Here is a 50311-nt window from a genome sequence, read left to right on the forward strand (position 1 = left end):
AATCTGAATCTTCGCGGAGGTTTTAAGGCAGATATCATGAAATACATTTCCGATAAACATCCGGATCTGGTGCCGCTGTATGACGAAATCTATAATAAAAAGAACCGCAGCTATTTTGAAGCGCTGGAAAAGAAAGCAGAAGAGCTGGCTAAAAAGTATGATTGCAGGTTTGTTGATAATGAAACTCCGTATGAGAGAGTAGAGAAAGGACATCCAACAATCGTAGATTACTTTTACCACGAAGAAGTAAGAGGAACTGCCAATAGTGGAAAGAGAAATGTAATACATAATCCTTGATGGAAGAATAAACCGGAATTTAAAGATTCGATAGCATTACAATAAATACCATTTTGCATTTGGTAAATTATTGGATTGAAGGTAAGGACAAGTAATATGGCTTTTCGTAGGACCCTTAGTGATCTTATTCGGCTGTATGCTGATGAGATTGCTGATATGGATGTAGATATTTGCCAGTATGATAAAAGATATGATGTGTGGGGATGCTTTTAGCATTGCTTGTTAAAACTGAAATTAAACGGCCCGTTTTCTTAATAGAAAGCGGACCTTTTTATTTTAGTACATTATCAGTTCTACAGTCGATTAACTTAAGCAGGAGAATTAGCTTTGTCATCTGAGGCATATATAGCCTTCAATATTATAGGTGTCAGAATTGAGCTTAATATTATCAACAGGATTACTGCGGTAAAGTATCTGCTGTCAACGATACCAGCTTTTAAACCTCTTTGAGCTACGATAAGTGCAACTTCGCCTCTGGTCATCATACCAACACCAATCTTTAACGAGTCAGAGGTGTTGTACTTAAGGAGCTTTGCAACGATGCCACAGCCTACAACCTTTCCGAGGAGTCCAACTACAACAAATGCTGCCGAGAATGCAAGGATTGTCATGTCAACAGACCTTAGGTTTGTCTGAAGTCCTACACTTGCAAAGAATACGGGGCCGAATAACATATATGAATTTATGTCCATCTTTCTGTCTATATACTCGGAGTTGTCCAGGGAGCTGAGAATAATACCTGCGACATAGGCTCCGGTGATATCAGCTACTCCAAAGTACTTATCTGCAACATAAGACATCGCAAAGGCAAGTGCCAGTCCCATGATCGGGATTCTTCTGGTATGAGGCCATTTTGCTTCTGCTTTTGACATTATCTTAAATATGATCATTCCCACAACAACCGAAAGGGCAAAGAAGGCTACGGTCTTTAAGCAAACAGCTGCAAGATTAGCATTTGGATCTTTCAGACCAAGAACAGCTGTAAGAACCACGATTCCTATTACATCATCGATGATTGCGGCGCTCATGATCGTTGTTCCCACTTCTGTAGAAATCTTTCCAAGTTCCTTTAGAACCTGAACTGTTATGCTCACGGAAGTAGCTGTAAGAATAGTTCCTATAAAGAGTGCTTTTATGAACTCGGTTGATCCGGGAGTTGCAACGCCATAGAAAGCCATGTACAGGAGCGTTCCAAGAACCAGCGGAACTCCAACACCGGTGCATGCAAGGATTGTTGCCTTCAGGCCGGATTTTTTGAGTTTGTCGATATCTGTTTCCAGGCCGGCGCTGAACATCAGAAGGATCACACCGATTTCGGCCATGCCAGACAGGAAATCACTGGGATTAACAAGATTAAGCAGTGTTGGACCTATGAGAAGACCTGCGATGATCTCACCGGCAACCTGTGGCGCATGAAGTCTTCTGGCTATCAGTCCGAATAACTTTGCCATGACGATAATTATAAAAAGATCTCTAAGAATCTGAATTGTATCCATATTTATCCCTCCATCTTATTGATGCTAGGAAATGAGTATGATACTTTTTCTTCTCAAAATCAAGTTAAAAAACTATAATCAGCGTAGCGATAACCCCCCAGGGGGCTTGTGGAGTGGATTTCACAATGCTATCCTTTCCATTGTGTGAGGTAATTTAAGCACAGTGGAGGATACTATATTATGAAGAAAAAATTTCTAGCAGCACTTCTTGCTGCAACCATGACATTATCAATGGCAGCCTGTGGTTCCGGTGCAGGAACTCAGACAACAGAAACTCAGACAACAGAATCTGAGGCATCTGCTGATACACAGGCGACAACATCTGATGATCAGACAGCTGACGCAAGTCAGGCTACAGCTACAGGTGAAAAGATTCTTCACACTGCAGCATCTTTTGCTTATCCAAGTCTTGATGTGCACAAGGAATATTATGGATGGTACACATCCATTTATGGAGTTTCAGAGGCACTGTTTAAGCTCGATGAAACCATGAGCGCAGCTCCATGTCTTGCCAAAGACGCAGTTTCTGATGGCACCACATGGACTATTACACTTAATGATGGAGTCCAGTTCTCAAATGGGAACCCTCTGTCAGCTGATATGGTCGTCAGAAACCTTCAGCGTCTTGCTGCAGAGAACAGCAGATTTGCTTATTTGGGCGATTTTGAAATGACTGCTACAGATGACAAGACAATCGTTATCGATACAAAGGAAGTTTATCCAACTCTTAAGAACGATCTGGCAAGCCCTGAGTGCGGAATGATAGATCTTGATGCAACAACAGATTTTGACAATGCGCCTGTATGCACAGGCCCGTTTGTTGTAAAAGAGTTTATACCTGAGGGTGATGTTACGGTTGTAAAGAATGAGAACTACTGGGGCGGTGATGTCAAGCTTGACGGCGCTGTATTCTACTACATGCAGGAGGATGATCCCAAGCTCCTTGCTATGCAGAGCGGCGAGATCGACTGCTACAACAGCGTTTCATCTGCAGCTCTTGAGGTCTATAACCAGAGCCCTGACCTGTACGATGTAGTTTCAATTCCCGGTGCACGTCTTCAGTACTACATTCTCAATGAGAATACACTTGATGATTCTGTGAGAGAAGCGATCAATCTCACTGTTGATAAGGACAAGATCGCAGAGTACCTTTCTGGTACAGTATCTGCAGCAGTTGGACCATTCTCAACATCAGCTGCTTATGGCAAGGTAAATGTTCCTGCAGTAGATACTGCCAAGGCAAAAGAGCTTTTGGAGGCCGATGGTTATACACTTGGAGCTGACGGCATCTACGAGAAGGATGGTAATAAGCTCAGCATCAGCATTGCATACTATGCAGCAAGATCTCTTGATACTCTTGCAATTCTGATCCAGGAACAGCTTAAGGCTGTTGGTATTGATTCAACACTTAGAGTTGAGGAAGATCCGGATGCTACTTACATTGCAAACGCTGACTTTGATCTTGCTCTTTACTGCATGATCGCTGATAAGTCAGGTGATCCTCTTTACTTCATCGACTCAACTCTTGCAGACGGAGCTTACTACAATGTAGGTGGATTTGAGAGTGCTGAATGCCAGAGCATGATTGAGCAGCTCAGAATTGAGACAGATACTGCAAAGAGAGCAGAGCTTGCCAACAAGATCGTTCAGATTGCTATAGATGACAATGCATTTGGATATGTTGGACTTTTCAATAACACTACAGTTCTTCGTAAGGGCGTAAGCGGATTTGCTGAGTATGTTCCTTTCGATTTCTATGGAGTAGACGCAGAGACTGACATTAATGGCTAAACAAATACTTAAAAGGATCCTGGGACTTGCCCTGATACTTTTAGTGCTGAGCTTTCTTGTGTTTGGCATAATGTATCTGGCTCCCGGTGACCCTGCGGAAAAGAGACTCACCTCCCAGGGTGTGGTGGTCACAAAAGAAATACTGCAAGCGGAGCGGGAGAGGCTTGGCCTCCTCCGCCCCTTTATCGTTAGATATGCAGACTGGCTAAGAAACGTTCTTAGGGGAGATTTTGGCGTTTCCTTTAAGGATGATCTTCCGGTCGCGCCAAAACTGATAAAAGGGCTTAAGAACACATGTGGACTGGCTTTAACCAGTCTGCTTTTGGCGCTTATAATCTCTTTTCCACTGGGGATATGGTCAGCGGTTAAAAAAGGAAAATTGGTAGACCATATTGTTAGGCTCTTTTCATTTATAGGTAATTCTCTTCCGAATTTCCTGATATCAGTACTTTTGATGTATCTGTTTTGCATACATATCAAGGTCTTTCCCGTAATTGCAGATGGAAGCATCAAAGGACTTATGCTCCCTGCACTTTCTCTGGCGATACCCATGGCAGGAAGGTTTACAAGACAGGTTAGGAGTGAACTCCTGGATCAGCTTGGAGAAGAGTATGTTGTGGGAATGAAGTCCAGAAAGGTAAAGGGCAGATTTATTCTTATCAACAATGTCCTTAGAAACAGCCTTGGACACATACTTACAATAATCGGCCTTCAGATCGGAACCCTGATGGGAGGCAGTGTTGTTATTGAGAATATATTCAGATGGCCGGGTATCGGCAAACTTGTGATGGATTCCATAACAGCCAGGGACTACCCTGTGATCATGGGCTTTGTGCTTATTATGGGAACAATCTATGTTGTTATAAATCTGATAGTTGATATTACCTACAGGCTTTTGGATCCGAGGTCTTTTTAATGAACCATAAACGGAAAAAGATTAACAGAATAAAAGTAATAATATCTGCAGGTGTTGCACTTCTTTTGGTGCTTATAGCTCTTTTTGCAAGTGTTATCGCACCTAATGACCCATATGCTACAAGCTCATCAGCAATAAGGTCAGCTCCGTCCGGGGAATTTCTGTTTGGAACAGACAACCTGGGAAGATGCGTGTTTTCAAGGGTTTTATACGGAGCAAGGACAACTATAGCAGCTACATTTATACTGGTTGCGATTTCTTTTATCCTGGGAAGCATTATTGGAATCCTTAGCGGATATTATGGCGGAATATTGGATGAAATTATGATGAGGATTGCCGATATTATGCTGGCATTTCCTCAGATGGTAGTAGCCATCGCGGTTGCGGGCATTCTTGGAGGAGGACTTTCAAGTGCCATGATTGCGCTGGGAATAACTATGTGGACCGGGTTTGCCAGACTTGCACGGAGTCATACTTTTGCCATAAAGAATTGCCCCTACGTGCAAGCTGCAAAACTGGCGGGAAAGAGTGGGCCGGCTATAATGATGGCCCACATACTTCCCAATATAATAGCACCACTTCTTACAAATGCCCTTACACAGATAGGAACCACCATGATAGGTATCTCGGGCCTGTCTTTTTTGGGGCTTGGAGTTGTGCCACCTACTGCTGAGTGGGGGTCAATGATCAATGAGTCCAGGGCATATATACAGATAGCACCTTGGGCTGTGCTGTATCCGGCAATTGCTACCATAGTCACCATCATAGTATTTAACTATCTTGGGGACTGCGTCATGGAATATAGAGATGAGGATTAAGCATGGATACAATACTTAGGATAAACAATCTCTCTGCCGGCTACGGTGATGAGAGTGTTATAAATGATATCTCTTTTGAAGTGGAAGCAGGTAAAAGAGTCTGTATCGTCGGCGAGAGCGGAAGCGGTAAATCTACGCTTCTTAAGGCTATTCATGGCTTTGGAGGCGTGACTAAAACATGCGGAAGTATAGAGACTCCAAAAGACATTTTACTTGGCATTGTGCCTCAGAATCCCGGCGGATCTTTTAATCCCATAAGGACTTACAAGGTACAGATCATGGAGGCGCTAAAAAGCAATAACATCGACTTTAAAATAGAGGAAGTGGAGAAGACGCTCCGGATCCTGGGACTTAATGATGCTAAAAGAGCGCTTACGTCAAGGCCCTATGAATTGTCAGGTGGTATGAACCAGCGTATGGCCATTGCCACAACAATGCTCTTGGAGCCGGGGATTTTATTATGCGATGAAGTTACAAGCGCCCTGGATGTTAAAACTGCAGGGATGGTTGTGGAGCAGCTTCTTGAGATCAACAAACTAAAGGGCACTACTATTTTGATGGTTACCCACCATTTGGGTATTGCATCTAAAATGGCTGATTACATTGGAATCATGAAAAGTGGCAGGATGCTTGAGTATGGCCCTGCAAAAGAGATCCTGGAGAATCCACAAAACGAGTACACAAAAAATCTCTTGAAGGCCGTACCAAGACTGAAGGTGAGCTGATATGCCGGATTCAGATATAATTTTAGAAGGAAAAAATCTAAATAAAAGTTACGTTGATAAAGGCAAAAAATTACAGGCTTTAAAGGATGTGAGTTTCTTCCTGAAAAATGGAGAGATCCTTGGAATCGTCGGCGAGAGCGGAAGTGGAAAGAGCACCCTTCTTCGTCATGTCAGCTGCCTGGAAAAGCCTGATAGTGGAAATCTTTATTATAAGGGAACAGAGTATACAGGTAAGTCGCCGGCCTTTGCCGGAACTTTTCTGCAGATGATATTTCAGGATGCCCAGATGTCTTTTGACCCAAGAATGAAGATGAAAAAAGCCGTTGTGGAAGCTGCAAAGGGCTGTGGCCATGAAAAACTGTCACGAATCCTTGAGGCTGTCGGGCTTGATGAGAGTCTTTTGGAGAAAAAGGCAGGAGGCATGTCCGGAGGACAGTGCCAGCGAATGTCAATTGCAAGGGCACTTTGTTCTGATGCCGGTATTCTTTTGTGTGACGAGGCAACAAGTGCGCTGGATGTTACAACTCAGGCCCAGGTAGTAGCTCTTTTGCAGCAGCTGCGTGAAAAAGAAGGGGTGTCTATCATATTTGTCTCCCACGACATTGCTCTGGTGAGCATGCTGTGCGACAGGATAATGGTAATGAAAAACGGAGAGTGCGTGGAAGAGGGAGAGACCGGCAGAGTCCTTGGAAATCCGCAACATGAGTACACAAAAGAACTGCTTGATAATCTTATTGAGTAACAAACTTTTAGAAAGATAATTGGGGTATACGTAGTAATATGACTAAACTTATGCAGATTCCTTTTGAGGAGGAAGCTGAAGATATCAAAGATAAAGTAGTGACCTACTGGTCCAAAAGAGCTGAGAGCTTTAGCGAGCACAAACACGAGGAGATACACAGCAGGAAAAAACAGCTGTGGCAGGCGGAGTTTTTAAGGCACTTTTCAGCTGATGATAAGCTGTCTGTTCTGGATGTTGGATGCGGAGCAGGTTTTTTCGAAATGGTGTTGTCGGATTTTGATTTTGACGTGACCGGTGTGGATCTTACGCCTGAGATGATAGAGAGGGGAAAAGAGCTGCTTTCGCGCCATGGAGCAAAGGCGGACCTTATGGTTATGGACGCAGAAAAACTGGATTTTCCCGATAGCTCTTTTGACCTGGTGATAAATAGAAATCTTGTATGGACACTTCCGCATCCGGTGGAAGCCTACATGGAGTGGCACAGAGTGTTAAAGCCGGGAGGAATGCTGCTTGTGTATGATGCGGAGTATGCAAAGGGCTTTCATCACTATGATCAGATGCAGAACCTTGCCCACAAAAATGTAACCGACGCCATGGTAGAGGAGTGCCACGATATTTACCACATGTTATCTATCAGCACTTTGGACAGACCGGAGTGGGATAAAGCTGCGCTAGAAAAAATCGGGTTTGAAAATATAGTTACTGATCTTGGGGCGGGAGACAGACTCTATGGCGAGAAAGACCAGTTTTATATGCCTGACAGGATGTTTCTGGTAAAGGCTCAGAAAGCAATAGTCTAATAATATGAATGGAGTTTGAGATGAGAAGAGGAATTGATACTACAGATATGATGGTATATGGCCACGAAGCCTGGATAATCACTGACAAGAGTGTATATGAGCCGGGGGAAGAAGTCTGCGGAATAATGAGGTGGGGACATCACATGAGGCCGGACGGATTCTTTCGTCTTGATGAGATAAGAGCCTTCGCCACAGATGAAAAAGGAAACAGAATAGCAATAACACCGGTAAAGGGTCCGGGCGATGAGCAGGGAGACTATTATGAGCTTCGCTTTACGCCAGTTTCTGAGGGCATTTACACCCTTATGTGTATCTATGACAACAATTATGTAAGAGATGAAAAAGACGTGTATTACGAGGGTGACAGAAGGACATATCCTGATATTCTTGATGCCAAGAACTATCCTCAGATATATGTGACAAACATAACTGTTGGAGATAAGAAGGGAACTCCCGAATTTATCCATGAGTCCAGAGTAAGTTTCGTTCCCGATCCCTGGGAAGCAGACACCGACGTACTTCATTTAAAGCTTATTCACGACAAATTCCCGCTTAAGGGATCCACGGTAGTTGTTGTGTTCTATGATGGAAAAGAGTATTTTGAGAGAATCCTGAACACAGATGAGGAAGGCAGGATATTCTTCTCAGTGGAGAAAAAGGGTGTGTATATGGCCGTTACAAGAACTCCGCTGGCGGAAGGAATTCCCGGAATCTATGACAGCAAAGAGATAGCTTCAACATTCACATACGTTAAAAGGTAATACAAAAACAGGATGCATTCAACATGCATCCTGTTTTTGTATTACTCCGTAGGTCACCATGGGACCATTCTTTATTATGCTAAGAGATGAGCACTGGTGGATCAGAACTCCGTCAGTATCGGCAATGGCTGTGTGAAGGGGCCTTCCAAAGTAATCCCTTATCTCACCAAATTTATCACCTTTTGAAAATTTCTCTCCCACCTTTTTCTCCGGATACCAGCAGCCGGTGAATGGGGCATCGTCGCTGAATTCTCTGAGTTCTGTCTTGGGATATGTCTTGTACTCTCCTTCAATAAGACCAAGGAATTTCAAAATGTTCAGCACATCCTCTTTGTCTGCCTGTACCTCATCCTTTGGAAGCAGGCTTAACTGACCGCGCTCTATTAGAACACTGGGGATTCCGGCCATGGATGCTGTGTTGTAGGCGCCTTCGGTGGTACAGGTACTCTTTACGCAGTAGGAGGCGTTGACGCAGTCCACCATCTTTTTTGCAATATCACTGGCAGGAGAAGCTCCCACGTAGTATGCGTAGGGGATAAGAGTCTCGTATCCGTCTCCGCTATGCAGGTCAATGTAAGCATCAGCGTTTTTGATAAAAACATCAAACAGAAGGCTAGCCAGGCGATCCGCGGCTGAACCATCCTTGTCTCCCGGGAAGACTCTGTTGAGATTCTTGCCATCCTCATAAACAAGGGACATGGTTCTGTTTTCAAAACCTGACCTGTTGGCTAATGGGATGATGATAAGATTTCCTGAAAGGTCTTTGGGAGAAATCTCATTAGAGAGCTCAATAGCTGCCTGAATGCCGACATATTCCGCATTATGGATACCTGCTGTAACTAGTACGGTTTTGCCCGGCTTTTCGCCACAGATGATGATATGTGGAATGTGTATCTCAGTTCCATCTACATGTATATGGTCTTTTATCGTCTTGCCGGAACTAAGCTCGTGTCCGGCTATATTTATTTTCGCCATTGTATTAACCCTCGCTTCAGAGCCAAGGTTATCATGTTAGGACCGGGACTTTCAAGCCCCCTGGGGGGTTGGAAAATATATTTTGGAAAAACGCTTATCTATAATCATGCATGTTTTTTGAAATCTTTGGCAAGGCCTGTTTTCTTCTCTTCAAATCTCATAAGATTATCATTTTCTATCCTATTAGCCGGTGCATAATTTTCATACTTCTTTTTTTGATGTGGCTGCGATTTCCAAATCTCATTGGCAACAGGGGCCCACTTGAGAGCATAGTCATCACACTTTGCACATAAATGCTCTACACTCTCCTCCGATTCTTCATTTGTGCCATGTGCTTTTGATCTTTCAACCATCTCCCTTAGAAGTTTTGGATTTTCGAGCATCGGACACGGTCTTAAGTGATTTTTATTAAAGGGCTGTCCCTTATGATATTCCATGAAAAGCGGACTCTTTAGCATTTCCAAAATAGAATTGTCATGTATATTAGTGTTTGAAAAATGGATGAAAACGCAAGGTTCTGCATCTCCGCTTGAGTTAATATGGAAATAATTCCTTCCACCTGCAATACATCCACCTACAGCTTCTCCGTCATTCTGAAAATCCATCGGAAAGAAGCCTGTATCACATTCGTTTGAGCGAATCCATCTGATACGTTCTACCATCAGCTTTCTCTGCTCTACGGTAGGCATCAGCTCCGGTACCGCATTATTTCCAACCGGCATATAGTGGAAGAAAAAGCCAAATCTCGCGCCTTTTTCTGCAATATACTTTATAAATTCAGGATTTGTCACGGCTTCAATATTATTTCTTGTATAGCAAATAGATGTACCAAAGAGAATCCCGTATTTTTTGAAAAGAGACATTGCATTCATCACTGCATCATAATGACCGATTCCTCTTCTTGCATCATTAGTTTCAGGTGTCCCCTCTATGGAAAGCATGAATGTAATATTTCCCAGCCGTACAACCTCTTTACAAAAATCATCATCCACAAGAGTTGAATTACTATATATTCCGAACTGCACATCATTATGCTTTTCTGCAAGCTTAAGTATATCTGCCTTCCTGACAAGGGGCTCTCCACCTGTCATCATATAGAGATACACGCCCAGCTCTTTTCCCTGAGTTACTATCTTATCCATATCGGCAAAAGACAAATTGTTCTTTGGTCCATAAGTGCCTGACCAGCATCCTTTACAGTGCATATTGCAGGCAGAAGTAGGATCAAAAAGTATAAGCCATGGTATGTTACAGCCGTATTTTTCCCTGTTCTTCCGTATAGTCTTTGTTCCCCTGAAGAAAGCCTCGTACCCCAGATTGAGCATGGTCATTTTGGCTATATGCGGATCAGTTTCATCCACTACTCTGTTTATAAAGTTTACCCAGCGGTTATCCGGATCCTTAAATGCACGTCTAACAGCTTCCAGTTTTTCAGGATCAGCAGCCTTCTTTCCCCAAAAGCGTTCTGCTTCATCAACGAGCTTTAAGTATGTTTTGGTGCGGTCATCAGTCTTATCAAGATGGCCAAGGAATTTGTCTATCAGGATACTAAAAGCTTGTCTTTGCGCTGCATGTGAAATATTTGTAAATGTGTTCATATCGTCTCCCAGTATTTTTATGTATATTGACAAAACATCTGTCTGATAATACATTTATATCATCTATACAAATGTCAAACAATATGTTGTGCATATTTGATACACAATTTTACAAAATGTCGTGACAATACAAATGGAGGCCAAAATGTCCACAGAGCTTGAAAAAAGAAATATACGAAGAATGTCAAATAAGGAGTCCAATAGAATTACTAAAGAATGCATCTGTGATGCGATGATCGGATTGATGAAAGAGCATCCGTACAAAGATATAAATATGACCATGATAATAAAAAAATCAGGAGCTTCAAGAGCTTCTGTCTACAGAAATTATCCTTCAAAAGAGACTATCATTCAGGACATTACAAAAAACATAACTGACGAGCTCAGCGCTTCTTTGACAGGACTGTTGCAGAAAAGTAACACGTATGAGTGGTTTTTAAAGGTGTTTTCAAGGCTGCACTCCGATAAAGACATGTGTGTACTTATCCGTAATTCAAATATCTCTTTTACGGATATGTTCTATAATGCCTTATGTATTGCCTCAGACAGCGAATACGCTTACCAACATGAATATATTGCCAGAGGTATTGCTGCCGGCTTATGGGAAGTGTCGCTGACATGGATAAAAAACGGTATGAAAGAATCTCCTGAATATATGGCAAGGGTATGCTCAGAAACCTTAAGATTGGAATGAAAATTACTTAACGAAACATCCAAAAGTTTTATTCAAGAGACAAAATCTGAAAAGCTTGCCCCATCCGGAAACAAATCCTGATTCATATCATCACGTCACCCTTCATACTATACTGACACGGCATTTCGTCCAAGGATATTGGGTTCGTCTGTAAAAAAAAGCAATGACTGTAACAGTAAAGGAAGTCTAATTCAATCGACCATTTCATTAAATTTTTTGTGAGATATTATTCTTGAATTTTAAAATATCCCTGATGTAGAATACAGAATGTTTGCAGATGGTATGGCAAAAGATAGTGTCTGCTGTAGAATCGAGGATGTTTTTATGAAGTATATAAAACAGTTTTTGGTAATTCTTGCGTTTTCATTTACGGGTGAACTTTTGAAGCTCATTCTACCGTTCCCAATTCCTGCAAGTATATATGGAATGGCACTGTTATTTACTGCCTTGATTACAGGAGTGGTGAAGTATACAGATGTTAAGGATGCAGGATCTTTTTTGATTGAGATAATGCCTGTTATGTTCATTCCTGCAGGTGTGGGTCTTGTTAACAGCTGGGTTAATCTCAAACCGATTCTTATACCAGTTAGCATTATTACTGTTGTAACGATTATAACAGTAATGCTTTCTACCGGTTGGATTTCACAGATTATTATCAGAAGGACAAAAAAGTAAGATGAACGCTTTATTTCAAAATTCCCTGTTCGCAGGAGTTACATTAAGTCTTGTTTCATACATGATAGGAGTTTTCCTAAAGAAAAAGTTTAAGCTTGGAATATTTAATCCGCTGCTTATAGCTATTATTCTGTCCTGTGGTACTTTAGTAATAGGAAAAGTGGATTATGAAGTTTATAACGAAGGAGCAAAATACCTAAGCTATTTACTTACTCCTGCAACAGTTTGCCTTGCAATCCCTCTTTATGAGCAGTTTGAATTACTGAAGAAAAATTATAAGGCTGTTCTGCTGGGACTGCTGGCAGGTACAGTGACAAGTTTAGCAACAGTTTTAGTACTGTCTGTGTTATGTGGATTGTCCCATGAAGAATATGTGACACTTTTACCAAAGTCTATTACAACAGCTATTGGAATGGGTGTTTCTGAAGAATTAGGCGGTTACGTTACCATTACTGTGGCTGTTATAATAATAACAGGCGTTCTTGGAAATATGTTTGGAGAATTCATCTGCAAAGCTGCGCATATTGAGGAGCCTATAGCAAAAGGACTGGCTTTTGGTGCAAGTTCCCACGCCATTGGAACAGCTAAGGCAATCGAGATAGGTGATGTAGAAGGCGCAATGAGTGGCCTTGCTATTGCAGTATCAGGTATTTTTACTGTTCTCTTGGCTTCTGTTTTTGCAGGTCTGCACTGATCGTAATTATTTACAATGTATATAAATAATGGTATATTTTAACTGTTATTTGTAGTATTTCATTTATATATTGTTGTTAGTAGAGCCTTGGATTTTCCAGGGCTTTTATTTTGCGCAAAGAGTCAAAACTCTTAAAAATACTAAGAGCTTTGGCTCTTTTTATATATATTTATTTACGATTCCAGGCTATGCCTGATCATATATAGCAACTTTAAATCAGAGTAAAAAGGAGAAACAAATCATGGCAAAGAAACTTATTTCATTCAACTTCAATGGAGAATTTGTCCCGGAGCTTAGCAGTATTCCTGGGAAATATATACTCCGGTAGTTAAAAGAAAATATGGCTATTACACTTTACCTATACTTTACGGAGATAAGTTTGTAGGACGCATTGAGGCCATACCGGATCGCAAAGAAGGTATTCTGAAAGTCAAAGGACTCTGGTGGGAAGATGGAATCCGGCAGACGAAAAAGCTTAATGCTGCATTAGAGCGAACGCTTAAGAATTTTGCCAGATTCAATGATTGTCAAAGTGTGGAGATGATATGATGCACAATGAAATAACTGAAAAAGCAGTTCAATATATAAAGAAATTGTTCGAAGGAAATTCAGACGGGCACGATGCACAGCATACACTTCGAGTATACAAAAATGTGCAGCTGATATCGGAATCATATCCTGAAGCTGATTCCTTTATAACTGCTCTTGCAGCGTTATTGCATGATGCAGACAGACTTGATGCTATTGGCGCAATAGGAATTGCCAGAACCTTTGCTTATGGAGGAAAAGCAGGAAGGTCTCTGGATGATTCAGTGCAGCATTTTTATGATAAACTTCTTCTGCTCAAAGATGAGATGAATACTGAGGCTGCTAAGGAAATTGCCAGAATGAGACATGAATACATGGAAGGATTTCTGAAGGAATACTATGAAGAAATCAGGTGCGAGTAGATTGATCTTTTAATACAATAAAAATCTGGATAGAACATACAGAAAAAAACCTTGACTGACTCTGTCAAAAGGTGCATACTCATTCATTAGCATTTAGCGAAAGGAGTAAAAAATACTATGGATACAATTCAGATACTTAGAGATCTTGTGATAATAATTGTCAGCGCCAAGCTCTTCGGCCTGATTGCAAGGCGACTCCACGCCCCTCAGGTAGCAGGCGAAATAATTGCCGGGCTGATTATCGGTCCCACTCTGTTTGATCTTGTGGAAGCCGGTGATTTTCTTTCCGGTATGGCTGAAATTGGCGTAATCCTTTTGATGTTCAGTGCAGGCCTTGAAACAGATATAGATAAATTGAAGAAATCCGGTGTAAAGGCCACAATACTGGCATGTACCGGTGTTGCTGTGCCTCTTGTCCTTGGAGCCATACTTTATATGTCATTTTATGGCTTCGCCGCTCCCGGATCTATGGAATTTATTAAAGCTCTTTTCATAGGAACAATCCTTACTGCAACCTCCGTAAGCATTACTGTTCAGGTGTTAAAAGAGCTTGGAAAAATCTCTACAGATGTCGGTACAACAATAATGAGTGCCGCTATCATAGATGATGTGATTGGAATCGTTGTTCTTACTGCAGTTCTTGGACTTAAGGATCCAAGCGCCAATCTGATTACGGTTGTTATCAAGACGGTTGCTTTCTTTGTGCTTTCTTTTGTAGTAGGAATTGCCATTTTCAAGATTATGAAGAAAGTAGAAATAAAATGGCCTCATACCAGAAGAATCCCTATCCTGGGATTGGCTCTGGCTTTTGCGATGTCTTACGTTGCTGATAAATACTTTGGCGTTGCAGATATCACGGGCGCATACGTAGCCGGAATTATCTTAAGCTCCTTAGATAATTCCGAGTATATTGACAGAAAGATGGATATCAACTCATACATGATCTTTGGACCAGTATTCTTTGCAAGTGTTGGTCTTCAGACCAACTTAAAGACAGTTGATATGACAATTCTTGCATTCTCAGCAGCTTTTGTAATTGCTGGACTGCTTGGAAAAGTTGTGGGCTGTGGTCTAGTTGCAAAACTCCTTAAATATAACACTTCTGATGCGTTGAAGATTGGCGTAGGTATGATGACAAGAGGCGAAGTAGCCCTTATTGTGGCACAGCGTGGTCTTAAAGCTGAGATAATCGACAGCAGATACTTTACCGCTGTAATTCTCCTTATAATACTGAGTTCAATTCTGACACCAATAATACTTAAAGCAATTTATGCTTCGGATGAATCCAAAGAAAAAAAGCTGCAATAATCCCAGTCTGTGTATGGCTTAATCAGCATTTGCATTGGAAGTTCTACTCCTAATTGGCTTGATGATTTGGAACGATAAATCGGAAGTTATGATATGTGTGCTTGACACAAATACTCCTATATCGTAGTATGAAACTACGATATAGGAGTATTTAATTATGAAGACAAATGGTGGATTTCTTGTTACAAAAATAAAACAGCTGGGTGATCTGCAGCAGCTATATCTTGAGGCGCTTATTGAAGAGGAAGAACGAAGGAATAGGTATTGGTGATTAGGAGGTTTGTTGGGGATGCAGGGGAAATATTCGGTAATTACGCTGTGTGGGAGCACACGTTTTAAAGATCAGTTTCTGGAAGCCCAGAAGAAGCTGACGCTGGAAGGCAAAATAGTAATCAGTGTTGGATTGTTTGGCCATTCAGGGGATTCCGAAGTCTGGGAAAATATGGATGAAGGTACTCTTACCAAGACCAAGGAAATGCTGGACGATATCCATAAGCGCAAGATTGATATGTCTGACGAGATCTTTGTTATCAATGTCGGAGGCTATATCGGTGACAGTACCAGAAGTGAGATTGAGTATGCTTTGGCTCATGGAAAGAAGGTTAGGTATCTGGAGGAACAAAAGTAATGTGGGAAATGGATTATGAAAAAGCAGCATCAGTGTGGTTAGAAAAGGATAAGGAATCTGTCCACATGGAGGAAGATGTTCTTAAGGATAAGATTGATGAGTTTATAAAGGCACACAATACATGTGCATTGGCTGTCGCATCAGGTGATGGGACTTGCCAGCATGGTTGAGCCGTTCACCGAGGAATATCTGAAAATAATGGAGTATAAGAAGATTCCTGTGGAAGCAATGAAACAGCTTCCGATGCCTATGAATCTGATTAAGATTGCACCGGAGAGTTATGATCTGCTTGATTCAGATCTTAAGAAGGATGGCTTTGGAAACAGGCAGCATTTTGAAGTTTGAGCGGAGACGCTTTAACGAACAATAAACAAAAAGCAAGATTGGAGCTGGGGACCGTTCGTAGTTGCGAAGCAGCGAGTTACGGCCCCCGTATCCGACCGAACTAAGTCAGGTAAATTCTGACATGAACGGAGGTGGAGAAACAAATGGGAAGTATTTTGGACGTAGCAGACATTATCAAGAAGATCAATGGTAACAAAGAGCTCATGGCTCAGATTGCCAAGGCTGACCCCAAGGAAGGCGTTGCGCTTCTGAAGAAAGCCAACATTGATGTTAGTGAAGACGACATCAAGAAAGTTCAAGCTGCAGTAGCAGACGGTAAGCTTGACCTCGGAGATCTCAAGGATCTTGCAGGTGGATTGTTCAAGAAGTAATTAAGTGGTTTAAGCCGCGATTCCTACGGGGGTCGCGGCGAACTAATAAGCGCGAAAGGAAAGAGAAAAGCATGGAGTTTACAACAGATATTTTTAGTCAGTTTGATAAGAAATGGGCGCTTTTAACAGCAGGCGACAAAGAGAACTTTAACACTATGACAGTAGCTCTTTTACCATTTGGAGCAAAGGTTGTGAGAGTACATTACTAAGAACGGAGCGAGGAAGTAGATGTTTTTTATCATGGGAATTACAGATGGCAGGAAGGATTTTGATTTCAATCAGCTGATAACCTGCGCTATCTGTGGAAAGTATGGTAGATTCAATGTGTTCATGACATATACAGTGCTGTCTCTTTTCTTTATACCTACATTAAAGTGGAATAAGCATTACTACGTGCAGACCAGCTGCTGCGGAACTGTTTATGAGCTTGATCCGGAGATTGGTAAGATGATCGCAAGAGGCGAAGAAGTGGAGATTCTGCCAAGTCATCTGACTCAGGTAAGCGGCGGAAGAGGATTCACGACCGGTTATAAGAGATGCAGACAGTGTGGATACGAGACAACAGAGGACTTTGATTTTTGTCCTAAGTGCGGAACGAGGTTTTGAGGAGCTGGGATTATGCTGAGGCTGTTACCATAGGTGTGTTTGAGAACAATGACATTGCTCATGAATGCTACAAGAAGATTGGATTCAAGGATAAAGAGGTAACGGAAAAAGAGCCTTTTAATATTATTGAAATGGAACTGAAGAGGGAAGATTTTATACTACAAGGCTAATAGACAACTAAACTAACCGGTGTTATTATTCGATATATAAGAGAGAAGCGGAGCAGACAATAGAAGCTCCCGGAAAGGAAAAGAAAGAGACATGACAACAGTGAATCGCAATTATTGCCTCTATAGCGAAAGTTATGAATCATCACTCCAGAGCAAATCAGAGTGGATGTTTAATTTCATGCGCTCATTTAAGGATAGGCAAATGCGAGAAAATGTTGTTTTAGGCAGGGACCGGATGAAGTAATCCGGAGTAGAAGCTTATAGATAAACATGTTTGCGTACCGCTTACCTTAGATGAAAAGGCAGGCGGTTTTTCTTTTGCCTGAAAATATGCAGAGTTGGCTCAATTGGTACAGCAGCGGTCCTGAAAACCGCCATCCTGAAAGGGTATCTGGGTTCGAATCCCAGGCTCTTCGCTATAGATTCGTGGTGTAATTGGATGCGTGGCCTCCGGGGGAGGCCGAGCTACGCATTCGGAGGACGCGAAGCGACGACGGACGCCAGCCTCTCAAGCTGGAGATGTCGGGTTCAAGCCCCGCAGGAGCTATTATGGGTGGGTATGCCTAGAAGCGAGGGCAAGAGTCTGTAAAACTCCCACATTAGAAACACCGCAGGTGCAATTCCTGCTCCACCCACTTAAATATGCCGTGGTGGCCGAGTGGTAAGGCACCTGATTGCTAATCAGCGGTTTCCTTCACGGGAAGATAGGTTCGATCCCTATTCACGGCGTTGTGTCATCTGATGACACTATACAAATAGGTCCGATACGCATATCAGGCAGATTATGAAGCTGGATGATCCCTTTGAAAGATTCTTTTATGAGTTTGAATGTATTCAAGGAGCATGGAGTATAAGTGAGCTTTTGAAAACCTGACTTCTATCGTAATAGGAGCTATGGTGCTTTTAATCGGCTTCGGAATTGGGTATTGCATTTACAGCTATAGATACCAGGAAATCATTATCTTCCTTGTTGTAGGAATGATAATGATGGCAGGAATGTTTGCAGTAACTGTTGTTGAGGATATTTGCGATACGCTTGCTGAAAAGATAAGCGACTTATGAGAACAAGTTCAATATGTCAGAAAAATGGCCGTTTGACAGTGCAATTACTGTTAAATGGCTCTTTTTCTGTTATAGTAAAAATAAAGGCTGTTCTAATTAGATATGTGAACAATATTTTGTTTGAGAAAAATTAACTTCAGTAAAACGTACTATGGAGGAGAGGCATAAAATATAATGATACGAGAAGTGAAAAAAGAGGATCTTGAAGCACTTTTGGAACTGTATCTATATTTACATGAAGACAGCATTCCAAAGCAGGATGAACATCTTGAAAAAACATGGAATCAGATTGTTGAAGATCCGAATCACCATCTAATTGTAAATGAGATTGATGGTCAGATTGTATCTTCCTGTGTTTGTGTGATCATCCCGAATTTGACAAGAAATGTAAGACCATATGCTTTTGTTGAGAATGTGGTAACACACGTGGATTTCAGAGGGAACGGATATGCAGGTGAATGTCTGGACTATGCACGGAAGATTGCTGAGAAGGAAAACTGCTACAAATTGATGCTGCTGACTGGATCAAAGAAGCCTGAGACTCTGCATTTCTATGAGAAGGCTGGGTATAACAGCAGTGATAAGACGGCTTTCATACAGTGGATCTGATAAGAGCTTATATGATGATGGGTGAATATGTCCTTTATTATCGAGGCAAGGTGTTTGGCGGTATCTATGATGACCGCTTTCTGGTGAAGCTTACAAAAACTGCTATAGCTATGATGCCTGATGCGGAGCTGGAACTTCCGTATGAAGGAGCAAAAGAAATGATCCTTTAGGGTTGACATCAATTGAATACAAAACAGATGTAGAACCGAGAAAACAAGAGATTATAGATTTCTGCAAGAATATCTAAATATCTTTTTATATAATGCAGCAGGTTAGGAGTTATATATTTCATGAAAACTATCATTTTCACAATGGGAACAAGAGGAGATATCCAACCGTACATATATCTTGCAAGGGCTCTTAAGAAAAACGGACATGATGTAAAACTCGGTTCTCATCCCTGTTGGAGAAAACTTATTGAAGAATCGGGTATTTCCTTTCTTTCCGTCGGACCTGATATTGATATAGAGATGGAAGCAGCTGTTATCAGAGGTAAAAGTTCAAATGCCGTCCTTAGCATGCTTAAGACAATGAATTTCATATTTAAGATCATTCAGAATTCAACGAATGAAATATATGAGGCATGCAAAGGAAATGATCTTATCATAGTAAGTCACAGTCAGATGGGAGCAGTTGAAGCGGAGGCCTTGAATATTCCCACAGTAAACGTGACTTTGCAGACTGAAATGATCCCCGAAAAGAAAAAGCCGCAGACATTTATTAATAAGCTTATCGGGGGCTTGATCGGTAAACAGATAAACAAGCCATATAACAAGATCAGAAAGGTTTATGGTCTTAAAGCGATGAGAGTCGGTGATTCCCTGATGTCTCAAAAACTCGACCTGATCCCCATAAGTAAATTTGTTGTGACAAGAAGCCCATATTGGGAAGACCAGCATATTTTGACAGGCTATTGGTTTGAAGAAGAGGAGGTATATTCGCCAAGTGAGGAATTAACAGCCTTTCTTAAAAGTGGTGAAAAGCCTGTTCTGCTCGCACTCGGCGCAATGTCATTCGAAGATAAAGCAGAAACGGATAAACTGGATATGTTTGTCAAAGCATTTCAAAAGGCGGGATGCAGGGCAATCGTACAAGGGTTTCAAAAATCACTTGAAGAGTATAAACTTCCGGAAACAATGATGTCTGTTGGGAGTGTTCCTCACAGCTGGCTCTTCAAACAGTGCAGCTTCGTGATTCATCACTGTGGTTTTGGAACATCTGCTGCAACCATGATCTATGGAATACCGTCTATACCGGTTCCTCATGTGCTGGACCAGATGGGATTTGCAATGCAGCTTAGAAATTTAAATGTGGCCACGGAACCATTGAAAGCAAAGGAGCTGACTGAAGAAAATATCTATAATTCCATTGTTCAAATGCAAGATACGTATGATGAAAAAAGCAAAAATGCAATGGAAATATCTGATAAGATCAGGACTGAGGGTGGATTGTCTGAAGCAGTACAATTAATTGAAAGTGTTATATGATTTATCTTCCAGATAATTTATTATTGAAAACAACACTTTTTTGAAATTGTGTTGTTCAGTTTAACATTCCTCCTAGGTAGAATGAAGCAATGGCTGGAGGCCGAATGTCTTGAAAAAACAGATGAGATAGCAGGAGTGATCACAAAATGCATACGACCATATATAGAAGCGGATTGACCGTACCATCCGTAAGCGGCATATGAAGCGGCTGATCCAAAAAATAGATAGTACTGAAGTGGGACACAGGATTCTTAGGGATCCTGTATTGGCTGTTCATAACAGCAAATATGAGCATGGGATGGAATGCCGTATATGCGATTTTTAACGGGGTAATGGGAATCATATACCATTCATTCTGGTTTGTTTCAATGTTTGCTTATTACATGGTTTTGTCCGTAATGCGATTTATAGTTGTTTCTTCGAAATACAAAAAGCTGCGAAGGTCAGAATCAAGAATGATGAAAATGATCGGCGGAGGCATGATCTTTCTGGCTATCGTGGTATCGGGTATTGTGTGCATGGGCATAGCTGAAAAACATAACCCCAAATATCATATCATTATAATGATCACTATCGCTGCATATACATTTTACATTGTTATCCTGGCTATAATAAGCTTTGTAAAAGCTCAAAAAAGGAAAAATCCATCAATGATAATGCTAAGAAATATATCCATGGCTTGTGCTATTGTGGCACTATTGTCACTGGAACGATCCATGCTCGGCACATTCGGAGATGCAGGTGATAGGTTCTCGATGACAATGACGATCATATCCGGTGCAGTTGCAGTTCTGCTTGTTGTTGTAATCGGTGTTTCTATGCTTATACAAGCAGGACGAGTTGAGGAGAAAATTCTACCGGATAGTAAATAAAAATCGGAATATAACGTAGCTTGAAAAATCGAGATTTGTGGGGATGAGTGATGAAGCATAATTTCTGAATGATACATGATATATGGAGGCAAAGCAGAAGATGTAAAAAGAATTAGAAATACTACAGGAATGTCACAAAAAACCTTTGCAAGTTATATGGGAGTATCAGATAAAACGGTTGAAGCATGGGAATCTGGTACTAATCATCCATCTGGAGCTGCTAGCAGAATACTAAATATGATGGAGATTGACAAGGATTTGGTGATTAAGTTTCCTTTTGTTAGTAATGTGCAAGATAAAAAGGCCCTTCGGTGAAAATGATTACTAAAGCCATTTGGAGGCAGGTTGACATGCTTCTAAATGGTTTTTGTAATTTTCTGGCAAAAAAGTATTGACCATCACGTTACGTTATGGTTTAAGGTATAGTTACACGTGAAGGAGATGAAAGCTATGATGACAGTAAATGATGTTAGTAAAATGACGGGAGTGAGTATACGCACACTGCATTATTACGACGAGATTGGACTCTTAAAGCCGGCGAAATACACCGATTCTGACTACAGGCTGTATGACGATGCAGCTCTGGAAAAGTTGCAGCAGATTTTACTGTTCAGGGAGCTGGAATTTCCGCTAAAAGATATAAAGGAAATAGTTAACAGATCTGACTTTGACAAGACAAAAGCACTGGAACAGCAGATAGAACTTCTGGAACTTAAGAAGGAGCACATTGAGAATCTGCTGAACATGTGCAAATACCTAAAAGTGAGAGGAGTGAGGAAATTGAATTTTTCAGCATTTGATACAAGTAAGCTTGATGAATACGCAAAAAAGGCTAAAGAACAGTGGGGAGATACTCCTGCTTATAAAGAATATGCCGAAAAAAGCAAGAACTGGACAAAAGAATATGAAAGCGGACTGATGGCTGATTTTACCAAACTTTTTGAAGAGTTTGGTACTATGAAGGAAATGGATCCGGCATCCGAAGAGGTTCAGGCTCAGGTAAAGAAAGTACAGGATTTCATTACGGAGAATATGTACACATGCACTGATGATATTCTTTATGGCCTTGGAACAGGCTATGTAGGTGGCGGAGAGTTGACCCAGAATATTGAAAAGATGGGCGGTGAAGGAACTTCAGAGTTTATCTTCCAGGCAATTAAGATCTATTGCGGAAAATGATCACAACAAAACACGATTTTGAAGTCATCTGGCGGATAAAATACCGTCAGGTGGCTTTTTTTCTTTTATAAAAACAGATATAGTAGAAGATAAGTATTTTGAAAAAAAGAGCCGATTTTGGACTAGAGTCAGACAATATGAGTCTTGGAGCTGAAGAGCAGAAAAAAGAATGTGCTGAAAGAGTTGGATGCTTATGAGGACGAAGCGGGGTTCGTGCTGAAAATAGTGGATATAGATGAGGCTATTGCGACTAATGCAGCGTATTCTAGTGAAGATTATTTCAATGAAATCATGATCAAAAGAGATAGAAGAATGCTTGAAATGGTAAAGCAGGAGTTGGGATGGAAATAAGGATTGCAGACAAACAAGATATTGATCTCATGATGAGCAGCAGACTGGAAATGTTAAAAGAAGTTAATTCTCTTGAAGCAGATTACCGGTATTCTGAGAGTTTTGTAGAGGAAAGCAGGAGATACTTCCTTGAGGGAGATCAGACTTGATGCAACAGAGGCGGGGAGGCCCCTTTATAAAAAATGTGGCTTTGAAGACTCGGAAGAATGCATGGTTTTGGTAAAAGAGAAATGAACAATCCCTGGGAAGAGATAAAACTTGATGATTATGAAAAGCATATGAGCCTGGACTCTGTAAAGCAGCTGCAGACCATTAACAAAATGATGAAAGAGCAGTTTGATGCTTATCAAGTAAACACGGCAATGATTTTTGGCATAGCCGGTGGCAATGGATTAGAACATGTCAACAAAGAAAAGTATCAGATTGTTTATGGCGTAGATATAAATAAAGAGTACCTTGAAGCTGTCTCTGGACGCTATACAGACTTGTCAGGCGTATTGCAGTGCCTTCAGGTTGATCTTATAAAAGATACATCAAAGCTGCCTAATGCACAGCTACTAATTGCAAATCTGCTAATAGAATACATTGGATATCAGAAGATACTGGAGGAGACAGAGTCTCTTCCTAACGGAAAAGCTTTATTAAGAATTGATTTCAAAAAAGGAAAAGAACGAACCTATGGCATCAACTAAAGAGTACCTGGATTTCATATTAGAACAGCTCTCTGAGCTGGATGGTTTTCATGATGGAGCAATTATCGTTTTTTGAGGAAAAACACAATGATCCACGGCCTCCGCTGGCACTTAACTGGAATCTGTGGCATGGATGCACCAGAGCAAGTACAGGGTGCCTACATTGTTATGTTTACCGGAGAGATGAGTCCATAGGAAAGGACCCTACAGTCCTTCATAAGACAGATAACTTTAATCTCCCAATACGAAAACTAAGGTCAGGACAGTATAAGGGCATGTATAAGGTTCCATGCGGGTCACACATTTATACATGTTTTTCTTCAGATTTCTTTCATCCCGATGCAGATGGATGGAGAAAAGATGCCTGGGAAATGATGCATGAGCGTTCAGATTGTACATTCTTTATGATTACTAAAAGACCTGAGCGTATTGCAGATCATCTCCCCGCAGGATGGGGGAACGGATGGGGGCATGTTACGATAGCCGTTACCTGTGAGAATCAGGATATGCTGGATAAGAGACTTCCGGTTTATCTGGATCTTCCATTGTTCCATCATGCCGTGATGATAGAACCTATGCTGACTGAGGTGGATTTGAGTCCATATATCGAAAAATACAGGACTTCCGATGGGCGACCGCTCATCGAGGAGGTTTCCGTAGGTGGAGAGTCAGGAGCAAATGCAAGGGTCTGCGATTATAAATGGGTAGAGAAGGTATGGTTACAGTGTAAAGAGAACGGAATCTCATTTTATTATCACCAGACAGGAGCAAAACTGATTAAGGATGGGAAGCTTTATAACATCCCAAGAAAGCTACAGCATATCCAGGCGCATAAAGCTGGATTGGATTTATAACTTTCTAGATAATGAAATAAGCAAATCGAGATTGAAGAGGTGAAGCCATGGCATGGAAATGTCCGAAATGCGGCAGAGAGTTCAGCAGACAAAACCAGGACCATTACTGTGTGAAACCGCAGAATATTGATGAATACATTGCTGCCCAGGATGAGAAATATAAGCCCAGATTAATGGAGATCCGGGAGATCCTTCGTGATGCACTGCCGGACGCGGAGGAACGGATCTCCTGGTCGATGCCCACTTATTGGAAAGGTCGTAATATCATTCATTTCGCAGCATCAAAGAAACATCTGGGCATTTATCCTGGTGATGAGGCTACAGCTGTATTTACGGAGGAACTCTCCGATTATGACGTAAGCAAGGGCACGATACGGATCCCCTATGATCAGCCTTTACCGGAAGCACTGATCATAAGGATCGCAAAATGGTGCTTTGAGAACTATTCCAAATAAGGTGTAAAGATGGTATGCCTAAGTCTTAATCCGGGGATGGAGTGTGCAGATCCACCCTATGAATTCTGCGAATATCTTGATGGAGAGTATAAGGAAACTGATATCCGCATCAGGCATAACGAAGCTGTAAAAGCGATCGGAAAAGAAAATGATCACATTAAGTTCAAAACACTGCCAGAGTCAAAGGTTCTGAGCATCTATCATAAGGGCTCTTATGCTAATATCGGTGAAGCTTATGCATTTCTTATGAAATATGCAGACCAGAACGGATATACAGTAGCAGGTCTTGCCAGAGAGTGTTATATTGACGGAATCTGGAATAAAGAATCTGAGGAAGAATGGCTGACTGAGATCCAGCTTCCGATTGAAGACGTTACAAAATGAATAGAAGATATTACGGATCTGAAGCTGCAGAACTGGCCAACGAAAAGGGGCTGTCTTACTTGTCGGTTACTACACTGTCAGAATATTTAGGAATCAGGAAGCCTTCATTGTACAATCACATGAAGACCATAGAAGATATGCACAGAAGTCTTATGATATATGGGTGGCAAACTGTATCGGAAGATGTTGTCAGAGGAATTGATTCTTCAGATGAAAAAGCAAATCTATTTGAGTACGGAAAAAAGTTCTATAAGTTTGCAATGGAGAATATGGAAGAGAAAAGCTTAGGGGTTTAGGCTATAACTGGACAACTGATACGATTGAATATGTCATCGGGCTTAAATCCGGCGACATAGATAATGCAAACTGTTCTGTGGTTTTGCCGAATTCAGGATGGATTGCCATAAAAGGAAAAACAGCAGAATTAGATATAATCTATCAGGAAATCTACGCCGATGGGGTTCTTACATATGAGATTGAAACTTTTACCGATGAAGGCGAATGTGAGATTTTATATTATAGATAGTTTTCAATTTTGACGAAGGTGCCGGAGGTAAAGTTTCATGTGTGAAGAGCGTAAGTGGAAAAAGGATATACATAAGTCTGTTGGAGAACTAACTGATTTTTATAAAAATGGGATTAACTGCTATCTGATGATGAAAAGAAGAGGGTAAAGATATGAGTCTACAATTTGTAAAAGCAAGCACTTCTGATGCTTTGACACTTAATGGAATATCTAAAAGAGCCTTTGATAGCGATGTTCAGGTTGGAGCACCTTCAGCTGGTGGGCCACCTGGATATATGTCTGTTTCTTATCACACAAAGATGGCCAGAACAAATCATTTGTATAAGCTCACGGACAATGGACTAATTGTTGGTGGTGCGATTCTATTTTTGGAAAAAGACAAGTTGAACATCGGAAGGATCTTTGTAAGCCCGGAGCATTTTCGCAAAGGTTATGGAGTCTACATGATGCAGGAAATTGAGACAATGTTTTCAAATGTAAAGGAATTTGTATTAGATACACCCATTTGGAATGTCAGAACAAACGCCTTTTATACCAAGCTGGGATATGTGGAAGTGAGTCGGGATAATGAATTCATTTATTATATTAAGAAATGTGAGTGATCAGGTGATAATAGGCTATGTTTATTGCTGACAATAAACAAAACGTATTGGAAAGATTTGATGTTTCTGTTTATCATTTAAGATGAGGTGATCAGGATGATAAACGCTAAGGTAAAAGAATTTTTGGATATAAAAGGATTGGGAGACAGGCTGACAGAGCATTCTGAGACGATTGATACAGTTGAACATGCTGCACAGCAGATAGGATGTACGGAGCCTGAGATTGCCAAGACGCTGTCATTTATTGTTGAGGAAAAGCCGGTCATAGTTGTTATGGCAGGTGATGGCAAGGTAAACAGCTCCAAGTTCAAATCTGTTTTCCATACAAAGCCCCATATGATCCCAAGGGACCAGGTGGAGGATATAACTGGATTTCAGCCGGGAGGAGTGTGCCCGTTTGCAGTTCCTGCAGGGATTCCGATATGGCTTGATGTATCGATGAAACGATTTGAATACGTCCATCCAGCTGGAGGTAATGAGTTTACGTCGGTTAAGATATCTCCCGGTGAGCTTGAAGAAATTACCGGAACTCAGGGCTGGTGTGATGTTTGCAAAGGATGGGAAGAGGAGGACTAAAAGTTGGAATTTAAAGATGTAGTAAAGAACCGCTATTCATGTAAGAAGTACAGTGAGAGAAAGGTGGACAGAGCAAGACTCAACGAGATCCTTGAAGCAGGTCGCCTTGCTTCTACAGCCAAGAATCTTCAGGAGCATCATATCTATGTCGTTGAGTCAGAAGAGAATCTGGCCAAGATCGATAAGGCAACTCCTTGTCGCTACGGCGCTCCAACAGTACTTGTTGTAGCTTTTGATAAGAATAATGTATTCACATACCCGGGTGGCAAAAGAGATTCCGGTATTGAAGATGCTTCTATTGTAGCAACACATCTTATGCTTGCTGCAGCAAACGAAGGCGTAGACAGCTGTTGGCTAAATTTCTTTGATCCTGATGCACTTGCAAGTGATCTTCATCTTCCAGAGAATGAGGAGATCCTGATGATTCTTGATCTTGGCTATGCTGCAGAAGGAGCGGGGCCACTTGATAATCACTACAGCAGAAAAGAACAGCCAGAGACAGTAAGTTATATTTAAAACATAAGTGCCATGTTTCGGTTTCAAATTACCGTCACATGGCATTTTTTATTGCCCGGGAATATAGTAAAATTGTTAATGGATGCGTTGATGATATTAGCTTGGAGGACATGATTATGAGCAGAAAAGATTTTGGAGCAAAACCTTTTAGTTATCCACAGCCAGTGTGGATCATTGGAACATATGATGAGAATGGAAACTGTTGTAGAAGGGACTTGTGATACACTTACAGAGAAGATAAGCGACTTATGAAAATAGGTTCAATATGTCAGAAAAATTGCCGTTTGACAGTATAATTTACTGTTAAATGGCTCTTTTTCTGTTATAGTAAAAATATGTTTTTTATCGGAGGGTGTAGGTGAAGGTTGTTCTTATTAGGCATGGTAAAGTGAATTTTAGATGGAAATCTTGGTACACATCTGACCAGTTCGACGAAGCATGCGTGCTGTATGACAAGGCTCCTATCATGAAGTTAAGCTATTCTATACCTGATGCGAAGTATTCCAGCTATTACATAAGTGCCTTGTCGAGAACTGGGGAAACAGCTCAGAGTATCTTTGGTGAGCAGGACTATATTTCTACAGATCTGATTAACGAAGTCCCATTATCAGCAAGTTTATATATCAGAGTTAAATTACCATTACTGTTTTGGAATACCTCAGGCAGGATTCAATGGTATTTCAATAACAGCAGGCAGAAGGAAAGAAGGCTGCAGACAGAGAAAAGGGCTATGCAGTTTGTGAAGATGCTTATGGAAAAGAATGAGGACTGCGTGGTGGTAACACATGGATTTTTCATGCATACGCTTGTGGCTGAGCTTAAAAGAATGAATTTTAGCATTGATAATAAATCGCTAAAATATGCAAATGGCGAATGTGTGATAGCAAGATTATAAATTTTCATGGGAGAAGAAAAATACGGAGCATTGAAGATAACACTTTTGATGTGGTAATCTGCCATAATGTTCTTGAATATGTTGATGACATGAGTGGTGTGCTAACACAGCTGATAAGAGTGCTGAAGCCAGGCGGGATTTTATCGATAGTAAAACATAATGAATATGGTAAGGCCTTCGCGTATGCTGTATTAAACGACAACCCCGCAGCGGCATTAGATGTCCTGAATAAGTGCACTGAAGAAAGTGCTTTTGGAAACAGAAATGTGTATAGCAACGAGTATCTTGCTGATTTCTTTGCTGATGATGCAGAGCTAAAAGATGTTTATGGTATAAGGACGTTTTTTGGATTGTCATCAAATAATGAGATCAAATTCAACGAAGAATGGTATAGAGGCATGCTTGAACTGGAAACAAAGGCCGGAGTAATTGATGAGTATGTGAAGGTCGCTTTTTATAATCACCTGATATTTAAAAAGAAATAAAGCTATGAGGATAACGGAGGAAGCGTATGTGCGGAGTATGCGATAGAATTAAAGAAACAAAAGCTGGGGACAATCCATTTCTTGTAAAAGAATTGGGAACTGGATATGTGGTAATTGGGGATTTCCAGCATTTTAAGGGATATACATTATTTTTGTATAAAGACCATGTTGTTGAATTGTTTGATCTGGACAAGGAAACAAGAGCAAAGCACTTATATGAAATGACACTTGTTGCTGAAGCTGTGAAAAATGCCTTTGGAGCTGAAAAGATGAATTATGAGTGCCTGGGAAATGGTGAAGGCGGTGCACATATTCATTGGCATCTGTTTCCGAGAAGGACTGGCGACATAGATAATTATGGAAACAAAGGCAAGGGACCTGTTTGGTGCTATCCAAGTGAAAAAATGTATGCTGACATAAATAGACCCAGCAGTGAAGAACTAGAAGAGATGAAAGCAAAACTTCTTTGTGAGCTGGATAAACTATTGTAATACATTAAGAAAGATTGATGAAGGATGAGACTTTGAGTTAACAGAAGAGCTTGCGGAGAGTATCTGCAGAATGTACCTGACGCACCCGGGAGTGGATGTTGCCGGGATACTACAGAGGATAAGCTGAAAGGTGCCTAAAAATGGAACTAAAGCGAATTGGAGTTGAGCAAAAAGAAGCGATAAAAAAGCTGTTTGTAAGTGTGTTTACTATAGAACCATGGAACGATGACTGGTCAGATGAAAAGCAGTTGGATTGCTATATAGATGATCTGATTGGACAGGGATATTCGCTTACATATGGGTTATATGATGGTGATGAACTCATCGGTATGTCATTGGGCTACATAAAACACTGGTATAAAGGGACTGAATACTATATTGATGAACTATGTATAAGAACTGACAGGCAAGGCGCAGGAGCCGGTAACTTTTTCCTGTCAGAAATAGAAAAGGCAATTAAAGAGCTGGGGCTGAAGCAGATCTTCTTACAGACAGAAGCGCATGTGCCTGCATATGAGTTCTATAAAAAGAACGGCTATATCGAATTAGAAGGGCATGTATCATTTGCCAAGGAGCTATGAAAAACAACTGGGAGAAATTAGAACATGCTTGAAAGAATGGATGATTTCTTTACTGCCCGTATCAATGGGTATGAGGTAAAGAGCCATGAGTCTACATGATGCAGGAAATTGAGGCGATGTTTTCAGATGCAAAGGAATTCACGTTGGATACGCCCATTTGGAATGTCAGAACAAATGCATTTTATTCTAAGCTTGGGTATACAGAAGCGTGATGCATAGATTGAGGAAAAGAAAATGAGAATAGAGACTGAGAGATTGATTCTTCGTCCATTTCAGGAGGGGGATACAAAATAACTTTTTTTAATATAGTGCTATGGAGGACGCTGTTTATGAGCAGTATAGAAATGTACAAGAAGTATTTTACAAAGGAATATTTGATGGGACCGAATTCCTTTAGGCTGCTTGATGAATTGATTCGCAAAAGACCTGAAGGCGCTTGCTTTAACAGGACACTGGATTTGGGGTGCGGTTATGCCTTAACATCGATGTTTGTAGCAAATGAAACGGATGCAGAGCATGTATACGCATTTGATCTTTGGGTACCCGCAACAGAAAACTACCGAAGGATTCAGGATAATGGTCTGGAAGACAAGATTATTCCAATCCATGGTGATGCCATGGACATGCCTTTCGCTGAAGAGTATTTCGATGCCATAGTCAGTGTAGATGCATATCATTACTTTGGATGTAAAGAAGGCATCTTTTCTGAGAAGGTACTACCATATGTAAAAAAAGGCGGTACAGTAATGATCGCGGTTCCGGGGTTAAAGGAACAGCCACAAGGTGAGCTTAAAGTAATATTTGAGACATGGGCGGAAGGCGATGATTCGGAACTTTTCAAGACAGCATCTTGGTGGGAAAAACTGTTGAAGGATGAGTGCCAAGACCGATGCGATATCGAAGTTAAGGAGGCTGATTGCTACGATATCGCTTGGCGGGAATGGTTTGAATCAGGACATGAATATGGCATACGCGATAAGGAGTTTTTGGATAAGGGTCTGTATGATATTCTGAATTTCCTTCTAATTTATGTTCGAAAAGAATGATAAATGGTAAAGACCGGCTTTGAAATCTTTGAACTGTCCGGCAATACATATACGGTGAGAAAAAAAACTGATTCTATAAATGGGAATATATTTCAGGATAATGAAATAAATCGAAGTTTGGTAGTGGGGTAGTACAATGATTAGAATTATGAAAAACAGTGATTTAACACAATGTGGTTCGATTTATACAAAAGCATTTCCGATGGAATATTGGGGAATAGATTGGAAGACAGAAAATGCCACAGAATATCTTCAGGATTTTTTTGAACAGAGAAGATTTGTGGGATTTGTATATGAGGAAAATAAAGAAGTACTAGGGTGTATATTTGCACTTCGTAAGATTTCAGGCAGCAAAGAAGAGATTTATATTAATGAGATGGCAGTACTTCCTGAGCGACAAGGTCAAGGAATAGGTAAGCAGTTATTAAACGCTGTTAAAGATTATAGTAAGGACAAAGGACTTGCGGGCATTGTTCTTTATACTAGCGAGTATGCGCCAGCGGCTAAGTTTTATGAGAAGAATGGGTTTAAGTTGTCAAAGGGAACTATATGTATGTATTGTGAATAATTTAGGGATGAGTAAATTCAAGTTTAGCCGGATTAAAGATTTTAGGAAAAGAGTGAGGTGTTGCAATAAAAAGGATCAGTTTTATGAAACAAAGGGGATACAAAATGTCTTTATCAGAAAGAGCACTAGAGATACTTGATCGATACAATAAAACAGAAGATGTGATAGAAACCACCAAGAAATTTGTTTATGAGATGCTTGGACCAACGCCTGATAGAGGCGACATGCTCTATCGCTACGAACATTCAATACGAGTTGCAGAAAACGGCAGGATGATCGCGATTGCTGAGAACCTCCCTGTCACCGATACTGTTGTTGCCTGCCTTCTTCATGACGTTGGCTACAGAGAATGTGGTGACGACTGGCGCATACATCCACAGGTAAGCGCCGATATTGCCGCAGAGTATCTTGCCAGAATAGGCTATGATCCTGATATGGCAAAAGAAATAGTGCAGGGAATCGGAAGGCATAATCTGACTGACACGTTACCTGAGGATATGAGCGTATTCCAGACCACCATCAGAGACAGCGATGATATCGACAGATTCGATATTATCAGGATTGCAATGGCTATGGGCAGCTCTGTTCACGAAAAGACAAATGTCGAGATCATCGAATCCTGTCAAAAGCAGATTGATATAGCTAGATGGTACATGACACTTCCAAGGGGAACTAAGACCGCCAAGGATATGATGGATAAAGAACTAACTCAGAGAATTGAACTTCTTGAACAGATCATAGCGCAGGCCAAGAAAGGCTTTGAATAAAACAATGAATGCTTTAATCGTTAATTGCAGTCCTGTAAAAATGGGAGCTACAGCAGAAATTGTAAACATCATAGATAAAGAAATATCATCTAGATATAACACAAAATGCATCTGCATAATAATTCATCCGGGCGTTTTGCCCGGATATTTTTCCTGATACATATATACGCTTGCGTATATATAATTCTAAGTATATAATAAAGGTGGAAGGAGGATGCGACTATGTACATTAAGCAATATCTTGAAGATAACAGTATATCTATATATAAAGTGGCGAATAGCGCTCTGGTTGCTTATCCTACGGTCTTTAACATTGTTAATGGGAAGGTGGATATCCTTAACTGTGCTCTTGGTGTTGTGAAAAAGATAGCTGATGCTCTTAACCTCACAATAGATGAGCTTCTTACGCTGTGCGATAAGAATCATTCCTTCAACCTTTTCAGAAGTGAGCAGTGTCATCTAGTAAATCGTATTGGTGAGATAGATTACGTAATCGACCTTTTGGAAAAGAAAAAGATAGATTATTACTGGAAATTGGATATGAAAGCAGAAGCTTTTTATCTTCTTGCAATGCTTGATTATCTGAGCAAGCGGAACGACCTTCCAAAGTGTACTGAGTATGAGAACATCAGACGATATAAGTTGGAAAAGCCGGTTTTTCCCGCTGATACAGAGTTATCAGAAATGCTTTTGGGAAAAGACGCGCAACAAGAAGCTTTGAATCACGCAATTCCAGAGTTCCTTGATTTTAATATAGTAGAATGCGAGATTATAAATGGATAAGGTTTTATTTACGAAAGATAATATAGACAATCTGCTGTTCCAACTTGCAAAAGAGTATAAAAAGATCAATAAAAAGAATACACCTGCAGAGATTGTAATTATTGGTGGAGCAGCAATAGTATCAAAATATGGGTTTCGAGCTTCTACTACGGATATCGATAGTTTGATCTTTGCCTCTTCTTCAATGAAGGATGCTATAAATACCGTAGGCGACAAAAATGGACTGCCCACGGGTTGGATCAATGAGGAATTCAGAAAAACAAGTTCATACACTGAGAAGATCAGGCAGTATTCCAAGCATTATAAGCTGTTTGCAAATATTCTAGAAGCGAGGATGCTTCCTTCCGAGTACGATGTAGCAATGAAACTTGCGTCATTAAGACCGTACAAGTATGATATGTCAGATGCTGTCGGCATCATAAAGTCAGAGAATATTACAAGAGAGCAGATAGAGAAAGCAATTGTGGATTTTTATGGAGAATTCGAAAATCTGTCCCATCCTGATGAAGCCAAAAAACTTCTTGATAGCATCTTTTCTGCGCATAACCTGGATGAGCTATATGACAGTACCAGAACATCAGAATCGGATAACCGGGTAATTCTCAAGGATATCGATGATAATTATCCGAAACTTCTTAATGAAGGTAATCTGGCAAGCGTGCTAGAGGCTGCAAAAAGGAAGAAAGACAGTAAATAGTAATAGTCTCATGAAATTTTGAGACTATCATGAGACTGAGTTTTCTTAGGAGCTTCGCTATGATGAATCAGGAAACTATTAACTTTATCTTGCAGAGAATGGTATGTAGCGACTAGTGAAAATACCATAGTGAATATAATAGATGAAGAGGCTGGGACCTACTATGCCGGGCAAAAGACAGCAGAAGAGGTGGCAGATATTATACAGAGCAGGGTGAGTATTTATCTAAGTGAGACAAAGTGAGTGATTATTTGTTAATATGATTAATGATTGAAGATGATTATTTATTCATTTTTCTTGACAACAAAGCTCTTTACCCAGTATAGTTGATGAAACAAAATAAACAGGCGCCCATTGCTACCGAGTAGTGGGATTAACGTCATTTCTTTACCGTTAGGTCTTAGCAGGTAAGGAAATGGCGTATTTTGTTATAAGGAGGTTTTTATATGAAGTGGCTCTATTTGTTTTTGGCAGGTGCGTTGGAGATCTCCTGGGCTGTGGCTTTGAAAAGTTATCCGTTCCACAGGTGGTTTGTGTTATCCTTATTGTAATTGGAATAGCCGGACTAAAGATTTTAGGAAAAGAGTGAGGTGGTTGCGATGTTTAGGAAAATGAGAAGGTTCAAGCAACAGATTTCTGATGCGGAGTGCATTGAGATTTTGAAGAATACTAAAAGAGGCGTTCTTTCACTGATAGGCGATGATGGGTATCCTTATGGTCTTCCTATAGACCATTGGTATTGTGAAGAGGATGGAAAGATCTACTTTCATGGAGCGAAAGAGGGACATAAGATCGACTCTATAAAAGCCTGCGATAAAGCCAGTTACTGTGTATATGACGAGGGCTATCGGAAGGAAGGCGATTGGGCTCTTAATATAAAAAGTGTCATTCTGTTTGGCAGGATCTGCCTTGTTGAAAATGAAGATAAGGCAAGAGATATATGTACTGCGCTGACCAGGAAGTTTACTGATGATGCAGAGTATCTGGAGAAAGAACTTAAGAATGCATTTCCAAGAGTTCAATGTCTGGAGTTTTCTCCTGAACATATGACGGGAAAACTGGTTAATGAGTCATGACAAGTAAGTAAACTCGGAAATATCCAGTAGGTATGGGGTTAGTGGAACGATGTTTTGATCTGAGCTAGGAATTTTTCAGCTATAGGTGTAAAGGATGGGAATTTGTGCCAGATCAAGTATAGCTCAGATGTCTGCTTCGGAGATAATGGGCGAAATACCAGACCATTCTCCTCTGAGCATTCGACTAAATGCTTAAAAGTCAGGAGGATTCCGAGACCTTCCTGTGCAAAAAGAGATCCGTTATAAGACAGGCGGAATGAACCTTCAAGATGCAGTCTTTCAAAATCATCACCGGCCCAGGCAGGTATTTCATTGTTCCAGCTCTGCTCGGAACAGAAGAGAGGCTGCCCGATGAGATCTTTTACCTTAATGGATTTCTTCATGGCAAGAGGATGGTCTGATGGCATGATGGCACCCCATATATCAGCTTCCGGAAATTTGACATAATCGTATTTTGCCGTATTTGGCTTTTCGCATAAAACTGCAAAATCTAGAAGCCCTTTATTCAGTTTTTCCGTAACCTGTTCTGTATCGCCGCTGGTGATGTGATAGGTAAATCCGGGATATCTGCTTTTTAATATGCGGATTTCCCGTGCAAGGTATTTTATCTGATAGCTTTCGGCTAGTCCGAAGTAGATATCACCGCCGGTGATATCGTCAAGGGTGATGAATTCCTGTTCTATACGGTCGGCCATGGCGATGAGATCTTCCGCACGGTCGCGAAGAAGCATCCCCTCATCAGTCAGGGATATGCTAAAGCTGTGACGTGTAAATAACTTTTTTCCCAGTTCATCTTCGAGTGATTTTAGCGTTTTTGAAAGCGTAGGCTGTGTGACATGAAGCATGTCCGCAGCTTTTGTCATATTCTCTTCCCTTGCGACGGCAAGGAAGTATCGCAGGCTTTTGATTTCCATAGAATCCTCCAGTTCGCAGTGCACTCAAAAATGCTTTGCATTTTTTCGTTCTTAGGCATTCGCCGAATATATGGATTTATAATTTAGTGCTTATGCGAGCAAACTCCCAACGCACTAATTACAAATCCATATGCACTGCTCATTGCTACATGACATTCCATTTTGGAATATCACGATATTCATTTTATTCATTAGCGAAGAATTCGTCAAGTAAATATAATGAGGATACGAGGTAGGACAGATGGAAGTAAAAACCCTGATAGAAAATCTTACAGACAGTGGATGCTCTGCGGAAGGAACAAGAAGAGCAAAAGCACTTTACGAAGCAGGAGATATGGATGGACTCGTAAAGTATCTTCGAAAATGTCGATGTGATCTGGTGGAGGAAATGCACGACAGCCAGAGGAAGGTTGATCGGATGGACTATCTGATCAGACAGGCACAAAAAGAAGCGGATAAACAGTGATAAGAGAACGGAGGATGCAATCATGATCAAAAAGGAAGAACTGAAACTGGTAACTGAATGGGACAAAACATTCCCTATGAGCGATAAGGTAGACCACAGCAAGGTGACCTTTGTGAACCGATATGGGATAACACTTGCAGCAGATCTGTATGTACCCAAAGATAAAGAGGGCAGACTTCCCGCAATCGCAGTATGCGGTCCATTTGGTGCGGTTAAGGAGCAGTGCAGTGGATTGTATGCGCAGACCATGGCAGAGAGAGGCTTTTTGACAATAGCATTTGATCCTTCTTTTACCGGAGAAAGTGGCGGGAACGTAAGATATATGGCTTCTCCGGATATCAATACGGAAGATTTCATGGCTGCAGTGGACTTCCTTTCCCTGAACGATAAGGTTGATCCTGAGAGAATCGGTATTCTCGGAATCTGCGGATGGGGCGGAATGGCTATCAATACAGCAGCCCTTGATACAAGAGTAAAGGCAACTGTGGCATCTACCATGTATGACATGACTAGAGTAAATGCGAATGGTTATTTTGACAGTGAAGATAGCGAGGAAGCACGCTATGAGAAGAAGAAAGCCATGTGTGTTCAGAGGCTGGAGGATCTTAAGACTGGTGATTATAAGCTTGGCGGAGGAGTTGTTGATCCACTTCCGGAGGATGCACCTTTCTTTGTGAAAGACTATTATGATTACTACAAGACTGACAGAGGTTATCACAAGAGAAGCCTTAATTCTAATGGTGGCTGGAATGTAATCGGCTGTGAATCCTTTGTTAATCAGCCAATACTTAAATACAGCAACGAGATCAGAAGTGCAGTTTTACTTGTTCATGGAGAAAAGGCTCATTCATGTTATTTCTCAAAGGATGCTTATGCAGATATGATCAAAGGCAGCAAGTACGCAGACAATAAGGAACTTATGATAATCCCTGATGCTGTACATACAGATTTATATGATGGCGGGGATAAGGATTATATTCCTTTTGACAAGCTGGAGAGCTTCTTTAAGGAGAATCTGAAATAAAGGATGGGATGATATGAGTAAAGTGTTAGTGATTTCTACAAGTCTTCGAGCAAAGAGTAATTCCGATATACTTACGGAAAAGCTTATAGAGGGAGCAAAAGCTTCAGGTCATGATGTGGAACATATAAGCCTGAAAGGGAAAAATATCAGTTTCTGTATAGGATGTCTTGCCTGTCAGAATACCCAGAAATGTGTCATTAAGGATGATGCTGCTGAGATTGCAGAAAAAGTAAAGAATGCAGATACCATTGTATTTGTAACTCCGATTTATTATTACGAGATGAGCGGTCAAATGAAAACTCTTTTGGACAGGCTCAATCCGCTGTATCCTTCAGACTATAAGTTTAGGAATGTATATATGCTCTCTGTTGCGGCTGAGGATGAAGAGTTTGTGCCCCAAAAGGCTGAAAGCGGACTTCAGGGATGGGTTGACTGTTTTGAAAAGGCAGAATTCTCCGGTTCCTTATTCTGTGGAGGAATAGGTGATATGGGCGAAGCTTCAGGTAAAAAAGAGGAATTAAGTGAAGCCTATGAGTTTGGAAAAACATTAAAATAAAGGAAGCTTGCGATGAAAACGAAATTGATTATGATGACACTCTGTGTGTTCATGATGCTTTGTACCAGCGCATGCTCAGGTGATACTAAGACACCATATGAAAACTATGATTTGAACGCTGCCATTTCTAAATCAGAAGATATAGAAGCAGAAAGTACAGAGGAAATCGTTTTATCAGAAGACGTAAAAACATATCACACAGAAGAAACTGATAATCAAGCTGTTGAGAGTGACACTTCTTCTGATGATACGGGTATTGGAGAAAAAACTATGACAATGAAAATCGGCGATACAAAAGTTAATGTGGATTGGGAAGACAATCAGGCTGTAGAGGCACTGAGGAATATGGCTGAAGACGGTGATGTCACAATTCAGATGTCAATGTATGGCGGATTTGAGCAGGTGGGATCTATAGGTCAGAGTCTTCCAAGAAATGACAAACAGACGACAACATCATCAGGGGATATAGTTCTTTATTCAGGGAATCAAATGGTTGTGTTCTATGGTTCTAACAGCTGGTCATACACACGGTTAGGTCACATATCTGATAAGGATGAGGCTGGCATGACTGAGTTGCTTTCAAATGGTGATGTTACAATTACTATTAGCATGGGACAGGGATTATTAAAGTAGAAATATATTGATACAAAACGGTGGCTATAAGTCGAAAGATTTATGGTCACTATTTTTTTAATTATTTTGATGTAACTATTGACATTACATACTTATATGATGAGCAAATAAAAAGGCTTTTGCATGAAATCAAGGAAGCAGACGCAATTGTCATTGGGGCAGGAGCGGGACTATCAACATCTGCCGGCTTAACATATAGCGGCAAGCGTTTTGAAAAATACTTCTATGACTTTGCCAAAAGATTTGGAATAAGAGATATGCCCCGGAGAACTAGAAGATAGAAGTATATGTATTGATGGTGATATTGGAGAGGTGCTTGATATGCAGATTTTTTGAAGGTGTCCGCAAAAAGTTCACAAATTTTTTACTTACACTAAAATAATAATTATGTTAAAGTGGCTATCGTAAAAGAAACGCAGTGCGATGTACACTATGCTTTGTGGAGGTCATAACGAGTTTATGGCCTCTTTTTTATTGCACTTTTTTAGAAAGGTAGGTTTAAAAATGCCAAAGAACAGAATTCAGGAAACAATTTTTACAGTAATGATGGTTATAGTTATGGTTTATGGACTTGTATGCTATAACATAGCGCTCGAAACAGGCGCAATGAAGAACTTCATCTTCGTTGCAGCACTTTCAGAGCTTCCGATTATGGGAGTAGCAGCCTTTATACTTGATACATTTATCGCAGGCCCCATTGCCAAGAAAAAGGCTATGAAGCTAGTTGATCCCAAAAGAGATAACCCATTTATGATGGTACTTGCTATCTCAGTATTTTCCGTACTTTTCATGTGTCCCATGATGAGTTTTGTTGCAACAATTCTCTTTAAGGGTGGTTTCAATACAGAGATGATCGCTACATGGCTTGAGACTACTGTAAAGAACTTCCCTATGGCTTTCTTTTATCAGCTGATGATTGCCGGACCTTTTGTAAGATGGATCTTTGGACTGATCTTCGCAGACAAAAAAGGGTCTGAAGAAAAGAAGTAAAGATTCAAAAGGAATGTTAAAGAAGTGAGGTAGAAATGATTTCGATGATTATGGCGATCGCCATATTTGTAATAATGTTTGGCCTGATCATATGGGACAAAATCGAGAGGCACATAGTAACACTTGCATGTGGTCTCGCAACAGCAGTATTGGTATTTGGTGTCTGTATGAGAAGCATGGATGCTTTTCTTGAAACACTGAACATAAGAAATATTTTCACTTTGGGCTTCTGGTATGAAGCAGGTACAGCCTCTGAGAGCACTAGCGGCATCAACTGGGCGACAGTTATTTTCCTTGCTGGAATGATGATCATGGTAGAAGGTATGGCCAGAGCTGGTTTTTTCAGATGGCTGTGTATGACCATTGCAAAAACCGTGAAATATAAAGTTATCCCTATATTTCTTACATTCATGGTAATGAGCTTTATTCTTGCGATGTTTATCGATAGTATTACGGTTATTCTTTTCCTGGCTGCGGTAACATTAGAGCTGGCGCAGCTCCTTAAGTTTAATCCGGTACCTATGATCCTTTCAGAGATCTTTTGTGCCAACCTTGGAGGATCCGCTACAATGTGCGGTGATCCGCCTAACATTATCATAGGAACTTCCTTTGGTTATTCCTTTGCAGACTTTGTGACTAATACAGGACTTATAGCTGTTATTTCTCTGGTTGTTATCGTGTTGTATTTTTATCTGGTATTCAGAAAAGAACTATCTTCAGCAGGAAATGTTGTAATTGATGAGAGCAAGGCCGATCCTTCATCTGCCATCACAGATAAAAAGGCATTCATCATTAGTACTGTAATTTTCCTTCTTGCTGTTGTTTTGCTTGTGACACATGCTCAGACAGGTCTTACAGTGTCTTTTATCGGAGTGCTTATAGCAGCGATTACATTGCTTACTGCAGGGAAAGATGTAGTGAAGATCCTTAAAGGAGTGGACTACAAGACTCTTCTTTTCTTCATAGGTCTTTTTATGGTAGTAGGAGGACTTGAACAGACAGGAGTACTTGAAGTTGTAGCTGATTTCATCGGCAAGGTAAGCGGCGGAAAGATGACGGTTATGATCGCGATTATCATCTGGGTATCTGCTATTGCCAGCGGATTTGTTGATAATATACCTTTTGCTGCGACAATGATACCTGTTATTAAGACCCTGGCAGCTACTACAGGGGCAGATCTTTCAGTTCTTGCATGGACACTTGCTATGGGAACAGATATTGGAGGAAGCGCAACTCCTATAGGAGCGTCAGCAAATGTAGTCGGAACTTCAATAGCAGCAAGAGAAGGATATCCTATCAGCTGGAAAAAGTACTGTTTTTCTGCTGCTCCTGCTACAATTATTGTAGTGCTTATTTCTATGGTCTGCATTTATGTCAGATATTTATGATAGAAAGAGGTTGAGAATGAATAAACAACTTATTATTTCAGTCGGAAGGGAATTCGGTAGCGGCGGACATGTTATTGCTCACAAGCTGGCTGAGCACTATCAGCTCCCTGTTTATGACTACAATCTCTTAAGAGAGATTGCAATAGAAAAAAATGTGAACCCGGAAGAACTTGAAAAGTATGATGAGAAGCCAAGGAGAGTACTGTTTAACAGAACGGTCAGAGGCTATAGCAGTTCGGTGGAAGATAACATACATAAGATGCAGTTTGATTTCCTGCGTAAAAAATCAGATGCAGGAGAGTCTTTTGTCATCATTGGAAGGTGCTCAGAGGAAATCCTTAAAGATAATCCCAACATGGTGAGTATATTTATCCTGGCAGATTATGAAGCAAAGGTTACAAGAACCATGGAAAGAGAGAATATCACCAGGGAGCATGCGGAGAAGCTGATTGCTTTCCACAACAGGAAGAGAAAGGCTTATCACAATTATTACTGCAAGGGAAAGTGGGGAGATTCCAGAAACTATGAGCTCTCCATTAATAGCAGCAGAATTGGTCTTGATGAGACAACCAGGGTGATCATTGATTACATTGATGCAAGGTATCACGCTAAATAAGTTTTGAGGAGCATTCAGCTTTAGAAAGTTATCTCTGAAGCTAAAGCGGGAAAGCCACCGCATCTTTGTACAGGCGAAGCATTGCATGAATGGATCGGAATGGGCATGACTGCACTCGTCATTATCCATCAGATCCTTAACCGGAAATGGTACGGTGCGATTTTTAAAGGAAAATATAATCCATGAAAAACAGAAGATAAGTGAATACTATAACACAGGGCGTATAGACCATATGGTTTATACGTCTTTTTCTTTTGTCTAAAAGTACAACGTCATTGTACTTTTCTCTCCCTAAGTCCAATTCTATAGGAGGTACACATGGAATCTGAGGCAATCAATAACATCACGATTGCAAAGGCAGTTGATGAAGGATATTATGTGAAAGAAGGATTTAAGGTGGTATCAGATGAATTCCTGGAGGATGGAATTTATGATGCGCTTGAGCGGAACAGGGAATTGATGGAAAGGATAAGGGGAACGAGAATGGTTAAACATGTGATTTTATGGACACTTAAGGATGAACTTTCTGCAGAAGAGAAGATGACAATTAAGCAGGGAATCAAGGAAGGCCTTGAAGGACTAAAGGGAAAGGTTCCCGGAATCGTGGATATCAAGGTCAATATCAATGGTCTTGAGTCTTCAAATGCAGACCTGATGTTGGATTCTACTTTTGAGAGCGTTGATGCGCTTAAGGGATATTCTGTACATCCTGAGCACGTAGCAGTAGCTGATTCCAAGGTGAGACCTTATACCAAGATCAGAAGCTGCCTGGATTTTGAGGTTTAAAATGAGATATATTGACTCATTTAAGTTTCCAGGAGTGGAAAATGAAGAGCAGGATATACATGTGAATAAATATCTATGAGGTATTGAAATAATGATAGAGTATCGGAAGGCAGTAGAGAACGACAGAGCAAGTATTGAAGCTCTTTTCATAGAGATGTTGCAGACAATTTATCATACGGATGACGTAGAGGGTTATGAGGAAGGGTATCTCAACAGATACTTCTCAGATCATGAAGATGAGGTCATAGTCGCAGTGGATAATGGGCAGGTAGTAGCTTTTCTATCAGTTCAGGTTTTCCGCGGAGATAACTATATTTATCTTGACGATCTGTCTGTTACGGCAAGATACAGAGATCAGGGGATTGGGAGTTGTCTAATCAAGAGCGCGGAGGACTATGCAAAAGTAATTGGTATCAGTGCAATTGTTTTCCATGTAGAGACTTCTAATGAAAGAGCACATGCCTTATACAAAAGGCTTGGTTACAAGGATGACCTAAAAGATGGCAGTAGAATACGCATGGCTAAAGATGGTCTTAGTAAGGCTTTCGAGAAATCCTGTGGTGCTATTGTTTACACAATTGAAGATGGCATAATCAAGTATCTTCTTGTTGAGGAAGCAAGCGGATTTCATAGTTTCCCTAAGGGCCATATGGAAAATGGGGAGACTGAAAAAGAGACAGCTATCCGCGAGATAAAAGAAGAGACAGATCTTGATGCCACGCTGATAAGTGATTTCAGAGTGAGTGAGCAATATAAGCTTTCAGAAAAACCAGGTGTGACAAAGCAGGTTATTTACTATCTGGCTAAATACACTGATGAAAATCCGCGTGTTGTAAGGCCACAGGAAGTCAGATCGCTTAAGAGTTTATGCCTTGAGGAAGCGCTCGCTGTTATAGAATATGATAATAAAAAAGAGTTATTGTTACAGGCTGATAAATACATAAAAGCGACTGATAAATAGGGACAGAACAGTGGAGGAGTAATGGTACGAAGGATGATGGATTACAGAATAATAGATGGCGCAGAGAATATGAAGATGGAAGATATACAGAGGCTTCTTAAGATGACATACTGGGCAGATAAGCGATCCCCGGAGACGGTTGAGAAGTCTGTGAAAAATGCTTCCTGTTACGGAATATATATTGATGCAGAAGAAAAGCTTGTGGGATTTGCAAGGATAATCAGTGACTATGCTACCACTTTCTATCTTGCAGATGTAATTATCGATCCTGAATATCAGCATCAGGGACTTGGAACTGCATTGGTTTCATATGCAGTATCCAGGCCGGTATATCAGGGGCTTAGAGGAATTCTTCTAACCAAGAATGCCCATGGTTTGTACAGAAAATTTGGTTTTGAGTTAAACACAGAGCGTGCAATGATTAAGTAGAGGGTAAAAACGATGCTTATAGGAATCCTTTCAGATACACATGGACTATTAAGGCAGGAAGTGATTGATGGCTTTAAAGGTGTGGATCATATCATTCGCCAAGGAACTGTGAAAATGGTATTAGAAACAAAAAGACTTTTCTTACGAGAAATGAATATGGATGACTACGATGCACTGTATGCTGTCCTGGCGGACAGGGATATTATGCAGCATTATCCTTATGCTTTTGACGAGAATCGGGTCAGAAGCTGGATCGAGCGCAATATGCAGAGGTACAAGGAAAATGGCTTCGGACTATGGGCCGTATGCCTTAAAGAAACCGGAGAAATGATTGGCGACTGCGGGCTGACACTCCAAAATATCGATGGGAAGATGCTTCCTGAAATTGGATATCACATCAGAAAGGATTGCCAGCACAAGGGATATGCTAAAGAAGCAGCCAGTGCTGTACGCGACTGGGCTTTTGAACACACCGATTACCCATCAATCTATTCATACTGCAAATATACTAACGAGGCATCCTATAAAACAGCAGAAGCCATAGGCATGCATTTTGAAAAAGAGTATCCTGATGAGGCAAATGAGATTACTCATGTTTCTGTGATTCATAGACCAGTAAATGGATTGGGACTTTGATTGGATTTCCGATAGTGGCGGCAATCCTGGCATCGGTTATGCAACTTGCAGGGTGAAACTTTAACTTGCGGATGAAGGATGATACAGGGAGCAGATGCAGCGCAGCAGCCTGTGGGAAGAGTTGGAAAGCCTGAGGATATCGCAGAGATGGTGATGTTTCTTTGTTCCGACAAAGCAGGCTTTATCACCGGCGAGAACATCTGCATAGATGGCGGAATGACCAAGTTGATGATATATCATGGCGAACATGGATGGACATATGACGATAAGAAAAACGACTGAGAAAGATCTGAAAAGAGTAATGGAAATATATGGCTACGCCAGAAAATTCATGGCAGATCATGGAAATCCAAATCAGTGGGGAAAAAGAAACTGGCCTCCGGAGGAGCTGATCAGGTCTGATATCGAAAAGGGCTATAGTTACGTTTGTGAGAATAATCATGGAGATGTAGTCGGAACATTCTTTTTCAACCAGGGAAAAGACATCGAGCCTACCTATGTGACCATTTATGATGGTGAGTGGATTGGAGACGATATCTATGGAGTGGTACATAGGATAGCTTCTGACGGTTCTGAAAAGGGAATAGGTTCTTTCTGTATCAAATGGGCATTGGACCAATGTGGACATCTAAGAATAGATACCCATGGAGACAACACAGTGATGCAGGGTATGCTGAAAAAGCTTGGATTTACTCATTGCGGGACGATTTATGTTTACGAAGACAACGATCCAAGACTGGCTTTTGAGAAGATAATGTGAGGGTTTGATACGCTTTTCAACCTTGTTATAGATGCAGCAGAATGCTAATTGTCTTTTATGGAAGGATAATAAAATGCGAATTGAGACAGAGAGATTGCTTCTGCGCCCTTTTCAGGAAGGTGACGCTGAGGACGTATTTGAATATTTGAAGGAGCCGGCTGTAAACTGTTTTGCCGATATGAAACTGACTTCCATCGAAGAAGCTAGACAAGAGGTTTTAAAAAGATCTTCTGAGACAGAGTACTATTTTGCCATAGTTCTTAAGGAATCAGGAAAAGTTATAGGCGAGATTGATGCTTATCCTGAGCCTGCTGATGAGCATGGAGCAGATTCTGAGATGGATACCTTCAGTCCATGCTGGATGCTGAATAAGGTATATCATGGAAAGGGGTACGCCTATGAGGCAGCCCATGCTTTCTTTGATCATCTTTTCAAGGATAAGGGAGCAAGGCGAATATATGCCTATACCGAGGATTATAATAAGGCTAGCCAGCATCTTTGCGAGAAACTTGGAATGAGACAGGAAGGTCTTTTCAAAGAGTTCATCAGTTTTGTTAAGAATCCTGATGGAACTCCACATTATGAGAATACTTATCAGTATGCCATTCTGAAAAAAGAATGGGATACAAAATAACTTCCAGTTTTAATGACGAAAGAAGAAAGAGAGATTTTTATGGAAAAGTATATTGAAGGAAATAAAGCGGCTTGGGAAGAAGCTTTTGATAAAAGGGATGCCTCATGGGGCGCCGATATAACGGAACGTATACAGAAAGAAGACTATCCGTTTTTTGAAAAGGAAATGGCGGATGTTTTGAAAAACATGGATACGAAAGGAAAGACTATCGGTCAGTTTTGTTGTAACAACGGTCGAGAGCTGCTTTCTTTGGTAAAAAGCGGAAATGCCTCAAAGGGTGTTGGATTTGACATTGCTGAAAACCAAGTGGCTTTTGCAAATGAAAAAGCAAAAGAATTGAACCTGCCTTGTATATTTGAAGCTGTGAATGTTTATGATATTGATGATCGTTTCAGAGAACAGTTTGATATTGTGATCATCACTATCGGAGCACTATGCTGGTTTGAAAATCTGAATCGCTTTTTTGAAATCGTGGCAAAATGCATGAAACCCGGAGCAGTGATCGTGCTTAATGAACAGCATCCCTGCACGAATATGCTAGCTACGGAAGGCGATGCTGAGTTTGATCCTGAGCATAAGATGGAATGTCATTTTTCTTACTTTGAACATGAATGGACCGGGAATGGTGGCATGTATTATATGACACTGAAGAACTATCATTCTAAGACTTTTACCGATTTTACTCATTCATTGTCAGAAATAATATCCGGAATGTGTAATAACGGAATTGTCATCACCGGGCTAAAGGAGTTTGATCATGATATCAGCGGTGGGTTTTCCTCAATAGATCATAGGGGTTATCCACTGTCAATGATCCTACAGGGAAATAAACAATAAATTCCAGTATAAATAACGAAAGAAGACTAGAGTGAATAATGGATATACATATTAGAAATGCTGAAAAAACAGATTATAAAGCTGTAAGTAGAATAATGAATCAGGTTCAGGAAATGCATGTGGCATGGAGACCTGATATCTATAAGTTAAATGAAAACCTCATATCAGAGGATGTTTTTGGTCTTATGATCAGTAATGGAAATCTTTATGTTGCGGATGTAGGTGGAACAGTAGCAGGAGTTCTTGAGGTAACATACAAACATATTGAAAGCCCTGCACATGTTACAAGAAATATTATATTTATCGATAGTATGGCTGTTGACTCAGACTATAGAGGAAGAGGAATCGGACATCATTTCTTTGAAAAAGTAAGAGAGCTAAAGATTATTTCTGGGGCTGACGGAATAGAACTTCAGGTAAATGCAAAGAACCATGCTGCATACGAAATGTATAAGAAATATGGATTTACTGAGAAGTCAATCAACATGGAATTATTATAATATTCCAGGATAACTTAGAACAACAAATGGAGGTGTGCTGTGAGATACGAAGATCTTGATGACATCTGGAAAAGTATATTTGAACTGGAATGGGAGTCTCTGTGTAATAAAAGCAAGGCAATAGCTTCAGTGATTACTGATGAAAACGGTAACCTTATTTCGACAGGCAGAAATAAAATTGGTGAATATACTATCCCAAATCCAAGAGTATGTCATGCAGAAACCGAAGCTGTAAGAAACCTTGATATAAGCATATATCCGAATATAAAACAGTATACGTTATATGCCGCTTTAGAGCCCTGTCCAATGTGTCTGGGAACGATAGTAATGGGTGGAATCAGGCGGATAGTGATCGGCGCTCACGATGATCACGGTGGAGCGATAGAGTTACTTGACAAAAGTAGATATTTGTCCTCAAAAAATATTGAGATTATCTGGATGCCGAATATCTATGGTGATATTCAGCGTGGATTACAGACTATCAGAGAATTGCTCTATAATGAGGATAAAGCGAAATCAGAAAGAATGCTGATGGATTTTTCGGTTTACAATTCCTCGGGTGTAAATGCGGCAAAAATACTTGTAGATAACGGTTTGTTTGTTGATCTGCAAAAATGTCGTTTGGAAAATATAATCAATCAAATGATCAAATTAATAGAGGAATAAGTATCTCATTTTGAATTAATTCCCGTTTGTCGAAATGATTGATAGTGAGTTATATTGCTACGTAAACAATCGGTGTAAGACCAAACAAAAAAACAGACTTCATGTATTCAAAATCTGTCCTTTTGTTTGGGCTTCAGACCGATTTTTATCTAAGTGAACTAAGTCGCGTCCGGGTGGCTGTGGAATTTCAATCTGCCACCATCTAATCAAATCTTACCATTATCTCATGGTTTTAAACACCCTTAAAACTCAAATGCAGTCTTTATTCCACGACAAAAAAGCCTTCGTGAAAAGGCTTGGTTTGCAGTATAAGATCCAGGCATTCAACAAAGCATATATCTGCCATCTATGCGAAAGGTGATTAGAGGTTCACCACATTTGGCGCACTTACAAATATCACGGTTATACAGAATCTTGATCTTCTCGGCAGTTGTCTTGCCTCTGAGCTTGGAAAGATACTGCTCGCATCCAAGAAGATTCCTGCATAGAGTCATTTTCTGTGCTTTGCATCTGCAGGCAAGTAACCCATAGTAGCGTATTCTTATAAATCCTTTTGGGAGTATGTGCAGCAGAAAGCGAGACACAAACTTTTCTCCTGAGATAGTCATAGGCCTGTACTTGCCATCTACACGGTAGTCCTTTGCCGCGAAGGTTACATTCTCAGAATCCATGCTCAGAATACGCCTGTTACTAATTGCAATCCTGTGAGTATATTTACCCAGGTATTTAAAGACTTCCTGAGCTCCCTTAAATGTTCTTTTGGAATACACAACCCAGTCCATAGCGTAGAGCTTATCAAGAAGACTTTTGAACTCATATGTATTCCTAAGCTTTTCCGCACCACCTGTATAAGACAGTCTTTCTGACTCGTGGAGACATTTCATTTCATCAAGATAGTGCCTTTTGAAGACTGCAGACATAACCTTCACTGGTAGAAAGAACTTGTTTCCCTTGTCCTTCCAGTGATTCTTGTCATCAAGGCCACCACCCAGAACTATCGTATGAATATGCGGGTGATAATTAAGCTTGGATCCCCATGTGTGAAGAATGCAGATATAGCCTATTTTTGCTCCGAAGTGCTTGGTATCCTGAGAAAGCTCTGCCAGCGTCTTGTTAGCAGCATGATAGAGCGCATCATAAAGAAGCTTCTGATTGGCATAGATTAAGGGATACAAAAGCCCCGGAACTGTAAATACCGTATGAAAGTAAGGAGCATCAAGGACATCTTCGCGTCTTAGGTCTATCCATTCATCAACCTCCATGGCCTGACACATGGGACAATGCCTGTTCTTGCAGGAGTTGTAATGTATAAACTTAGAATGACAGGATTCACACTCACTTACATGTGCACCCATTTCTGCTGTGCGACAGGACCTTATACACTGGATTGCCCTGAACTGCTCATCTGAAAATGTTCTATCAGCAACCATGGGAAGAAACTGCTCGAAAACATCCTGAATAGTAATGCTGTCCATGTCAGTCTTCCTTCTTCTTTCTCTTGCCCTTCTTTTTCTTTGGATGATCCAAGGGGCTCTTAACACCCATGATTGCTTTGTTTGAAACATGGATATATACCTGGGTGGAATTCGGAGATCTGTGACCAAGCATTGCCTGTACATACTCTCTGTCAGTATGATTCTCAATCAGATGCGTAGCGAAGGAATGGCGCAGAGTGTGTGGGTGAAGCTTGATTCCTGCATCTTTACCTACCCTCTTCACCATAGCTTCAACTCCGCCGACTTTGAGAGGTCTGTGTGGTCTTCTCAATGAGACAAACAGGATATCACGAGGCTCGGGATTGGCATGCCAATACTGCTTAAGCAGTTCAAGCGTCCTGTCAGAAAGAATAGTCCAGTGATCTCCTCTGTTCTTACTGTTGCGGATATGAACCTGCATTGTGCTCATATAGATATCGCCCGGTGCGAGCCTTACGACCTCACCAGCTCTCAAGCCTGAAGAATAGACAAGAGCGATTATAGCTTTGTTTCTGATGTTCTGGGCAGTGTCAATAAGCTTTTCTATCTGTTCTAGTGAAAGTGTTTGTGGCAATGTCCAGTCAACTTTCATACGTGGAACTATATCCAGATCCCATGGGATATGTAGCATATGCTTATAAAAGAATGACAAAGCTGAACACATGCAATTGCAATACCCTGGTGTTGCCCCGTCGTCCCTGCGCTCCAGAATGTAATTACGGACATCATAAAGAGAGAGTTCTGAAATAGGCTTTTCTCCCGCCCATTCCAGGAACTTGGTAGTATGAAACTTATAGATAAAGCATGTCCTTGGCGAAAGATTTCTAATTTCGCATTCCTTTTCAATTTTTTGTAGTATTTCTTCGTACATAGAAAACCTCCATAGTTAGTAGTATTCAGATAGTTACCCTAACCATGGAGGCGGACGTCCCCAATAAAAATGCTTGTATGAAGTAATGATAAATGATACGCTTTTCATGGCAGTAGTAGTGGTTTTGACAATGTTTTGTTTTGGTGTGGTAACTTAAACATACATCATCATAGCTTCACTATCTACTGCTTTTTGAGTAAAAGAAAACGCTGCGCCATAGCCTTGGCAGGCCGTCGCGCAGCGACTTAGTTCAAT

Annotated in this window: 70 protein-coding genes, 3 tRNA genes and 2 pseudogenes; 69 read left to right on the top strand and 6 right to left on the bottom strand. The window is 40.7% G+C overall.

The window, feature by feature from the left end:
* A pseudogene (locus T359_RS0115840) lies at window positions 1–297 on the top strand (radical SAM mobile pair protein B); the annotation flags it as partial.
* Window positions 298–605: 308 nt separating this feature from the next.
* Here T359_RS0115840 and T359_RS0115845 read toward each other — a convergent pair.
* Window positions 606–1793: a cation:proton antiporter gene (locus tag T359_RS0115845; RefSeq protein WP_026518317.1), complete on the bottom strand. Its 1188-nt coding sequence runs from the start codon at window positions 1791–1793 to the stop codon at window positions 606–608.
* Between the two features lie 180 nt (window positions 1794–1973).
* On the opposite strand from T359_RS0115845, the gene T359_RS0115850 reads away from it, so the two are divergent.
* Genes T359_RS0115850 through T359_RS0115880 form a run of 7 tightly spaced genes read left to right on the top strand, consistent with a single transcriptional unit; the run spans window position 1974 to window position 8346 of the window.
* Complete coding sequence (locus T359_RS0115850) at window positions 1974–3584, top strand: ABC transporter substrate-binding protein (RefSeq protein WP_026518318.1); 1611 nt, start codon at window positions 1974–1976, stop codon at window positions 3582–3584.
* Window positions 3577–4500: an ABC transporter permease gene (locus tag T359_RS0115855; protein ID WP_026499101.1), complete on the top strand. Its 924-nt coding sequence runs from the start codon at window positions 3577–3579 to the stop codon at window positions 4498–4500. The genes T359_RS0115850 and T359_RS0115855 overlap by 8 nt, the downstream gene beginning before the upstream one ends.
* Window positions 4500–5318, top strand: coding sequence for an ABC transporter permease (locus T359_RS0115860; RefSeq protein ID WP_026518319.1), 819 nt, complete (start codon window positions 4500–4502; stop codon window positions 5316–5318). Before T359_RS0115855 ends, T359_RS0115860 begins: the two co-directional genes overlap by 1 nt.
* A gap of 2 nt (window positions 5319–5320) precedes the next feature.
* Window positions 5321–6043 (top strand): ATP-binding cassette domain-containing protein, encoded by a 723-nt coding sequence (locus T359_RS0115865; protein WP_026518320.1) that lies wholly within the window; start codon window positions 5321–5323, stop codon window positions 6041–6043.
* Window position 6044: 1 nt separating this feature from the next.
* Entirely contained in the window at window positions 6045–6785 is a 741-nt protein-coding gene (locus tag T359_RS0115870; RefSeq protein ID WP_026518321.1) for an ABC transporter ATP-binding protein, read from the top strand.
* Window positions 6786–6823: 38 nt separating this feature from the next.
* Entirely contained in the window at window positions 6824–7585 is a 762-nt protein-coding gene (locus T359_RS0115875) for a class I SAM-dependent methyltransferase (protein ID WP_051545540.1), read from the top strand.
* Between the two features lie 20 nt (window positions 7586–7605).
* Entirely contained in the window at window positions 7606–8346 is a 741-nt protein-coding gene (locus T359_RS0115880; RefSeq protein WP_022770374.1) for a DUF4198 domain-containing protein, read from the top strand.
* A gap of 18 nt (window positions 8347–8364) precedes the next feature.
* Here T359_RS0115880 and T359_RS0115885 read toward each other — a convergent pair whose 3' ends face one another.
* Together T359_RS0115885 and T359_RS0115890 are read right to left on the bottom strand one after the other, a co-directional pair.
* Entirely contained in the window at window positions 8365–9321 is a 957-nt protein-coding gene (locus T359_RS0115885) for a succinylglutamate desuccinylase/aspartoacylase family protein (protein ID WP_051545542.1), read from the bottom strand.
* Window positions 9322–9425: 104 nt separating this feature from the next.
* Entirely contained in the window at window positions 9426–10919 is a 1494-nt protein-coding gene (locus tag T359_RS0115890) for a radical SAM protein (RefSeq protein WP_026518324.1), read from the bottom strand.
* 145 nt (window positions 10920–11064) lie between these two features.
* On the opposite strand from T359_RS0115890, the gene T359_RS0115895 reads away from it, so the two are divergent.
* From T359_RS0115895 to T359_RS0116125, 44 genes and pseudogenes are all read left to right on the top strand, one after another.
* Window positions 11065–11613 carry a TetR/AcrR family transcriptional regulator gene (locus T359_RS0115895; protein ID WP_026518325.1) on the top strand — a complete coding sequence of 183 codons (549 nt, stop codon included), beginning with the start codon at window positions 11065–11067 and terminating at the stop codon, window positions 11611–11613.
* 324 nt (window positions 11614–11937) lie between these two features.
* The gene (locus T359_RS0115900; RefSeq protein ID WP_026493054.1) at window positions 11938–12288 is read left to right on the top strand and encodes a CidA/LrgA family protein; all 351 of its coding nucleotides are present in this window, start codon (window positions 11938–11940) and stop codon (window positions 12286–12288) included.
* A gap of 1 nt (window position 12289) precedes the next feature.
* Window positions 12290–12982 carry an LrgB family protein gene (locus T359_RS0115905; RefSeq protein ID WP_026518326.1) on the top strand — a complete coding sequence of 231 codons (693 nt, stop codon included), beginning with the start codon at window positions 12290–12292 and terminating at the stop codon, window positions 12980–12982.
* Between the two features lie 360 nt (window positions 12983–13342).
* Window positions 13343–13531, top strand: coding sequence for a hypothetical protein (locus T359_RS23380; protein ID WP_242839115.1), 189 nt, complete (start codon window positions 13343–13345; stop codon window positions 13529–13531).
* On the top strand, window positions 13528–13932 hold the full coding sequence (locus T359_RS0115915) for an HD domain-containing protein (protein ID WP_330370200.1): 405 nt from the start codon (window positions 13528–13530) through the stop codon (window positions 13930–13932). Before T359_RS23380 ends, T359_RS0115915 begins: the two co-directional genes overlap by 4 nt.
* A gap of 117 nt (window positions 13933–14049) precedes the next feature.
* A complete protein-coding gene (locus T359_RS0115920; protein ID WP_026518328.1) occupies window positions 14050–15240 on the top strand; it encodes a cation:proton antiporter in 1191 nt (396 codons plus the stop codon).
* A 289-nt stretch (window positions 15241–15529) separates the two neighbouring features.
* Window positions 15530–15868, top strand: coding sequence for a hypothetical protein (locus T359_RS0115930; RefSeq protein WP_026518329.1), 339 nt, complete (start codon window positions 15530–15532; stop codon window positions 15866–15868).
* Window positions 15868–16038, top strand: coding sequence for a pyridoxamine 5'-phosphate oxidase family protein (locus T359_RS23095; RefSeq protein ID WP_242839110.1), 171 nt, complete (start codon window positions 15868–15870; stop codon window positions 16036–16038). The genes T359_RS0115930 and T359_RS23095 overlap by 1 nt, the downstream gene beginning before the upstream one ends.
* Window positions 16031–16213 carry a hypothetical protein gene (locus tag T359_RS23100; protein WP_026518330.1) on the top strand — a complete coding sequence of 61 codons (183 nt, stop codon included), beginning with the start codon at window positions 16031–16033 and terminating at the stop codon, window positions 16211–16213. The genes T359_RS23095 and T359_RS23100 overlap by 8 nt, the downstream gene beginning before the upstream one ends.
* Window positions 16214–16356: 143 nt before the next feature.
* Entirely contained in the window at window positions 16357–16584 is a 228-nt protein-coding gene (locus T359_RS0115945; RefSeq protein ID WP_013282103.1) for a hypothetical protein, read from the top strand.
* A 71-nt stretch (window positions 16585–16655) separates the two neighbouring features.
* Window positions 16656–16793, top strand: a complete 138-nt coding sequence (locus tag T359_RS22565; RefSeq protein ID WP_155840149.1) for a hypothetical protein — start codon at window positions 16656–16658, stop codon at window positions 16791–16793.
* 19 nt (window positions 16794–16812) lie between these two features.
* Window positions 16813–17190 carry a zinc ribbon domain-containing protein gene (locus T359_RS0115955; protein ID WP_026518331.1) on the top strand — a complete coding sequence of 126 codons (378 nt, stop codon included), beginning with the start codon at window positions 16813–16815 and terminating at the stop codon, window positions 17188–17190.
* Entirely contained in the window at window positions 17187–17360 is a 174-nt protein-coding gene (locus T359_RS22570) for a hypothetical protein (protein ID WP_155840150.1), read from the top strand. The genes T359_RS0115955 and T359_RS22570 overlap by 4 nt, the downstream gene beginning before the upstream one ends.
* 332 nt (window positions 17361–17692) lie before the next feature.
* Window positions 17693–17776, top strand: a tRNA-Ser gene (locus T359_RS0115965).
* A gap of 135 nt (window positions 17777–17911) precedes the next feature.
* Window positions 17912–17995, top strand: a tRNA-Tyr gene (locus T359_RS22575).
* Window positions 17996–18004: 9 nt separating this feature from the next.
* Window positions 18005–18089 (top strand) — tRNA-Ser (locus T359_RS0115970).
* Between the two features lie 165 nt (window positions 18090–18254).
* Entirely contained in the window at window positions 18255–18422 is a 168-nt protein-coding gene (locus tag T359_RS22580; protein WP_155840151.1) for a hypothetical protein, read from the top strand.
* A gap of 174 nt (window positions 18423–18596) precedes the next feature.
* Complete coding sequence (locus T359_RS0115980) at window positions 18597–19031, top strand: GNAT family N-acetyltransferase (protein WP_026518332.1); 435 nt, start codon at window positions 18597–18599, stop codon at window positions 19029–19031.
* Window positions 19032–19045: 14 nt separating this feature from the next.
* Window positions 19046–19198 (top strand): annotated as a pseudogene (locus T359_RS20750) (TfoX/Sxy family protein); the annotation flags it as partial.
* Between the two features lie 123 nt (window positions 19199–19321).
* Complete coding sequence (locus T359_RS0115990; protein ID WP_026518333.1) at window positions 19322–20518, top strand: glycosyltransferase; 1197 nt, start codon at window positions 19322–19324, stop codon at window positions 20516–20518.
* Between the two features lie 455 nt (window positions 20519–20973).
* Window positions 20974–21390: a hypothetical protein gene (locus T359_RS0115995; RefSeq protein WP_155840153.1), complete on the top strand. Its 417-nt coding sequence runs from the start codon at window positions 20974–20976 to the stop codon at window positions 21388–21390.
* 75 nt (window positions 21391–21465) lie between these two features.
* Window positions 21466–21705: a helix-turn-helix domain-containing protein gene (locus T359_RS20755; RefSeq protein ID WP_081795625.1), complete on the top strand. Its 240-nt coding sequence runs from the start codon at window positions 21466–21468 to the stop codon at window positions 21703–21705.
* Window positions 21706–21840: 135 nt separating this feature from the next.
* Window positions 21841–22569 carry a MerR family transcriptional regulator gene (locus T359_RS0116005; RefSeq protein WP_026518335.1) on the top strand — a complete coding sequence of 243 codons (729 nt, stop codon included), beginning with the start codon at window positions 21841–21843 and terminating at the stop codon, window positions 22567–22569.
* A 171-nt stretch (window positions 22570–22740) separates the two neighbouring features.
* A complete protein-coding gene (locus T359_RS0116010; RefSeq protein WP_155840154.1) occupies window positions 22741–22920 on the top strand; it encodes a hypothetical protein in 180 nt (59 codons plus the stop codon).
* Complete coding sequence (locus T359_RS22265) at window positions 22911–23069, top strand: hypothetical protein (RefSeq protein ID WP_242839111.1); 159 nt, start codon at window positions 22911–22913, stop codon at window positions 23067–23069. Before T359_RS0116010 ends, T359_RS22265 begins: the two co-directional genes overlap by 10 nt.
* Window positions 23070–23126: 57 nt before the next feature.
* The gene (locus T359_RS0116025) at window positions 23127–23612 is read left to right on the top strand and encodes a hypothetical protein (RefSeq protein ID WP_242839112.1); all 486 of its coding nucleotides are present in this window, start codon (window positions 23127–23129) and stop codon (window positions 23610–23612) included.
* A gap of 50 nt (window positions 23613–23662) precedes the next feature.
* Window positions 23663–24466 (top strand): DUF5131 family protein, encoded by an 804-nt coding sequence (locus T359_RS0116030; protein ID WP_242839113.1) that lies wholly within the window; start codon window positions 23663–23665, stop codon window positions 24464–24466.
* Between the two features lie 47 nt (window positions 24467–24513).
* Window positions 24514–24921 carry an iron chaperone gene (locus T359_RS0116035; RefSeq protein WP_022762558.1) on the top strand — a complete coding sequence of 136 codons (408 nt, stop codon included), beginning with the start codon at window positions 24514–24516 and terminating at the stop codon, window positions 24919–24921.
* A gap of 9 nt (window positions 24922–24930) precedes the next feature.
* Window positions 24931–25305 carry a GyrI-like domain-containing protein gene (locus T359_RS20760; protein WP_051545544.1) on the top strand — a complete coding sequence of 125 codons (375 nt, stop codon included), beginning with the start codon at window positions 24931–24933 and terminating at the stop codon, window positions 25303–25305.
* On the top strand, window positions 25302–25601 hold the full coding sequence (locus T359_RS20765; RefSeq protein WP_051545547.1) for a TetR/AcrR family transcriptional regulator: 300 nt from the start codon (window positions 25302–25304) through the stop codon (window positions 25599–25601). Before T359_RS20760 ends, T359_RS20765 begins: the two co-directional genes overlap by 4 nt.
* A 382-nt stretch (window positions 25602–25983) precedes the next feature.
* Entirely contained in the window at window positions 25984–26433 is a 450-nt protein-coding gene (locus T359_RS0116055; protein WP_026518339.1) for a GNAT family N-acetyltransferase, read from the top strand.
* A 96-nt stretch (window positions 26434–26529) separates the two neighbouring features.
* On the top strand, window positions 26530–27009 hold the full coding sequence (locus T359_RS0116060; RefSeq protein ID WP_026518340.1) for a YbaK/EbsC family protein: 480 nt from the start codon (window positions 26530–26532) through the stop codon (window positions 27007–27009).
* A 3-nt stretch (window positions 27010–27012) separates the two neighbouring features.
* On the top strand, window positions 27013–27525 hold the full coding sequence (locus T359_RS0116065; protein ID WP_026518341.1) for a nitroreductase family protein: 513 nt from the start codon (window positions 27013–27015) through the stop codon (window positions 27523–27525).
* Between the two features lie 358 nt (window positions 27526–27883).
* Window positions 27884–28420, top strand: a complete 537-nt coding sequence (locus tag T359_RS0116070; RefSeq protein WP_026518342.1) for a histidine phosphatase family protein — start codon at window positions 27884–27886, stop codon at window positions 28418–28420.
* Window positions 28399–28905 (top strand): class I SAM-dependent methyltransferase, encoded by a 507-nt coding sequence (locus tag T359_RS20770; RefSeq protein WP_051545549.1) that lies wholly within the window; start codon window positions 28399–28401, stop codon window positions 28903–28905. Before T359_RS0116070 ends, T359_RS20770 begins: the two co-directional genes overlap by 22 nt.
* Before the next feature lie 26 nt (window positions 28906–28931).
* Entirely contained in the window at window positions 28932–29396 is a 465-nt protein-coding gene (locus T359_RS0116080; protein ID WP_026518343.1) for an HIT family protein, read from the top strand.
* A gap of 140 nt (window positions 29397–29536) precedes the next feature.
* Window positions 29537–29977, top strand: a complete 441-nt coding sequence (locus T359_RS0116085; protein ID WP_026518344.1) for a GNAT family N-acetyltransferase — start codon at window positions 29537–29539, stop codon at window positions 29975–29977.
* 329 nt (window positions 29978–30306) lie between these two features.
* Complete coding sequence (locus T359_RS0116095) at window positions 30307–31023, top strand: SAM-dependent methyltransferase (protein ID WP_026518345.1); 717 nt, start codon at window positions 30307–30309, stop codon at window positions 31021–31023.
* A 136-nt stretch (window positions 31024–31159) separates the two neighbouring features.
* Window positions 31160–31591, top strand: coding sequence for a GNAT family N-acetyltransferase (locus T359_RS0116100; protein ID WP_026518346.1), 432 nt, complete (start codon window positions 31160–31162; stop codon window positions 31589–31591).
* A 104-nt stretch (window positions 31592–31695) separates the two neighbouring features.
* A complete protein-coding gene (locus T359_RS21860; protein WP_026518347.1) occupies window positions 31696–32358 on the top strand; it encodes an HD domain-containing protein in 663 nt (220 codons plus the stop codon).
* A gap of 222 nt (window positions 32359–32580) precedes the next feature.
* The gene (locus T359_RS0116110) at window positions 32581–33141 is read left to right on the top strand and encodes a helix-turn-helix domain-containing protein (protein ID WP_026518348.1); all 561 of its coding nucleotides are present in this window, start codon (window positions 32581–32583) and stop codon (window positions 33139–33141) included.
* On the top strand, window positions 33134–33838 hold the full coding sequence (locus T359_RS0116115; protein ID WP_026518349.1) for a DUF6036 family nucleotidyltransferase: 705 nt from the start codon (window positions 33134–33136) through the stop codon (window positions 33836–33838). Before T359_RS0116110 ends, T359_RS0116115 begins: the two co-directional genes overlap by 8 nt.
* Window positions 33839–34253: 415 nt before the next feature.
* The gene (locus T359_RS22865) at window positions 34254–34427 is read left to right on the top strand and encodes a hypothetical protein (RefSeq protein ID WP_197027113.1); all 174 of its coding nucleotides are present in this window, start codon (window positions 34254–34256) and stop codon (window positions 34425–34427) included.
* A gap of 10 nt (window positions 34428–34437) precedes the next feature.
* Complete coding sequence (locus T359_RS0116125; RefSeq protein ID WP_026518350.1) at window positions 34438–34914, top strand: pyridoxamine 5'-phosphate oxidase family protein; 477 nt, start codon at window positions 34438–34440, stop codon at window positions 34912–34914.
* 38 nt (window positions 34915–34952) lie between these two features.
* Here the strand turns inward: T359_RS0116125 and T359_RS0116130 are convergent, their stop codons facing one another.
* Window positions 34953–35828 carry a LysR family transcriptional regulator gene (locus T359_RS0116130; protein ID WP_026518351.1) on the bottom strand — a complete coding sequence of 292 codons (876 nt, stop codon included), beginning with the start codon at window positions 35826–35828 and terminating at the stop codon, window positions 34953–34955.
* Window positions 35829–36069: 241 nt separating this feature from the next.
* Here T359_RS0116130 and T359_RS0116135 point away from each other — a divergent pair, with 241 nt between their 5' ends.
* The 17 genes from T359_RS0116135 (at window position 36070) to T359_RS21875 (ending at window position 47710) form a co-directional block, all read left to right on the top strand.
* Complete coding sequence (locus tag T359_RS0116135; protein ID WP_026518352.1) at window positions 36070–36294, top strand: hypothetical protein; 225 nt, start codon at window positions 36070–36072, stop codon at window positions 36292–36294.
* Between the two features lie 22 nt (window positions 36295–36316).
* A complete protein-coding gene (locus T359_RS0116140) occupies window positions 36317–37318 on the top strand; it encodes an alpha/beta hydrolase (RefSeq protein WP_026518353.1) in 1002 nt (333 codons plus the stop codon).
* Between the two features lie 13 nt (window positions 37319–37331).
* Window positions 37332–37874 carry a flavodoxin family protein gene (locus T359_RS0116145; RefSeq protein WP_026518354.1) on the top strand — a complete coding sequence of 181 codons (543 nt, stop codon included), beginning with the start codon at window positions 37332–37334 and terminating at the stop codon, window positions 37872–37874.
* A gap of 12 nt (window positions 37875–37886) precedes the next feature.
* Window positions 37887–38507, top strand: a complete 621-nt coding sequence (locus tag T359_RS23105) for a cyclophilin-like fold protein (protein WP_026518355.1) — start codon at window positions 37887–37889, stop codon at window positions 38505–38507.
* A gap of 504 nt (window positions 38508–39011) precedes the next feature.
* Window positions 39012–39497 carry a DUF2798 domain-containing protein gene (locus T359_RS0116155; protein WP_026518356.1) on the top strand — a complete coding sequence of 162 codons (486 nt, stop codon included), beginning with the start codon at window positions 39012–39014 and terminating at the stop codon, window positions 39495–39497.
* Window positions 39498–39532: 35 nt separating this feature from the next.
* Window positions 39533–40885 (top strand): SLC13 family permease, encoded by a 1353-nt coding sequence (locus tag T359_RS0116160; RefSeq protein ID WP_026518357.1) that lies wholly within the window; start codon window positions 39533–39535, stop codon window positions 40883–40885.
* Window positions 40886–40901: 16 nt separating this feature from the next.
* Window positions 40902–41501, top strand: a complete 600-nt coding sequence (locus T359_RS0116165; protein WP_035784742.1) for a cytidylate kinase-like family protein — start codon at window positions 40902–40904, stop codon at window positions 41499–41501.
* Between the two features lie 483 nt (window positions 41502–41984).
* Window positions 41985–42287 (top strand): Dabb family protein, encoded by a 303-nt coding sequence (locus T359_RS23385; protein ID WP_026518359.1) that lies wholly within the window; start codon window positions 41985–41987, stop codon window positions 42285–42287.
* A 91-nt stretch (window positions 42288–42378) separates the two neighbouring features.
* Window positions 42379–43248, top strand: coding sequence for a bifunctional GNAT family N-acetyltransferase/NUDIX hydrolase (locus tag T359_RS21870; RefSeq protein WP_051545550.1), 870 nt, complete (start codon window positions 42379–42381; stop codon window positions 43246–43248).
* 21 nt (window positions 43249–43269) lie between these two features.
* On the top strand, window positions 43270–43677 hold the full coding sequence (locus tag T359_RS0116180; RefSeq protein ID WP_242839114.1) for a GNAT family N-acetyltransferase: 408 nt from the start codon (window positions 43270–43272) through the stop codon (window positions 43675–43677).
* 12 nt (window positions 43678–43689) lie between these two features.
* On the top strand, window positions 43690–44313 hold the full coding sequence (locus T359_RS20785; protein WP_330370202.1) for a GNAT family N-acetyltransferase: 624 nt from the start codon (window positions 43690–43692) through the stop codon (window positions 44311–44313).
* 78 nt (window positions 44314–44391) lie between these two features.
* Window positions 44392–44595: an SDR family oxidoreductase gene (locus tag T359_RS0116190; protein WP_026518362.1), complete on the top strand. Its 204-nt coding sequence runs from the start codon at window positions 44392–44394 to the stop codon at window positions 44593–44595.
* Window positions 44573–45073, top strand: coding sequence for a GNAT family N-acetyltransferase (locus tag T359_RS0116195; protein WP_026518363.1), 501 nt, complete (start codon window positions 44573–44575; stop codon window positions 45071–45073). The genes T359_RS0116190 and T359_RS0116195 overlap by 23 nt, the downstream gene beginning before the upstream one ends.
* Before the next feature lie 73 nt (window positions 45074–45146).
* Window positions 45147–45707 (top strand): GNAT family N-acetyltransferase, encoded by a 561-nt coding sequence (locus T359_RS0116200; protein WP_026518364.1) that lies wholly within the window; start codon window positions 45147–45149, stop codon window positions 45705–45707.
* A 39-nt stretch (window positions 45708–45746) separates the two neighbouring features.
* Entirely contained in the window at window positions 45747–46544 is a 798-nt protein-coding gene (locus tag T359_RS0116205) for a class I SAM-dependent methyltransferase (RefSeq protein WP_035784745.1), read from the top strand.
* Between the two features lie 38 nt (window positions 46545–46582).
* Window positions 46583–47044 carry a GNAT family N-acetyltransferase gene (locus T359_RS0116210; protein ID WP_026518366.1) on the top strand — a complete coding sequence of 154 codons (462 nt, stop codon included), beginning with the start codon at window positions 46583–46585 and terminating at the stop codon, window positions 47042–47044.
* Window positions 47045–47083: 39 nt separating this feature from the next.
* On the top strand, window positions 47084–47710 hold the full coding sequence (locus T359_RS21875) for a nucleoside deaminase (RefSeq protein WP_051545552.1): 627 nt from the start codon (window positions 47084–47086) through the stop codon (window positions 47708–47710).
* A gap of 323 nt (window positions 47711–48033) precedes the next feature.
* Here the strand turns inward: T359_RS21875 and T359_RS0116220 are convergent, their stop codons facing one another.
* On the bottom strand, window positions 48034–49185 hold the full coding sequence (locus tag T359_RS0116220; RefSeq protein ID WP_026517290.1) for an IS91 family transposase: 1152 nt from the start codon (window positions 49183–49185) through the stop codon (window positions 48034–48036).
* Window position 49186: 1 nt separating this feature from the next.
* Window positions 49187–50056 carry a tyrosine-type recombinase/integrase gene (locus T359_RS0116225; protein ID WP_026517289.1) on the bottom strand — a complete coding sequence of 290 codons (870 nt, stop codon included), beginning with the start codon at window positions 50054–50056 and terminating at the stop codon, window positions 49187–49189.
* Window positions 50057–50311 lie beyond the last annotated feature (255 nt).

This window comes from Butyrivibrio sp. MC2021 (genome assembly GCF_000621605.1).
Taxonomy (GTDB): Bacteria; Bacillota; Clostridia; order Lachnospirales; family Lachnospiraceae; genus Butyrivibrio.

Excerpts from the sequence above, each read along its gene's own strand:
- T359_RS0115845 (WP_026518317.1), bottom strand. The coding sequence starts at position 1,793 with ATGGATACAATTCAGATTCTTAGAGATCTTTTTATAATTATCGTCATG.
- T359_RS0115850 (WP_026518318.1), top strand. The coding sequence starts at position 1,974 with ATGAAGAAAAAATTTCTAGCAGCACTTCTTGCTGCAACCATGACATTA.
- T359_RS0115855 (WP_026499101.1), top strand. The coding sequence starts at position 3,577 with ATGGCTAAACAAATACTTAAAAGGATCCTGGGACTTGCCCTGATACTT.
- T359_RS0115860 (WP_026518319.1), top strand. The coding sequence starts at position 4,500 with ATGAACCATAAACGGAAAAAGATTAACAGAATAAAAGTAATAATATCT.
- T359_RS0115865 (WP_026518320.1), top strand. The coding sequence starts at position 5,321 with ATGGATACAATACTTAGGATAAACAATCTCTCTGCCGGCTACGGTGAT.
- T359_RS0115870 (WP_026518321.1), top strand. The coding sequence starts at position 6,045 with ATGCCGGATTCAGATATAATTTTAGAAGGAAAAAATCTAAATAAAAGT.
- T359_RS0115875 (WP_051545540.1), top strand. The coding sequence starts at position 6,824 with ATGACTAAACTTATGCAGATTCCTTTTGAGGAGGAAGCTGAAGATATC.
- T359_RS0115880 (WP_022770374.1), top strand. The coding sequence starts at position 7,606 with ATGAGAAGAGGAATTGATACTACAGATATGATGGTATATGGCCACGAA.
- T359_RS0115885 (WP_051545542.1), bottom strand. The coding sequence starts at position 9,321 with ATGGCGAAAATAAATATAGCCGGACACGAGCTTAGTTCCGGCAAGACG.
- T359_RS0115890 (WP_026518324.1), bottom strand. The coding sequence starts at position 10,919 with ATGAACACATTTACAAATATTTCACATGCAGCGCAAAGACAAGCTTTT.
- T359_RS0115895 (WP_026518325.1), top strand. The coding sequence starts at position 11,065 with ATGTCCACAGAGCTTGAAAAAAGAAATATACGAAGAATGTCAAATAAG.
- T359_RS0115900 (WP_026493054.1), top strand. The coding sequence starts at position 11,938 with ATGAAGTATATAAAACAGTTTTTGGTAATTCTTGCGTTTTCATTTACG.
- T359_RS0115905 (WP_026518326.1), top strand. The coding sequence starts at position 12,290 with ATGAACGCTTTATTTCAAAATTCCCTGTTCGCAGGAGTTACATTAAGT.
- T359_RS0115915 (WP_330370200.1), top strand. The coding sequence starts at position 13,528 with ATGATGCACAATGAAATAACTGAAAAAGCAGTTCAATATATAAAGAAA.
- T359_RS0115920 (WP_026518328.1), top strand. The coding sequence starts at position 14,050 with ATGGATACAATTCAGATACTTAGAGATCTTGTGATAATAATTGTCAGC.
- T359_RS0115930 (WP_026518329.1), top strand. The coding sequence starts at position 15,530 with ATGCAGGGGAAATATTCGGTAATTACGCTGTGTGGGAGCACACGTTTT.
- T359_RS23095 (WP_242839110.1), top strand. The coding sequence starts at position 15,868 with ATGTGGGAAATGGATTATGAAAAAGCAGCATCAGTGTGGTTAGAAAAG.
- T359_RS23100 (WP_026518330.1), top strand. The coding sequence starts at position 16,031 with ATGGTTGAGCCGTTCACCGAGGAATATCTGAAAATAATGGAGTATAAG.
- T359_RS0115945 (WP_013282103.1), top strand. The coding sequence starts at position 16,357 with ATGGGAAGTATTTTGGACGTAGCAGACATTATCAAGAAGATCAATGGT.
- T359_RS22565 (WP_155840149.1), top strand. The coding sequence starts at position 16,656 with ATGGAGTTTACAACAGATATTTTTAGTCAGTTTGATAAGAAATGGGCG.
- T359_RS0115955 (WP_026518331.1), top strand. The coding sequence starts at position 16,813 with ATGTTTTTTATCATGGGAATTACAGATGGCAGGAAGGATTTTGATTTC.
- T359_RS22580 (WP_155840151.1), top strand. The coding sequence starts at position 18,255 with ATGGTGCTTTTAATCGGCTTCGGAATTGGGTATTGCATTTACAGCTAT.
- T359_RS0115980 (WP_026518332.1), top strand. The coding sequence starts at position 18,597 with ATGATACGAGAAGTGAAAAAAGAGGATCTTGAAGCACTTTTGGAACTG.
- T359_RS0115990 (WP_026518333.1), top strand. The coding sequence starts at position 19,322 with ATGAAAACTATCATTTTCACAATGGGAACAAGAGGAGATATCCAACCG.
- T359_RS0115995 (WP_155840153.1), top strand. The coding sequence starts at position 20,974 with ATGATGAAAATGATCGGCGGAGGCATGATCTTTCTGGCTATCGTGGTA.
- T359_RS20755 (WP_081795625.1), top strand. The coding sequence starts at position 21,466 with ATGATATATGGAGGCAAAGCAGAAGATGTAAAAAGAATTAGAAATACT.
- T359_RS0116005 (WP_026518335.1), top strand. The coding sequence starts at position 21,841 with ATGATGACAGTAAATGATGTTAGTAAAATGACGGGAGTGAGTATACGC.
- T359_RS22265 (WP_242839111.1), top strand. The coding sequence starts at position 22,911 with ATGGAAATAAGGATTGCAGACAAACAAGATATTGATCTCATGATGAGC.
- T359_RS0116025 (WP_242839112.1), top strand. The coding sequence starts at position 23,127 with ATGCATGGTTTTGGTAAAAGAGAAATGAACAATCCCTGGGAAGAGATA.
- T359_RS0116030 (WP_242839113.1), top strand. The coding sequence starts at position 23,663 with ATGATGGAGCAATTATCGTTTTTTGAGGAAAAACACAATGATCCACGG.
- T359_RS0116035 (WP_022762558.1), top strand. The coding sequence starts at position 24,514 with ATGGCATGGAAATGTCCGAAATGCGGCAGAGAGTTCAGCAGACAAAAC.
- T359_RS20760 (WP_051545544.1), top strand. The coding sequence starts at position 24,931 with ATGGTATGCCTAAGTCTTAATCCGGGGATGGAGTGTGCAGATCCACCC.
- T359_RS20765 (WP_051545547.1), top strand. The coding sequence starts at position 25,302 with ATGAATAGAAGATATTACGGATCTGAAGCTGCAGAACTGGCCAACGAA.
- T359_RS0116055 (WP_026518339.1), top strand. The coding sequence starts at position 25,984 with ATGAGTCTACAATTTGTAAAAGCAAGCACTTCTGATGCTTTGACACTT.
- T359_RS0116060 (WP_026518340.1), top strand. The coding sequence starts at position 26,530 with ATGATAAACGCTAAGGTAAAAGAATTTTTGGATATAAAAGGATTGGGA.
- T359_RS20770 (WP_051545549.1), top strand. The coding sequence starts at position 28,399 with ATGTGTGATAGCAAGATTATAAATTTTCATGGGAGAAGAAAAATACGG.
- T359_RS0116080 (WP_026518343.1), top strand. The coding sequence starts at position 28,932 with ATGTGCGGAGTATGCGATAGAATTAAAGAAACAAAAGCTGGGGACAAT.
- T359_RS0116085 (WP_026518344.1), top strand. The coding sequence starts at position 29,537 with ATGGAACTAAAGCGAATTGGAGTTGAGCAAAAAGAAGCGATAAAAAAG.
- T359_RS0116095 (WP_026518345.1), top strand. The coding sequence starts at position 30,307 with ATGAGCAGTATAGAAATGTACAAGAAGTATTTTACAAAGGAATATTTG.
- T359_RS0116100 (WP_026518346.1), top strand. The coding sequence starts at position 31,160 with ATGATTAGAATTATGAAAAACAGTGATTTAACACAATGTGGTTCGATT.
- T359_RS21860 (WP_026518347.1), top strand. The coding sequence starts at position 31,696 with ATGTCTTTATCAGAAAGAGCACTAGAGATACTTGATCGATACAATAAA.
- T359_RS0116110 (WP_026518348.1), top strand. The coding sequence starts at position 32,581 with ATGTACATTAAGCAATATCTTGAAGATAACAGTATATCTATATATAAA.
- T359_RS0116115 (WP_026518349.1), top strand. The coding sequence starts at position 33,134 with ATGGATAAGGTTTTATTTACGAAAGATAATATAGACAATCTGCTGTTC.
- T359_RS22865 (WP_197027113.1), top strand. The coding sequence starts at position 34,254 with ATGGCGTATTTTGTTATAAGGAGGTTTTTATATGAAGTGGCTCTATTT.
- T359_RS0116125 (WP_026518350.1), top strand. The coding sequence starts at position 34,438 with ATGTTTAGGAAAATGAGAAGGTTCAAGCAACAGATTTCTGATGCGGAG.
- T359_RS0116130 (WP_026518351.1), bottom strand. The coding sequence starts at position 35,828 with ATGGAAATCAAAAGCCTGCGATACTTCCTTGCCGTCGCAAGGGAAGAG.
- T359_RS0116135 (WP_026518352.1), top strand. The coding sequence starts at position 36,070 with ATGGAAGTAAAAACCCTGATAGAAAATCTTACAGACAGTGGATGCTCT.
- T359_RS0116140 (WP_026518353.1), top strand. The coding sequence starts at position 36,317 with ATGATCAAAAAGGAAGAACTGAAACTGGTAACTGAATGGGACAAAACA.
- T359_RS0116145 (WP_026518354.1), top strand. The coding sequence starts at position 37,332 with ATGAGTAAAGTGTTAGTGATTTCTACAAGTCTTCGAGCAAAGAGTAAT.
- T359_RS23105 (WP_026518355.1), top strand. The coding sequence starts at position 37,887 with ATGAAAACGAAATTGATTATGATGACACTCTGTGTGTTCATGATGCTT.
- T359_RS0116155 (WP_026518356.1), top strand. The coding sequence starts at position 39,012 with ATGCCAAAGAACAGAATTCAGGAAACAATTTTTACAGTAATGATGGTT.
- T359_RS0116160 (WP_026518357.1), top strand. The coding sequence starts at position 39,533 with ATGATTTCGATGATTATGGCGATCGCCATATTTGTAATAATGTTTGGC.
- T359_RS0116165 (WP_035784742.1), top strand. The coding sequence starts at position 40,902 with ATGAATAAACAACTTATTATTTCAGTCGGAAGGGAATTCGGTAGCGGC.
- T359_RS23385 (WP_026518359.1), top strand. The coding sequence starts at position 41,985 with ATGGTTAAACATGTGATTTTATGGACACTTAAGGATGAACTTTCTGCA.
- T359_RS21870 (WP_051545550.1), top strand. The coding sequence starts at position 42,379 with ATGATAGAGTATCGGAAGGCAGTAGAGAACGACAGAGCAAGTATTGAA.
- T359_RS0116180 (WP_242839114.1), top strand. The coding sequence starts at position 43,270 with ATGGTACGAAGGATGATGGATTACAGAATAATAGATGGCGCAGAGAAT.
- T359_RS20785 (WP_330370202.1), top strand. The coding sequence starts at position 43,690 with ATGCTTATAGGAATCCTTTCAGATACACATGGACTATTAAGGCAGGAA.
- T359_RS0116190 (WP_026518362.1), top strand. The coding sequence starts at position 44,392 with ATGATACAGGGAGCAGATGCAGCGCAGCAGCCTGTGGGAAGAGTTGGA.
- T359_RS0116195 (WP_026518363.1), top strand. The coding sequence starts at position 44,573 with ATGACGATAAGAAAAACGACTGAGAAAGATCTGAAAAGAGTAATGGAA.
- T359_RS0116200 (WP_026518364.1), top strand. The coding sequence starts at position 45,147 with ATGCGAATTGAGACAGAGAGATTGCTTCTGCGCCCTTTTCAGGAAGGT.
- T359_RS0116205 (WP_035784745.1), top strand. The coding sequence starts at position 45,747 with ATGGAAAAGTATATTGAAGGAAATAAAGCGGCTTGGGAAGAAGCTTTT.
- T359_RS0116210 (WP_026518366.1), top strand. The coding sequence starts at position 46,583 with ATGGATATACATATTAGAAATGCTGAAAAAACAGATTATAAAGCTGTA.
- T359_RS0116220 (WP_026517290.1), bottom strand. The coding sequence starts at position 49,185 with ATGGACAGCATTACTATTCAGGATGTTTTCGAGCAGTTTCTTCCCATG.
- T359_RS0116225 (WP_026517289.1), bottom strand. The coding sequence starts at position 50,056 with ATGTACGAAGAAATACTACAAAAAATTGAAAAGGAATGCGAAATTAGA.